This window comes from Roseburia sp. AF12-17LB (assembly GCF_003479605.1).
Lineage (GTDB): Bacteria > Bacillota > Clostridia > Lachnospirales > Lachnospiraceae > Roseburia_C > Roseburia_C amylophila.
Map to the genome: position 1 here is coordinate 115,343 of NZ_QUHR01000006.1, position 57,671 is coordinate 173,013.

General features: G+C 41.1%; 50 protein-coding genes, 1 riboswitch and 1 other annotated feature (2 of these 52 running past the window's edge). Of the genes, 46 read left to right on the forward strand and 4 right to left on the reverse strand.

Annotation, left to right across the window (positions count from 1 at the left end):
* The 9 genes from polA to DWV68_RS09045 all read left to right on the forward strand — a co-directional run.
* A protein-coding gene (gene polA / locus DWV68_RS09005) for a DNA polymerase I (RefSeq protein WP_118665592.1) crosses the window boundary here: on the forward strand, positions 1-1,690 show its 3' portion. It extends 947 nt beyond the left edge of the window; only the last 1,690 of its 2,637 coding nucleotides appear in the window; its start codon lies beyond the left edge, outside the window; its stop codon occupies positions 1,688-1,690.
* Between the two features lie 15 nt (positions 1,691-1,705).
* Positions 1,706-2,320, forward strand: coding sequence for a dephospho-CoA kinase (gene coaE, locus DWV68_RS09010; RefSeq protein WP_022244071.1), 615 nt, complete (start codon positions 1,706-1,708; stop codon positions 2,318-2,320).
* On the forward strand, positions 2,313-4,571 hold the full coding sequence (locus DWV68_RS09015) for a cell division FtsA domain-containing protein (protein WP_118665594.1): 2,259 nt from the start codon (positions 2,313-2,315) through the stop codon (positions 4,569-4,571). The genes coaE and DWV68_RS09015 overlap by 8 nt, the downstream gene beginning before the upstream one ends.
* A 20-nt stretch (positions 4,572-4,591) precedes the next feature.
* On the forward strand, positions 4,592-5,389 hold the full coding sequence (locus tag DWV68_RS09020; RefSeq protein WP_117698746.1) for an MBL fold metallo-hydrolase: 798 nt from the start codon (positions 4,592-4,594) through the stop codon (positions 5,387-5,389).
* A 35-nt stretch (positions 5,390-5,424) separates the two neighbouring features.
* Positions 5,425-5,709, forward strand: a complete 285-nt coding sequence (locus DWV68_RS09025; protein ID WP_022244074.1) for an ACT domain-containing protein — start codon at positions 5,425-5,427, stop codon at positions 5,707-5,709.
* 104 nt (positions 5,710-5,813) lie between these two features.
* A complete protein-coding gene (locus tag DWV68_RS09030) occupies positions 5,814-7,178 on the forward strand; it encodes a PFL family protein (RefSeq protein ID WP_117698745.1) in 1,365 nt (454 codons plus the stop codon).
* Between the two features lie 24 nt (positions 7,179-7,202).
* Positions 7,203-8,396, forward strand: coding sequence for a glycosyltransferase family protein (locus tag DWV68_RS09035; RefSeq protein ID WP_118665596.1), 1,194 nt, complete (start codon positions 7,203-7,205; stop codon positions 8,394-8,396).
* 42 nt (positions 8,397-8,438) lie between these two features.
* Positions 8,439-8,519, forward strand: a riboswitch (ZMP/ZTP riboswitch).
* Positions 8,520-8,654: 135 nt separating this feature from the next.
* Positions 8,655-9,368: an IMP cyclohydrolase gene (locus DWV68_RS09040; RefSeq protein ID WP_022244078.1), complete on the forward strand. Its 714-nt coding sequence runs from the start codon at positions 8,655-8,657 to the stop codon at positions 9,366-9,368.
* Between the two features lie 39 nt (positions 9,369-9,407).
* Complete coding sequence (locus DWV68_RS09045; RefSeq protein WP_022244079.1) at positions 9,408-10,586, forward strand: phosphoribosylaminoimidazolecarboxamide formyltransferase; 1,179 nt, start codon at positions 9,408-9,410, stop codon at positions 10,584-10,586.
* Between the two features lie 545 nt (positions 10,587-11,131).
* Here the strand turns inward: DWV68_RS09045 and DWV68_RS09050 are convergent.
* Positions 11,132-12,391: a nucleotidyltransferase gene (locus DWV68_RS09050; RefSeq protein ID WP_118087553.1), complete on the reverse strand. Its 1,260-nt coding sequence runs from the start codon at positions 12,389-12,391 to the stop codon at positions 11,132-11,134.
* A 226-nt stretch (positions 12,392-12,617) separates the two neighbouring features.
* Between DWV68_RS09050 and DWV68_RS09055 the strand changes: the two genes are divergently transcribed.
* The 10 genes from DWV68_RS09055 (at position 12,618) to ilvA (ending at position 23,410) form a co-directional block, all read left to right on the forward strand.
* Positions 12,618-13,808 carry an acetate kinase gene (locus tag DWV68_RS09055; protein WP_022244081.1) on the forward strand — a complete coding sequence of 397 codons (1,191 nt, stop codon included), beginning with the start codon at positions 12,618-12,620 and terminating at the stop codon, positions 13,806-13,808.
* A gap of 71 nt (positions 13,809-13,879) precedes the next feature.
* Positions 13,880-14,404 (forward strand): YceD family protein, encoded by a 525-nt coding sequence (locus tag DWV68_RS09060; RefSeq protein WP_197420842.1) that lies wholly within the window; start codon positions 13,880-13,882, stop codon positions 14,402-14,404.
* 4 nt (positions 14,405-14,408) lie between these two features.
* Positions 14,409-14,588, forward strand: a complete 180-nt coding sequence (rpmF, locus tag DWV68_RS09065) for a 50S ribosomal protein L32 (protein WP_022244083.1) — start codon at positions 14,409-14,411, stop codon at positions 14,586-14,588.
* 116 nt (positions 14,589-14,704) lie between these two features.
* Positions 14,705-15,358, forward strand: coding sequence for a YesL family protein (locus tag DWV68_RS09070; protein ID WP_197420843.1), 654 nt, complete (start codon positions 14,705-14,707; stop codon positions 15,356-15,358).
* An 81-nt stretch (positions 15,359-15,439) separates the two neighbouring features.
* On the forward strand, positions 15,440-16,459 hold the full coding sequence (gene plsX / locus DWV68_RS09075; protein WP_022244085.1) for a phosphate acyltransferase PlsX: 1,020 nt from the start codon (positions 15,440-15,442) through the stop codon (positions 16,457-16,459).
* A gap of 13 nt (positions 16,460-16,472) precedes the next feature.
* The gene (gene acpP / locus DWV68_RS09080) at positions 16,473-16,703 is read left to right on the forward strand and encodes an acyl carrier protein (RefSeq protein WP_022244086.1); all 231 of its coding nucleotides are present in this window, start codon (positions 16,473-16,475) and stop codon (positions 16,701-16,703) included.
* A 229-nt stretch (positions 16,704-16,932) separates the two neighbouring features.
* Positions 16,933-17,631 (forward strand): ribonuclease III, encoded by a 699-nt coding sequence (gene rnc, locus DWV68_RS09085; RefSeq protein WP_022244087.1) that lies wholly within the window; start codon positions 16,933-16,935, stop codon positions 17,629-17,631.
* A gap of 12 nt (positions 17,632-17,643) precedes the next feature.
* Positions 17,644-21,204 (forward strand): chromosome segregation protein SMC, encoded by a 3,561-nt coding sequence (gene smc / locus DWV68_RS09090; protein WP_022244088.1) that lies wholly within the window; start codon positions 17,644-17,646, stop codon positions 21,202-21,204.
* Positions 21,205-21,209: 5 nt separating this feature from the next.
* A complete protein-coding gene (gene ftsY / locus DWV68_RS09095) occupies positions 21,210-22,205 on the forward strand; it encodes a signal recognition particle-docking protein FtsY (protein ID WP_117841210.1) in 996 nt (331 codons plus the stop codon).
* Entirely contained in the window at positions 22,199-23,410 is a 1,212-nt protein-coding gene (gene ilvA, locus DWV68_RS09100) for a threonine ammonia-lyase (RefSeq protein WP_022244090.1), read from the forward strand. Before ftsY ends, ilvA begins: the two co-directional genes overlap by 7 nt.
* Before the next feature lie 137 nt (positions 23,411-23,547).
* Here the strand turns inward: ilvA and DWV68_RS09105 are convergent, their stop codons facing one another.
* Entirely contained in the window at positions 23,548-24,567 is a 1,020-nt protein-coding gene (locus tag DWV68_RS09105) for a DUF5050 domain-containing protein (RefSeq protein ID WP_118665600.1), read from the reverse strand.
* A 466-nt stretch (positions 24,568-25,033) separates the two neighbouring features.
* On the opposite strand from DWV68_RS09105, the gene pheA reads away from it, so the two are divergent.
* From pheA to DWV68_RS09130, 4 genes are read left to right on the forward strand one after another with little or no spacing between them, the layout of a single operon-like run.
* Positions 25,034-26,164, forward strand: coding sequence for a prephenate dehydratase (gene pheA, locus DWV68_RS09115; protein ID WP_022244094.1), 1,131 nt, complete (start codon positions 25,034-25,036; stop codon positions 26,162-26,164).
* A gap of 21 nt (positions 26,165-26,185) precedes the next feature.
* On the forward strand, positions 26,186-27,481 hold the full coding sequence (locus DWV68_RS09120; RefSeq protein ID WP_117698734.1) for an ATP-binding protein: 1,296 nt from the start codon (positions 26,186-26,188) through the stop codon (positions 27,479-27,481).
* A 30-nt stretch (positions 27,482-27,511) separates the two neighbouring features.
* Positions 27,512-29,044 (forward strand): Ppx/GppA phosphatase family protein, encoded by a 1,533-nt coding sequence (locus tag DWV68_RS09125; protein ID WP_117841208.1) that lies wholly within the window; start codon positions 27,512-27,514, stop codon positions 29,042-29,044.
* A 12-nt stretch (positions 29,045-29,056) separates the two neighbouring features.
* Positions 29,057-31,252, forward strand: a complete 2,196-nt coding sequence (locus tag DWV68_RS09130) for an RNA degradosome polyphosphate kinase (protein WP_117841207.1) — start codon at positions 29,057-29,059, stop codon at positions 31,250-31,252.
* Between the two features lie 318 nt (positions 31,253-31,570).
* Here the strand turns inward: DWV68_RS09130 and DWV68_RS09135 are convergent, their stop codons facing one another.
* Positions 31,571-32,443 carry a PHP domain-containing protein gene (locus tag DWV68_RS09135; protein WP_117841206.1) on the reverse strand — a complete coding sequence of 291 codons (873 nt, stop codon included), beginning with the start codon at positions 32,441-32,443 and terminating at the stop codon, positions 31,571-31,573.
* Positions 32,444-32,620: 177 nt separating this feature from the next.
* On the opposite strand from DWV68_RS09135, the gene DWV68_RS09140 reads away from it, so the two are divergent.
* The 8 genes from DWV68_RS09140 to rplT all read left to right on the forward strand — a co-directional run bounded on the left by DWV68_RS09140 (position 32,621) and on the right by rplT (position 42,034).
* The gene (locus DWV68_RS09140; RefSeq protein ID WP_117698730.1) at positions 32,621-33,805 is read left to right on the forward strand and encodes an AfsR/SARP family transcriptional regulator; all 1,185 of its coding nucleotides are present in this window, start codon (positions 32,621-32,623) and stop codon (positions 33,803-33,805) included.
* A gap of 166 nt (positions 33,806-33,971) precedes the next feature.
* On the forward strand, positions 33,972-36,860 hold the full coding sequence (locus DWV68_RS14885; RefSeq protein WP_278336410.1) for a hypothetical protein: 2,889 nt from the start codon (positions 33,972-33,974) through the stop codon (positions 36,858-36,860).
* Positions 36,861-36,878: 18 nt separating this feature from the next.
* Positions 36,879-37,061, forward strand: a complete 183-nt coding sequence (locus tag DWV68_RS09150) for a hypothetical protein (RefSeq protein ID WP_117698320.1) — start codon at positions 36,879-36,881, stop codon at positions 37,059-37,061.
* 183 nt (positions 37,062-37,244) lie between these two features.
* Entirely contained in the window at positions 37,245-39,044 is a 1,800-nt protein-coding gene (locus DWV68_RS09155) for a hypothetical protein (protein WP_118057805.1), read from the forward strand.
* 15 nt (positions 39,045-39,059) lie between these two features.
* Entirely contained in the window at positions 39,060-40,700 is a 1,641-nt protein-coding gene (locus DWV68_RS09160) for a MutS-related protein (protein ID WP_118057806.1), read from the forward strand.
* Between the two features lie 238 nt (positions 40,701-40,938).
* Complete coding sequence (infC, locus tag DWV68_RS09165; RefSeq protein WP_022244104.1) at positions 40,939-41,433, forward strand: translation initiation factor IF-3; 495 nt, start codon at positions 40,939-40,941, stop codon at positions 41,431-41,433.
* Positions 41,434-41,455: 22 nt separating this feature from the next.
* Positions 41,456-41,653: a 50S ribosomal protein L35 gene (rpmI, locus tag DWV68_RS09170; protein WP_022244105.1), complete on the forward strand. Its 198-nt coding sequence runs from the start codon at positions 41,456-41,458 to the stop codon at positions 41,651-41,653.
* A 24-nt stretch (positions 41,654-41,677) separates the two neighbouring features.
* A complete protein-coding gene (gene rplT, locus DWV68_RS09175; protein WP_022244106.1) occupies positions 41,678-42,034 on the forward strand; it encodes a 50S ribosomal protein L20 in 357 nt (118 codons plus the stop codon).
* Positions 42,035-42,071: 37 nt separating this feature from the next.
* Here rplT and DWV68_RS14990 read toward each other — a convergent pair whose 3' ends face one another.
* On the reverse strand, positions 42,072-42,374 hold the full coding sequence (locus DWV68_RS14990; protein ID WP_330415588.1) for a hypothetical protein: 303 nt from the start codon (positions 42,372-42,374) through the stop codon (positions 42,072-42,074).
* Positions 42,375-42,565: 191 nt separating this feature from the next.
* Between DWV68_RS14990 and DWV68_RS09185 the strand changes: the two genes are divergently transcribed.
* From DWV68_RS09185 to ftsZ, 15 genes are all read left to right on the forward strand, one after another.
* Positions 42,566-43,066, forward strand: coding sequence for an SEC-C metal-binding domain-containing protein (locus DWV68_RS09185; protein ID WP_022244108.1), 501 nt, complete (start codon positions 42,566-42,568; stop codon positions 43,064-43,066).
* Positions 43,067-43,159: 93 nt separating this feature from the next.
* Positions 43,160-43,362: a binding site (T-box leader), on the forward strand.
* A gap of 76 nt (positions 43,363-43,438) precedes the next feature.
* Positions 43,439-45,400 (forward strand): threonine--tRNA ligase, encoded by a 1,962-nt coding sequence (gene thrS / locus DWV68_RS09190; protein ID WP_117698317.1) that lies wholly within the window; start codon positions 43,439-43,441, stop codon positions 45,398-45,400.
* 223 nt (positions 45,401-45,623) lie between these two features.
* Positions 45,624-45,938 (forward strand): DUF1540 domain-containing protein, encoded by a 315-nt coding sequence (locus DWV68_RS09195; protein ID WP_022243376.1) that lies wholly within the window; start codon positions 45,624-45,626, stop codon positions 45,936-45,938.
* A 188-nt stretch (positions 45,939-46,126) separates the two neighbouring features.
* Positions 46,127-46,726 carry a zinc dependent phospholipase C family protein gene (locus tag DWV68_RS09200; protein WP_022243375.1) on the forward strand — a complete coding sequence of 200 codons (600 nt, stop codon included), beginning with the start codon at positions 46,127-46,129 and terminating at the stop codon, positions 46,724-46,726.
* A gap of 103 nt (positions 46,727-46,829) precedes the next feature.
* Entirely contained in the window at positions 46,830-47,006 is a 177-nt protein-coding gene (locus tag DWV68_RS14430; protein ID WP_022243374.1) for a hypothetical protein, read from the forward strand.
* 201 nt (positions 47,007-47,207) lie between these two features.
* Entirely contained in the window at positions 47,208-47,639 is a 432-nt protein-coding gene (mraZ, locus tag DWV68_RS09205) for a division/cell wall cluster transcriptional repressor MraZ (protein ID WP_022243373.1), read from the forward strand.
* A gap of 10 nt (positions 47,640-47,649) precedes the next feature.
* Positions 47,650-48,597, forward strand: a complete 948-nt coding sequence (gene rsmH / locus DWV68_RS09210; RefSeq protein WP_022243372.1) for a 16S rRNA (cytosine(1402)-N(4))-methyltransferase RsmH — start codon at positions 47,650-47,652, stop codon at positions 48,595-48,597.
* A gap of 14 nt (positions 48,598-48,611) precedes the next feature.
* Positions 48,612-49,100, forward strand: coding sequence for a hypothetical protein (locus DWV68_RS09215; RefSeq protein WP_117698315.1), 489 nt, complete (start codon positions 48,612-48,614; stop codon positions 49,098-49,100).
* A 20-nt stretch (positions 49,101-49,120) separates the two neighbouring features.
* The gene (locus tag DWV68_RS09220; protein WP_022243370.1) at positions 49,121-51,157 is read left to right on the forward strand and encodes a peptidoglycan D,D-transpeptidase FtsI family protein; all 2,037 of its coding nucleotides are present in this window, start codon (positions 49,121-49,123) and stop codon (positions 51,155-51,157) included.
* A gap of 68 nt (positions 51,158-51,225) precedes the next feature.
* Positions 51,226-53,031 (forward strand): peptidoglycan D,D-transpeptidase FtsI family protein, encoded by a 1,806-nt coding sequence (locus DWV68_RS09225; protein ID WP_242988810.1) that lies wholly within the window; start codon positions 51,226-51,228, stop codon positions 53,029-53,031.
* A 94-nt stretch (positions 53,032-53,125) separates the two neighbouring features.
* On the forward strand, positions 53,126-54,079 hold the full coding sequence (gene mraY / locus DWV68_RS09230; RefSeq protein WP_117698314.1) for a phospho-N-acetylmuramoyl-pentapeptide-transferase: 954 nt from the start codon (positions 53,126-53,128) through the stop codon (positions 54,077-54,079).
* Between the two features lie 19 nt (positions 54,080-54,098).
* Positions 54,099-55,460: a UDP-N-acetylmuramoyl-L-alanine--D-glutamate ligase gene (murD, locus tag DWV68_RS09235; RefSeq protein ID WP_117698313.1), complete on the forward strand. Its 1,362-nt coding sequence runs from the start codon at positions 54,099-54,101 to the stop codon at positions 55,458-55,460.
* Positions 55,461-55,466: 6 nt separating this feature from the next.
* Positions 55,467-56,588 carry a putative lipid II flippase FtsW gene (gene ftsW, locus DWV68_RS09240; protein ID WP_118057799.1) on the forward strand — a complete coding sequence of 374 codons (1,122 nt, stop codon included), beginning with the start codon at positions 55,467-55,469 and terminating at the stop codon, positions 56,586-56,588.
* 3 nt (positions 56,589-56,591) lie between these two features.
* A complete protein-coding gene (locus tag DWV68_RS09245; protein WP_118057798.1) occupies positions 56,592-57,341 on the forward strand; it encodes a cell division protein FtsQ/DivIB in 750 nt (249 codons plus the stop codon).
* 156 nt (positions 57,342-57,497) lie between these two features.
* Positions 57,498-57,671: the start of a cell division protein FtsZ gene (ftsZ, locus tag DWV68_RS09250; RefSeq protein WP_118057797.1), read on the forward strand. It continues 1,062 nt past the right edge of the window; only the first 174 of its 1,236 coding nucleotides appear in the window; the start codon lies at positions 57,498-57,500; its stop codon lies beyond the right edge, outside the window.

A 57,671-nucleotide genomic window follows, 5' to 3' on the forward strand; every position in this document is an offset into this window, starting at 1 on the left:
AAAGAAGCAGCAGGCAGCAGGCTTCCAGTTGATTTATGAAAAGGATGTTGTGCTTGGACTTGCAGTTGCATGCACAAAAGAAGATGTGGCATATATTCCGGTTGCGGGATTTGTGACAAAGCAGTATCTATTCGAACAGAGCAGACAGCTTCTTGCAGCAGGCGTAGAGCTTTGCACCTTTGATTTAAAACCACAGCTTAGATGGATAGAAGCCGATGAAAAAAGTCATATTTTTGATGTGAAAATAGCAGCTTATTTATTAAACCCACTGAAAAATGACTATGCTTATGAAGATATTGCAAAAGACTATCTTGATTTGATGGTGCCATCGAAAGAGGATTATTTTGGAAAGAAAGATTTTGTCACATCATCGGAAGAAAAGCCGGAAGAATTCTTGAAAATGGCGTGTTATCAGGCATATATTAATTTAATGGCAAAAGAGCCGCTGGCAAAGCAGTTAGAAGAAGAGGGCATGAAAGAACTCTTTGATAAAATAGAAATGCCGCTGGTATATACCTTATCTGATATGGAAAAGGAAGGCATTGCTATTGATGCAGATGCCTTAAAAGAATATGGAGAGAATCTTGCAGTATCCATAGATAAAATTGAAAAAGAAATCTATGAAGAAGCCGGTGAGACCTTTAATATCAATTCACCAAAACAGCTTGGTGTGATTCTTTTTGAAAAATTGCAGATGCCAAATGGCAAGAAGACCAAGACCGGATATTCTACTGCAGCAGATGTACTGGAAAAGCTGGCACCGGATTATCCGATTGTATCAAAAATATTAGAGTACCGTCAGCTGACCAAATTAAAATCCACATATGCCGACGGACTGGCTGCATTTATTGCAGAGGATGGACGGATTCACAGTACATTCCAGCAGACCATAACAGCCACCGGACGTTTAAGCAGTACAGACCCGAATTTACAGAACATTCCAATCCGGATGGAATTGGGACGGCTGATTCGTAAAGTGTTTTTACCGAGAGAAGGTTATGTATTCTTAGATGCGGATTATTCCCAGATAGAGCTTCGTCTGCTGGCACATATGTCAGGAGATAAAAATCTGATTGATGCATATAAGCATGCAGAAGATATTCATGCGATTACTGCATCCAAGGTATTTCATGTGCCGTTCGAAGAAGTAACACCGCTGCAGCGAAGAAATGCAAAGGCAGTAAACTTTGGTATTGTCTATGGAATCAGTTCCTTCGGATTAAGTCAGGATTTAAGTATTACAAGAAAAGAAGCAGAACAGTATATTAAGAGCTATTTTGAAACCTATCCGGGAATCAAGACATTCTTAGATGGACTGGTAGAGGATGGCAAAACAAAAGGCTATGTCACAACAATGTTTGGCAGAAGAAGACCGGTGCCGGAGTTATCTTCCAGTAATTTCATGCAGCGTTCCTTTGGAGAACGTGTGGCAATGAATGCACCGATTCAGGGTTCTGCAGCAGATATTATTAAAATAGCCATGATTCATGTGCATGACCGCCTGAAAGAGGAAGGCTTGAAATCAAAACTGATTTTACAGGTACATGACGAACTTTTGGTTGAGACCTGTAAAGAAGAACAGCAGCAGGTAGAGAAGATTTTGAAAGAAGAAATGCTTCATGCAGCAGACCTTGCGGTAACCTTAGAGGTAGATATGCATGCCGGAAATAACTGGTACGAAGCAAAATAGGATAAGGCAGAAATTATGAAATTTATCGGAATTACCGGAGGCGTAGGAGCCGGAAAAACAGAAATATTAAAATACCTTGCCGGCAGAGAAGATACGAAAGTAATGCTGGCGGATGATATTGCAAGAGAACTTTCCGAGCCGGGACAGTCCTGTAACGAAAAATTGCAGGAGCTGTTTGCGGGAACAGATGTTTTTGATGAAAAGGGGAAGATGAACCGTCCGAAGGCGGCAGCCATTATTTTCAAGGATGAAGCCAGGCGGAATGGAATGAATGAGATTTTGCATCCGGCAGTAAAGGAATATGTGCTTCATGTATTAGAGCAGGAAAAGGAAGAAGGCAGGCTTCGTTATCTGGTATTGGAAGCGGCATTATTAATCGAAGAACATTATGATGAAATTTGCGATGAATTATGGTATATTTATACTTCAGAGGAGAATCGCAGAGCAAGGTTGAAGCAGTCGAGAGGCTACAGTGATGAAAAAATCAGTGAAATGTTTGAAAGCCAGCTTTGCGAGAACGAATACCGCAGACATTGCAAAGTGGTAATTGATAATAATGGTACGACGGAAGAAACCATTGCACAGGTAAGAACGATAATAGAGAATGAGGGAGAAAATACCAATGGATAATGCAGAACAGAATGCAAATCAATTTGTATTTGGCTTGGATATCGGAACAAGAAACGTAGTTGGAACAGTTGGATATCGGGAAGGCAAAGATTTCTATGTGGCAGCCCAGTATATGAAAGAGCATGAAACCAGAGCTATGCTGGATGGTCAGATTCATGACATCGGAAGAGTAGGCAGAACAATTGCAGAAGTAAAGGCAGAATTAGAAGGGCAGTTAGAGGCAAAGCTTACCGATGTCTGCATTGCTGCCGCTGGCCGTGTACTGAAAACCGTGACCACCAGCGTGGAATATGAATTCGCAGAAGAGACCGTAGTAACTGCAGAACATATACATACTCTGGATTTACTGGGAGTAGACCATGCCCAGCAGATTTTAAAAGAGAGGAATGATACCCGTTACAAATTTTACTGTGTGGGATATTCCGTTGTAAAATATTATATCAATGATGAAGTCTTTTCCAATATCGAAGGACATAAGGCAGAGAAAATTTCGGAGGATGTTATCGTAACCTTCCTGCCGGAGGACGTTGTAGATGGTCTGTATTCCGCAGTAGGGCAGGCTGGATTAAATGTTGCCAATCTGACTTTGGAGCCTATTGCTGCAATCAACGTAGCAATTCCGGAGGCCTTTCGTATGTTGAATATTGCACTGGTTGATGTGGGAGCCGGAACATCCGACATCTGTGTCACCAGAGACGGAAGCATTATTGCATATGGCATGATTCCTTATGCCGGAGATGAGCTGACCGAATTAATTGTACAGCATTATCTGGTGGATTTTAATATGGCAGAACATATGAAGCTGACATCCGGTATGGCGGATGAAGTGGAATTTACAGATATCATGAGCATTACCCATACGATTCCATCCGAAGAAATCTGGGATTTAACCCATGATACGGTAGATAAGATTACTACTGAGGTGGCAGAGAAAATCAAAGAGTTAAATGGTGATAAATCAGTCAGCGCAGCCTTCGTAGTTGGCGGCGGCGGCAAAATCCACGGATTTACGGAAATGCTTGCAGACAAGCTTGAAATTCCAAGAGAGCGTGTGGCATTACGTGGAGAAGAAGTTTTAAAAGAGGTTCATTTTGCACAGGAAGAGATTAAGAAAGACCCATTACTGGTAACGCCGATTGGAATCTGTCTTAATTATTATGACCAGAAGAATAATTTCATTATGGTCCGGTTTAACGGAGAACGCTTAAAGCTTTATGACAACAGCCATCTTACTATTGTGGACGCTGCATTGCAGGCGGGCTTCCCGAATGAAGCTCTATTCCCAAGACGGGGCAAGGCAGTAGAGTTTACCGTAAATGGCAAGCCGAGAATCGTCCGTGGAGAACCGGGAGAATCTGCCATTGTTAAAGTGGACGGAAGAGTAGTCAGCATCAATACACCACTGGTTCCGAATTCCGAGATTACCATAGAAGCCTCTACCATTGGAAAAGAAGCCGTATCTACGATTGAACAGTTAGATGAATATACATCCTCCACCATTACCTTCCAGGTCAATGGCATCAATATTACCTGCCCGAAATTTGTTCAGGTCAATGGAAGCCTTGAACCTTCTAATTATGTTATTCAGGAAGGGGACGAAATCGAAACCAGAAACTTCTATACCATTGGACAGCTGGCAGAGTTTATGGATGTGCGGATTGATGAAGAAGCCGGAATTATCTTAAATGGAAAACCGGCAGATATGGGTTCCCTTTGCTATGAGAACTTTGAAATCGAATGGAGTGCTTCTGCCTATGAAAGCGGTGAACGTCATATTTCCTATGGACAGGCAGACCACAGATTTGATGCCGGACCGGAAGAAGCTTCAACAGAAGAAAGCACAGACAGTGCAGCTGAAGTTCATGAGACAGAAGCTTCTGTGGCAGCTGAATCTGTGACAGACGAAAATGCTGCGGATGAAAATGCAGCGGATGGCATTCAAACGGCAGGTGCAGAGCCGGCAGTTGAAACGAATACAGATTCTGCAGCAGAAACAGCAGCTGATGCACCGGTGCAGAAACCGGCAGAGCCGGAAACAAGAGAATTACATATTATTGCAAACAATCAGGAAATTACTTTAAGTGGTAAAGAAGAATATGTATTTGTGGATATTTTTGATTATATTGATTTTGATTTGTCAGCATCCCACGGAAGAGCAATTGTAACTTTAATCAATGGCGTGGATGCCCAGTATACACAGGTATTGCAGGACGGCGATAAAATTGAAGTGTACTGGAAAGAGAATTACTAAATAGAAAGAGACATAAGAAAATGGAATTATGCAGTATTGCAAGTGGAAGCAGTGGAAACTGTATCTACGCAGGAACAGAAAGCAGCCATCTGATGATTGATGCCGGAATCAGTGGAAAGCGCATTGAAGCAGGATTAAACAGTATCGGTTTGAAAACCGCGGAAATGCAGGCACTGCTTGTGACCCACGAACATTCAGACCACATTTCCGGTCTTGGCGTGGTAGCAAGAAAATATGGAATTCCAATCTATGCCACGGCAGAGACCATTGAGGCAGTCAAAGGGATTTCCAGTGTGGGAAAAGTAGATGAGACATTGTTTCATCCTATCGAAGCCGGAGTGGAATTTCAGATTGGAGATATTACGGTGGAGCCGGTATCCATTTCCCATGATGCCGCAAATCCGGTGGCATACATCATGAAACAGTCAGATAAAAAGATGGCGGTCATTACTGATTTAGGGAAATATGACAATTATCTTATAGACAAGCTGCAGGATTTAGATGTATTATTGTTAGAAGCAAATCATGATGTGCGTATGCTTCAGGTGGGCAGTTATCCTTATCCTCTGAAACAGCGGATATTAGGGGACAGAGGACATCTTTCCAATGAGAGCAGTGGACAATTTTTAGGGCAGCTTCTGCATGATAAGTTTAAAAAAGTAGTATTGGGGCATCTGAGCAAGGAAAATAATCTGGCAGAACTGGCATATGAGACAGTGCGCCAGGAAGTAGAACAGGGTGAGAACCCGTACCACGGAAATGATTTTCCAATCCAGGTAGCAAAGCGGGACGAAGTGTCTGAGCTTATCCGGATTTAAGAATATTAAGAAAGCAAAAATAAGAGGAGAACAAAATGGAAAAGACACAGAGCAAGACAATTATTACTGTAGTAGGAAAAGATACTGTAGGAATTATCGCAAAAGTTTGTACTTATTTATCAGAACAGCATATCAATGTACTGGATATTTCACAGACTATCATTGACGGATTCTTCAATATGATGATGATTGTTGATTTAAATACATCCAAAACACCATTTGCTGAGTGTTCTGCAGCACTGGAAAAATTAGGTGAGGAAATCGGTGTTACCATCAAATGTCAGAGAGAAGAAATCTTTGATATGATGCACAGAATTTAATACGACTTACATAAAAGGGAACTGCTGTTGGCAGGTCACTAAGGCGTATCAATGAAAATACAGGAAATGAGCTGCGTAGAAAGGCAGAATATAGGAGACAAAAAATGATTAATATAATGGAAGTAAGCGAAACCAATAAAATGGTGGAGCATGAGAACTTAGATGTCCGTACCATTACCATTGGAATCAGTCTTTTGGATTGTATTGATTCTGATTTAAAGAAGTTAAACGATAACATTTATAAGAAAATTACTACAGTGGCAAAGGATCTGGTATCAGCAGGAAATCAGATTGAGCAGGAATTTGGAATCCCAATCGTAAATAAAAGAATTTCCGTTACACCAATTGCACTGGTTGGCGGGGCAGCCTGCAAGACACCGGAAGATTTTGCAACCATCGCAGATACTATGGATGCAGCAGCCAAAGCAGTAGGAGTAAACCTGATTGGTGGATATTCTGCACTGGTATCCAAGGGAATGACAAAGGCAGATGAGCTTTTAATCCGTTCTATTCCAATGGCACTTTGCCGTACCGAAAGAGTCTGCAGTTCTGTAAATCTTGCATCCACAAAAACCGGAATTAACATGGATGCTGTAAAATTAATGGGAGAGATTCTCTTAGAGGTGGCAGAGCAGTCTAAGGACAGAGATTCTGTAGACTGTATGAAACTGGTTGTATTCTGTAATGCGCCGGATGACAACCCGTTTATGGCAGGCGCATTCCATGGTGTAACAGAGGCAGATGCGGTAATCAATGTTGGTGTCAGCGGACCGGGTGTTGTAAAGACTGCACTGGAAAAAGTCCGTGGAGAGAACTTTGAAGTATTATGTGAGACCATCAAGAAGACTGCATTTAAAGTAACCCGTGTAGGTCAGCTTGTAGCACAGGAAGCGTCGAGAATTTTAAATATTCCATTTGGTATTGTAGATTTATCCCTGGCACCAACTCCTGCAATCGGAGACAGTGTAGCAGATATTCTTTGTGAAATTGGTCTTGAATATGCAGGTGCACCAGGAACTACAGCAGCCCTTGCTCTTTTAAATGACCAGGTTAAGAAGGGCGGCGTAATGGCATCTTCTTATGTCGGTGGTTTAAGTGGTGCATTTATTCCGGTCAGCGAAGACCAGGGAATGATTAATGCAGTACAGGCAAATGCCATTACACTGGAGAAATTAGAAGCAATGACCTGTGTATGTTCCGTAGGTCTCGATATGATTGCAATTCCGGGTGATACCAAGGCAACTACCATTTCCGGTATTATTGCAGATGAAATGGCACTTGGAATGATTAACCAGAAGACTACAGCAGCCCGTCTGATTCCGGTAATCGGAAAGGGAGTAGGCGATACTGTAGAATTTGGTGGATTATTCGGCTATGCACCGATTATGCCGGTAAACCAGTATTCCTGTGATGCATTTATCAACCGTGGGGGAAGAATTCCGGCACCAATTCACAGCTTTAAGAACTAGGATTTTTTGAAATGGAGAAAGAAAATGAGTGATATCCGTAAACTTGTGTTTTTTGAACGAGGCGTAGAAACATTAACTTATTTTTCGCATGAGATGGCAGCGTCATTTCGCAAGATGGGATATCAGATATTCTTCTTTGACATTCAGGCAGAATATGCTGACACGAAACGATTAAGCCGCTTTTTAAAAAGTGGCGAGACCGCAGTCATTACCTTTAACTTTATCGGATTAAGCGGAGAGGAGTTCCTGCTGGAGACAGAGTCTCAGTCTGTCTTTGCCAGCAGAAATATTCCGGTCTATTGTATTCTTGTGGACCATCCGTTGTATTATCATAAGCAGCTTGATGAGACTATTCCGAATCTGACTGTGTTCTGCATCGACCGTCAGCATATTTCTTATATGAAACGGTTTTATAAAGGGATTCCCTGTCATTTTTTACCATTGGCAGGGAATTTTCTGATGGATAAGGAAGAACGTATTTCTACAGACTTTATTCCATATGAGAACCGGGAATATGAAGTGGGTTTTATCGCAAACTATGTGCATCTTCCGGCAATTGAAGAACATTTTACCAGCCAGACGAAGGAATATATTGATTTCTATCATGAGATATTAAATTATCTCCGCCTGCATCCGTCAGAGCCGTTAGATTCTGCCATGGAGCATTTTGTCCGCCGGGAGATTCCGGAAGTAACGGAGCGGGAGCTGATGGCATGCTTTGCAGGAATGCTTTTTTTGGATATGTATAACCGGACTTATTTCCGTGGAGAAACGGTGCGGACATTGGTAGACAATGGAGTACGGGTACATGTTTTTGGCAAAGGGTGGGAGAATCTTAAGGTAAAACATCCGGAGAATCTTATTTTAAACGGAAGACAGCTTGATTCTGCCGAATGCGTAAAAATCATCCGGAATACCAAGATTGCATTGAATACCATGCCGTGGTTTAAGGATGGAGCCCATGACAGAATTTTTACAGCCATGTTAAATAAAGCAGTATCCCTGACAGATGGCAGCATTTATTTAAAGGAGCGTTTCTGCGATGGAAAAGATCTGGCATTTTATGAGTTAGAGCATCTGGATACATTGCCGGAACAGGTATTATCCATGCTGGGACATCCGAAGAAAATGAAAGAAATCATAGAATATTCTTATGAACGGGCACTTAAGGAAGATACCTGGGCGAACCGTGCAGAACGTCTGAGAGAGTTCTTATAGGAAGAATTCCTTGACAAGTGTTTTGGAATATGTTTTACTAAATTCAGGTCATATGACTGACGGAACCGTGGGAATAACCACATGAAGTATGACCTGAGAAAGCCGACCGTCTGGGCAGTTAAGCTCGGGATACGTGTCGGTATTTTTTTATGCATGCAAACAGGAAAAGTCACAGGAAAAATTCGAAAGAGAAAGAGACTTTGACGAAAGCTGCAGCAACTTTAAAAATTACATGGAGCGTAAGAAGGAGGAACAAAAATGAAGATGACTTCATTAGCAGAAGAACTTGGAAGCACTACTTATCCGGGAAGAGGAATTGTAATTGGAAAGTCGAAGAATGGAAAGTATGCGGTAACTGCTTATTTTATCATGGGAAGAAGCGAGAACAGCCGTAACCGTGTATTTGTTGAGGATGGAGAAGGAATCCGTACCCAGGCATTTGACCCTGCAAAATTAAGTGACCCAAGTCTTATTATTTATGCACCGGTTCGTGTACTGGGCAATAAGACCATTGTAACCAATGGAGACCAGACAGATACCATTTATGAACTGATGGATAAACAGCAGACCTTCGAACAGGCATTAAGAACCAGAGAATTTGAGCCGGACGCACCTAACTATACACCGCGTATTTCCGGAATCATGCATGTGGAAGATGGAAAATACAATTATGCAATGTCTATTTTAAAGAGCAACAATGGTAATCCGGATGCCTGCAACCGTTATACATTTGCTTATGAGAATCCGGTAGCTGGGGAAGGACATTTCATTCATACTTATATGAATGATGGAAATCCATTACCAAGCTTTGAAGGCGAACCGGTACTGGTTGATATCGGAGATGACATTGATGCATTTACCGAGCTGGTATGGAATAACCTGAATGCAGACAATAAGGTATCCTTATTTGTAAGATATATTGATATTGAAACCGGAAAATATGAAAGCCGCATTGTAAACAAGAACAAATAAGATTTTGTGAATAAGATTCGTGCGAGAGAGGAAAATAAAATGAAAGAATTAGAATTAAAATATGGTTGTAACCCAAATCAGAAACCATCCAGAATTTACATGGAAAATGGCGAATTGCCAATCAAAGTATTAAATGGTAAACCAGGTTATATTAACTTCTTAGACGCATTCAATGGCTGGCAGTTAGTAAAAGAATTAAAGAAAGCAACCGGACTTCCGGCAGCCACTTCTTTTAAACATGTTTCTCCGGCAGGTGCAGCAGTGGGACTTCCACTTTCTGACGTAGAGCGTAAGATTTACTGGGTAGATGACATGGATGTAGAATTTACACCGATTGCCAATGCATATGCAAGAGCAAGAGGCGCTGACCGTATGTCCTCTTTCGGAGATTTCATTTCTCTTTCTGATGTCTGTGATAAAGCAACCGCACTTTTAATTAAAAGAGAAGTATCTGATGGAGTCATTGCACCGGGCTATGATGATGACGCATTAGAAATTTTAAAAGCAAAGAAAAATGGCAATTACAATGTCATTGAAATTGATCCTGACTATATTCCGGACCCAATCGAGCGTAAACAGGTATTTGGCGTTACCTTTGAGCAGGGAAGAAATGAGTTAAATATTGACGAGCATTTCTTTGACAATATTGTAACAGAAAACAAAGAGCTGCCGGAATCAGCAAAGAGAGATCTGGCAATTTCCATGATTACTTTAAAATATACACAGTCTAACTCCGTATGTTATGTAAAAGACGGACAGGCAATCGGTATTGGTGCCGGACAGCAGTCCCGTATCCACTGTACCAGATTAGCAGGCTCCAAAGCAGATAACTGGTGGTTACGCCAGTCTCCACAGGTACTGAATCTGCCATTTTTAGATAAAATTCGCAGAGCTGACCGTGATAATGCAATCGACCTTTACATTGGCGAGGATTATATGGACGTACTTGCAGATGGCGAATGGGAGAAGATATTTAAGACCAGACCTGCTGTATTTACGGCAGAAGAAAAACGTGCATGGTTAGATAAGAATACCGGAGTATCTCTTGGCTCTGATGCGTTCTTCCCATTTGGAGATAACATCGAGCGCGCCCACAGAAGTGGCGTGCAGTATGTAGCACAGCCGGGCGGATCTATCCGTGATGACCATGTAATCGAAACCTGTAACAAATATGGTATGGTGATGAGCTTTACCGGAATCCGTCTGTTCCACCACTAGGAGCTGGAAAATCAGATAGGATTTGAAAGATAAGATTTTGCTTTGTGAAAGGACATTTAGTTCCTGCTATAAAATTCCGCAGTTACTAAGCAGTTTGTTTTTCTTTTTGAGATAAAAACAGTCTTTCCAATGTTTGACAAGATGTCTGTACGGTTCGTCGAAGTACGGATGCATAATAAAGGCTGTTAGGGGCACTTGGAATTTCGTCTGGCAACAGGCAACGCTGGCACAGGGATGTGCCAGCGAGGCGCATTTGAACATGGATGTGAATTTGCGCTGGTTGCCAGATAATGTGATGTATTATCCGAAATTCCCAGTGCCCCTTGCAGGCTTTATAGAGCATCCGTACCCGACGGACAGTGCAGACATCCAGTCAAAGCAACGGAAAGACAGTTTACATTCAAGAAAAACAAACTGCTAAGAACTGCTGAAATTTTACTGCCAAAGAACTAAGATGTCCTTTTACAATCAAAATCTTAGTTCTTATCAAACACTCTTTTGATTTTCCCACCAACCAAATGGTGGAATCAGACGGCACGGAAAATTCACACCCTTACAATATTGCGTACAAACTCGCTTCTGGCATCCTGACCGGTTATTCCGGACAGGATGTTTTCGTATAATTCGCCGGCAAAAATATCAAAATCAAAAACCTTTGCTGCATCGGAAGAAAGAAAGTTATAGGCATCGGCAGTTTTGGAGATCATAGGAACACTGGCGTAGTTGCTTAAAATAGTAAGAAGCCTGGAAGCATCTTTGCGGAAACCTAAAATCCGGAGATAAGGAATATAATCCAATGATCTGCCCAGGCGGTAATCGTCCTTTGTAATCTGAAGCAGAAGGTGCGTGAAAATCCGGCTGATTCTGGTATAAGTCATATCCTTTGTTTTCAGTAACTGGCAGAACTGCTCAAAGGAATGAAACTGTTTTTGCAAATTTTTTATCCGGTGGGCAATTGCTTCATTGGAATCACCACAGAAAGCCAGTTGTGCTTCACTCTGCTGTAACAGAAGGTAAGAGAGCGGAGCAGAAAAATCATTGGCAGAAACCGGCGGATAAAGATTAAGATATTCTTTTAAAATAGAATAAGCAGCTTCCGGCAGATATGGATTTAATGTAGTGATGTCATTCCAGCCGTTTGAAAGAAGTTCTTTTCTTATGGCAGTGGCAGAGGAAAGACTGCTGTTAAGTGCCGCTTCGTGATAGCCGTCTCCGGTCCGCTGAATCAGATAAGGGGTGATGGCGGCATTCTGAGCCTGAATCGCTTTTAAATATTCAATAGCAAGAATATTATTTGGCTCATTTAAAAGGCTGGCAAGTTCATCTGCCGGGATTTGCGGGTTGGCTTCTTTTAAATAGCTGCATACCGCCTGACTTCTTGCGGCAGGATAGGACATTCCTTTTTTGAGACAGGAAGAGAGAACTTCTTTGTAGTCCTCTGGTTCGGATACGAGCAGGGAAGCAACTTCTTTTAATAAAGAAAGGTTGTCTGTTTCTGCACCAAAGCAGAGGGTGTCTACGCAGCCACATTTACGCATGAGTGCAACACCTGCAGAAGCAAAAAGTTCGGCAGAAGCAGTTGCCCAGAGGGCTGGCAGCTCAATTACCAGGTCAGCACCGCAGCTTAATGCCATTTCTGTTCGTGCATATTTGTCAATAAGAGCCGGTTCTCCCCGCTGAACGAAATTTCCACTCATGGCTGCGATAACGAAGTCAGCCTGGGTCAGGGAACGGATTTTTTCTATCTGGTAAGCATGACCGTTATGAAACGGATTGTATTCTGCAATGATTCCTATGATGCGCATAAGTCCTCCAAAGTTACAAATAATATAGTTCTATCATAGCATTATTCCCATATTTTTGGCAAATTACTTATGGAAAGTATTCATAAGAAGAATTCCGAAAAAATATTTTTCTTTGCATTTTTTCAGACACTGTACTTGAACACCATTTAAAATAGGCGTATACTAAACATACATATGCGGATTTGTAACAATGAACCGTAAAAAAATAGCAGTGAGGAGAAAACAGATGAACGTATTAGTTATTAACTGTGGAAGTTCTTCTTTGAAGTATCAGCTTATTAATTCAGATACAGAAGCTGTACTGGCTAAAGGACTTTGTGAAAGAATCGGAATTGATGGAAGATTAGTATACCAGCTTGCTGGCCATGATAAAGAGATAACAGAAGCACCAATGCCGACCCATAAAGAAGGTATCCAGATGGTACTGGATGCACTGGTAAACCCAAAGACAGGTGCGGTAAAGAGCCTTTCTGAGATTGATGCAGTAGGACATCGTGTTGTACATGGTGGTGAGAAATTCGCCCAGTCTGTTGTGTTAAATGAAGAAGTATTAGCAAAAGTGGAAGAGTGTAATGAGCTTGCACCACTTCATAACCCTGCAAACTTAATTGGTATTCGTGTATGTCAGGAGCTTATGCCTGGTGTACCAATGGTAGGTGTGTTTGATACCGCTTTCCATCAGACCATGCCGCAGAAGGCTTATCTTTATGGTCTGCCATATGAATATTATGAGAAATACAAGGTAAGACGTTACGGTTTCCACGGAACAAGCCACAGCTTCGTATCCAAACGTCTGGCTGAGTTCTTAAATCTTGATTATAACAATTCCAGACTGATTGTTGCCCACCTTGGAAACGGAGCATCCATCAGTGCTGTATTAGATGGTAAATGTGTAGATACCTCTATGGGACTTACTCCATTAGAGGGACTTGTAATGGGAACACGTTCCGGTGACATTGACCCGGCAATCATGGAATTCATTGCAAAGAAAGAAAACCTTGACATCGACGGAATTATGGATGTATTAAATAAGAAATCCGGTGTAGAGGGACTTTCCGGTGTATCCAGTGATTTCCGTGACCTCGAGGCTGCTTATCATGAAGGAAATCCAAGAGCAATTGCAGCATGTGAAGTATTTGCTTACCGTGTAGCAAAATATATCGGTGCTTATGTGGCTGCAATGAACGGAGTAGATGCCATTGCATTTACCGCAGGAATTGGTGAGAATACATCTTTCATCCGTGAGAAGATTCTTGCATACTTCGGATATCTTGGAATTACCATGGATAAGGAAGCAAATATGGTTCGTGGAGAGGATAAGATTATTTCTACTCCGGATTCCAAAGTAACCGTATGCATTATCCCGACCAACGAGGAACTTGCAATCGCAAGAGAAACCGTAGCTTTGGTAGGCTAAAAAAGGAAAAATATTGTTGACAAAAGCTATAGTGCTATGTATAATTGTTTAGGTGTGAAAAGGAGACAAACGTGATATTAGATTTAACCGATGTATGTTCATGTGAAAATAAAGAGCTTACGAAAGAGGCTGTAATTGAATTGACATCCTTTGATTCAAAGTTAGGTGTGTTTCCGTTCATAGAGAAAAAGCCATTCGAGCTGCGTATCGTTAATGAAGAGAATAAGGATTTACTGATTCACGGAGAAACGGACGTAAGGATAGCAATACCATGTGACCGCTGCTTGGAAGAAGTTCCAACAGATTTCCACCTTGTATTCGATAAGAAGTTCCCATTGGAAGATGCGGATGCTTCGGAAGAAGAGATGGATGAGGCAGACTACATGAAAGGATTTCAGCTTGATATTGATAAAATGGTCTATGATGAAATCTTGGTGAACTGGCCAATGAAGGTTCTGTGCAGAGAGGATTGCAAGGGGATTTGTAAGAAATGCGGTACGAATCTGAATGTCAAGACTTGTGACTGCGAGAAATCTGAGCTGGACCCGAGAATGGCAGCAATTCAAGATATTTTCAATAAATTTAAGGAGGTGTAACCAGATGTCAATTTGTCCAAAGAACAAATCTTCCAAAGGAAGAAGAGATAAAAGAAGAGCAAACTGGAAAATGACTGCTCCAAGTTTAGTAAAATGCAGTAAGTGCGGCGCTTTGATGATGCCTCACAGAGTATGTAAGAACTGCGGTTCATACAACAAGAAAGAAATTATTCCTCAGGACTAATTAAGAAGTGACCGGGAGTGTTTGCAAAAACACTCCCTTTTTACTTTATGAAAAAGATAGGCATTTGCAGAACAATTCAGGTTTTGCGAATGCCTATTCATAGAAAAGGAGAAGGCATGAGTATTATTTTTAATTATAATAATAAGTTCTTTAGTGCATTTGATAAAGTGATTAACATATTCTGCCTGAGTTTAATCTGGTTTATGGCATGTATTCCGGTTTTTACCATTGGAGCATCCTGCACTGCACTTTATTATGCAGTGAATAAAGTAATCCGCCATGGCAGAGGATATATCTGGAAAGAGTTCTGGTCATCCTTCCGTTCTAATTTCAAACAGGCAACCGTAATCTGGCTGATTTTCTTACTGATTGGTCTTGTTATGGGAGCAGACTGGTTTATCATGTTCCAGTTTATGAAAGCCGGAGCAGCGTGGGGCAAGGCTTTTGTGATTTTCGTTGTTATGCTGGTATTTGAGATTGCAATCTGGTTATATGTATATCCGAACATTGCCCGTTTTGAAAATACCAATAAAGCAATTGTAAAGAATGCGGCACTGATGTCATTTGCACATCTGCCAAAGACCATTCTTATGCTGGTGATTTTGCTGGTAATTGCATTTTTAGTATATCTGATTCCATTTTTATTAATTTTTGCACCGGCGGCATTTATTGCAATTCAGAATGGAATTATGGAGAAGATTTTCTTGCGTTATATGTCAGAGGAGGACATTGCCAAAGAAGAGGAACGGAACCGGGAATATTTCAATTAGTTTTCTGTTGATTTCTATGGAAAGTTATAGTATATTTCAATATAGGCTTAATGTGATGGCAGATTTACAGGAGGAATGTATATGCAGGAAGTCATTAGAGTGGCAGTTGATGCAATGGGAGGCGACAACGCGCCGGGCGAAATTGTAAAAGGTGCCATCGAGGCAGTAAATACACGCAGAGATATACAGGTTGTACTGGTTGGACAGCAGGAGGTTATTGCTGAAGAATTGAAAAAGTATACCTATGAGAAAGACCAGATTGAAATTAAGAATGCAACAGAAGTAATTGAGACTGCGGAACATCCGGTAAATGCAATTCGTAAGAAAAAGGATTCATCAATTGTTGTGGGAATGAATATGGTAAAACAGAAGGAAGCAGATGCATTTGTATCGGCAGGAAGTTCCGGAGCCGTATTAGTTGGTGGACAGGTGATTGTAGGAAGAATCCGTGGTATCGAGCGTCCGCCTTTGGCACCGCTGATTCCGACCGAGACAGGAGTATCCCTGCTCATTGATTGTGGAGCAAATGTAGATGCCCGTTCTTCACATCTGGTACAGTTTGCCAGGATGGGTTCCATTTATATGGAAAATGTTGTGGGAATCAAGAACCCGAGAGTTGCAATCGTAAATATCGGAGCAGAAGAAGAAAAAGGAAATGCACTGGTAAAGGAAACATATCCTTTATTAAAAGAATGCAAGGATATCAATTTTGTGGGAAGTATTGAAGCAAGAGAGATACCACATGGCGGAGCAGATGTCATTGTCTGTGAAGCGTTTGTAGGAAATGTAATCCTTAAACTTTATGAAGGACTTTCCAGTACGCTGATTGGTGTAGTAAAGCAGGGAATGCTCAGCAGCCTAAAGAGTAAGATTGGTGCAGCATTGGCATTGCCGGCACTGAAGAAGACATTAAAATCTTTCGATGCATCCCAGTATGGCGGGGCACCATTGCTTGGACTGAATGGACTGGTGGTTAAAACACATGGAAGCTCCAAGGCGAAGGAAGTAAAGAATTCCATCATTCAGTGTGTTACATTTAAAGAACAGGATATCAATAATAAAATCAAAAAAAATATAGTAATTTCTGAAACAGAAGAATAGAAAGGAAAAGATTATGGAATTTGAAAAACTGAAAAAAATTATTGCAGAAGTCCTGAATGTGGACGAAGAAGAGATTAGTATGGAAACTACTTTTGTAGATGACCTTGGCGCAGATTCATTGGATGTTTTCCAGATTATCATGGGTCTGGAGGAAGAATTTGATATTGAGATTCCAAATGAAGAAGCAGAGAAAATTGTTACTGTAGGCGATGCGGTAGAGCAGATAAAGAGTGCGCTGAACTAAAAGCAGAATAGATAGTATTCTTCAAAGGAAGCATATTGTGCGAAAGAGTCCGGCATGCCGGATTCTTTTTTGCTTTACAGGAAATTTCTTTCCTGTAAAGTAAAAAACGCTCCGCGCGGATGCACGCTGCGGCATATAAGGTAGATGCCGCAAGCGACCGCCGCAGGCGGCTTGCAAAGCGTGTTTCCCGTAGTTTGCGGGCAGCATCGACAGTTAGAAGGAGAAAACAGTGAGCAGATTACATGAATTTGAAGAAGTGATAGGATATCATTTCAACAATCAGGGATTATTAAGACAGGCATTAACCCATAGTTCCTATGCCAATGAAAGACATATGAAGAAGCACTCAGATAATGAGCGGCTGGAATTCTTAGGCGATGCAGTGCTTGAGGTTACATCCAGTGAATTCTTATACCAGAAGTATCCGGATTATTCGGAAGGTGAACTGACCAAGCTCCGGGCAAGCCTTGTGTGTGAGCCGACACTGGCATTTTGTACCAGAGCAATTGATTTGGGAAAATATCTGTATCTGGGAAAAGGAGAGGATTTAACAGGAGGAAGAAATCGGAAATCCATTCTTTCGGATGCATTGGAAGCAGTAATAGGAGCAATTTTTCTGGATGGTGGTTTTGCTAATGCAAAAGAGTTTGTGTTAAAATACATTCTGACAGACATTGAGCACAAACAGCTCTTTTATGATAGCAAGACTATCCTGCAGGAGATAGTACAGGCAGGATATAATGAAGAACTGAATTATCAGTTGATCCGGGAAGAAGGACCGGATCATGATAAGCGGTTTGTGGTAGAAGCCAGAATCGGAGAAAAGTCCATTGGAGAGGGAATGGGACATACAAAGAAAGCAGCAGAACAGGAAGCTGCATATCAGGCGCTGCTTAAGCTGAAACAGCAGGAGAATAAGCGCTCTTAAACGGAGGAAGTTATGTATCTCAAAAGTATTGAAATTCACGGTTTTAAATCATTTGCAAATAAAATTGTATTTGATTTTCACAACGGAATCACAGGCATTGTGGGGCCAAACGGTAGTGGAAAAAGTAATGTTGCGGACGCAGTGCGCTGGGTATTGGGAGAACAGAGTGCCAAGCAGCTTCGTGGCGCAAGTATGCAGGATGTTATTTTTGCGGGAACAGAGAATCGTAAGCCATTAAGTTATGCATATGTTGCGATTACATTAGACAATGCAGACCATCAGCTTGCGGTAGATTATTCAGAAGTAACGGTAGCCCGAAGAGTATACCGTTCCGGAGAAAGTGAATATCTTATCAATGGCAATCCATGCCGTCTGAAGGATGTAAGCGAGCTTTTTTATGATACCGGTATCGGTAAAGAAGGTTATTCTATTATCGGACAGGGTCAGATTGAGCGAATCTTAAGCGGTAAGCCGGAGGAAAGAAGAGAACTTTTCGATGAAGCGGCAGGAATTGTAAAATATAAGAGAAGAAAAGTAACCGCCCAGAAGAAATTAGAAAGTGAGCGGGAGAACCTGGTACGTGTCAATGACATTTTGACAGAGTTGGAGCGTCAGGTAGGACCGTTGGAGAAACAGTCAGAGACCGCAAGAATCTATCTTAAGAAAAAGGAAGAGTTAAAGACCTTGGATGTTAACATGTTCCTTTTAGAGATGGAGCGGATTGAGACCCAGACCAAAGAAGTAGAAGAAAAGTTTAAAATTGCAGATACCCAGTTAAAAGAAGACAACGAGGCATACGAGAATATCAAAGCGGAGTATGAGAAAAAAGAGCAGGACATGGAAGAAATGGATGCGAAAATCACAGAAATCCGCGAAGAACTCAGCAATACCAATGTCATGAAGGGAAAACTGGAAGGTCAGATTAATGTATTAAATGAGCAGATTAAGGCTGCACAGATGACAGATGACAGCTTAAAAGCACGTTTGGAGCAGTTAGAAAGTGACCGGAAAGAAAGAAAAGAACAGCAGGAGCATTATCTTGCACAGAAGCAGGAAATTGACAGCCAGGTAGCAGAGATTGAAGCACGCAAGCAGGCAGCTTCTGATGAGTTAGAAAAGATTCAGAAGGAAATTGCCCGCTGTACGCAGGGCATCGAAGAAGGCAAGAATGAGATTATTGAGATTCTGAATAATAAAGCTTCCACAAAAGCAAAATTACAGAAATTCGATACCATGGCAGAGCAGGTAAATATCCGCAAAGCCCAGTTGAATCAGCGTCTCTTAAAGCGTAAAAGCGAAGAAGCAGATTTGCAGAGTGTATTGTCAGAATATCAGGACAAATTAGCAGAAGTAAGTCGTGAGATTGAAGCATTAAAGGCAAAAGAAAAAGAGACTGCAGACTTAATTCAAAGCTGGCGTAAGAAAACAGCAGAGAACCGGAGTGCCTTAGAAAAAGCAACTATTGATTATAATAAGGGAGAATCCCGTCTTGAGACCTTAAAAAATATTGCAGAGCGTTATGAAGGCTATGGAAACAGTATCCGTAAGGTAATGGAGCAGAAGGATAAGGAAGGCGGAATCCTCGGCGTTGTGGCAGACCTCATTCAGGTGGACAAGAAGTATGAGACAGCCATTGAAGTTGCACTCAGTGGAAATATCCAGAACATTGTTACGAAAGATGAGCAGACAGCAAAGAAAATGATTGCTTATCTGAAACAGAATCGTCTGGGACGTGCCACATTCCTGCCGTTGACCAGTGTTACCGGTAAGGATAACAGCAAGCAGGATGTATTTTTAAAAGAAGAAGGCGTAATCGGAAAGGCAGATACACTGGTAAAACATGATGCAAAATTTGACGGTGTAATGTCCTATCTTCTTGGAAGAGTCTTTGTTATGGACTCCATTGACCATGCGTTGGCACTGGCGAAGAAGAGCCATTATTCTTTACATATGGTAACCTTGGAGGGTGAGTATTTAAGCCCGGGTGGTTCCATTGCCGGTGGTGCCTTTAAGAATACCGGTAATCTTCTGGGAAGAAAACGCGAAATTGACGATTTGACGAAGAGACTGGAAGAACTGAAGAAAACCATTGCATCCTGCAAGGAGCGGAGCGAAGAAATCCGCACTGCACAGGAACTTGCCATGCAGGATATGGAAAAGGTACGGACTGATTTACAGGAACAGTATTTACAGCAGAATACAGCCAGGATGAATGTAGACCGTACCTTGCAGCAGAAGAATGAAAGCGAGAGCGTATTTGAAGGCTTAAAGAATGAGAGCCAGGATATTGAAGAACAGTTGACGGATATTAAGAAGGGCAAGGAACGTACGGAAGAGGAAATCAAAGAAGCAGAAGTACGGGAAGAAGAAATCAAAGCCCAGGCAGAGCAGTTCCAGGTGATTTTAGAAGAACAGATGAAACTGGAAGAGGCTGCAACTGAAGCTGTTTCCAAGGTGCAGTTAGAGGAAGCCGGATTCACACAGAAACAGGAATTCATACAGGAAAACTTAGAACGTGTGGAAGAAGAGTTAGAGCGTGTATACAAGAATCAGGAGTCTTTGAAGAATCAGTCAGCAGAATCCAAAGAAGATGCAAAACGTCATGAGGCAGACATTGAAGCCATCCGAAAGACCATTCTTGCATCCGATGAGAATTATGCGGCATTGAATCAGAAGCTTTCTGAGAGCATTGCTGCAAAAGAACAGATGTCAGCAGAGTATAAGGGATTCTTTGAACGAAGAGAAGAGATTTCCAAGCGGATTGCAAATCTTGACAAAGAGATTTTCCGACTGAACAGCCAGAGAGAGAAGTTAGAAGAGGCAGGTGAATACCAGACCAATTATATGTGGGAGGAATATGAGCTGACTCCGCATAACGCATTGCTGCTTCGCAATGAAGAATATCAGGATTTGCCGGAACTTAAGAAACAGATTTACGGTATCAAGGATGATATCCGAAAATTGGGTGATGTCAATGTCAATGCCATTGAAGAATATAAAGAAATCAGTGAACGTTATACGTTTTTAAAGACGCAGCATGATGATTTGGTAGAAGCAGAGCAGACGCTGGTGGGTATCATTGAAGATCTGGATACCGGAATGCGCAAGCAGTTTACCGAGAAGTTTGCGGAAATCCAGCATGAATTTGACAAGGCATTTAAGGATCTCTTTGGTGGTGGTAAAGGAACCTTAGAGTTAGTCGAGGATGAGGACATCTTAGAGTGCGGCATCCGTATTATTGCACAGCCACCTGGAAAGAAGCTGCAGAACATGATGCAGTTGTCCGGTGGAGAGAAATCGTTGACAGCCATTGCACTGTTATTTGCAATTCAGAACTTAAAGCCATCTCCATTCTGTCTTTTAGACGAGATTGAGGCAGCGTTAGATGATTCTAACGTAGGACGTTTTGCAAAATATCTGCATAAATTAACGAAGAATACGCAGTTTATTATCATTACGCACCGAAGAGGAACCATGGCAGCAGCCGACCGCCTGTACGGAATTACCATGCAGGAGAAGGGTGTATCCACACTGGTAAGTGTAAATCTGATTGAAGAAGATTTAGATAAATAAGAGAAATGAACAGAGAAAGAAGTGACAAGATGGAAGAAGAAAAGAAAGAGAAAAAAGGCTTTTTTGCCCGCCTTGTATCAGGATTAACCAAGACAAGAGATAACATTGTATCCGGTATTGATTCTGTATTTCATGGATTTTCACATATTGATGATGATTTCTATGAAGAAATCGAAGAGATTCTGATTATGGGAGACCTTGGTGTACATGCCACAGAGGCAATTTTGGACAAGTTAAAGGAACGTGTCAAAGAAGAAAAAATCAAAGAGCCGGCAGACTGTAAAGAGCTTCTGATTCAGAGTATCAAAGAGCAGATGGATGTAGGCGAGACTGCATACCGCTTCGAGGAAGAAAAATCTGTCGTTTTAGTCATTGGTGTAAACGGAGTCGGAAAGACAACCTCTGTTGGCAAGCTGGCAGGTAAATTAAAGAGTCAGGGTAAACGCGTGGTTTTAGCTGCGGCAGATACCTTCCGTGCAGCGGCAGGAGACCAGTTAAAGGAATGGGCGAACCGTGCCGGAGTAGACATGATTGGCGGCCAGGAGGGTGCTGACCCGGGCTCTGTGGTATACGATGCAGTAGCAGCTGCGAAAGCAAGAAAGGCAGATGTCCTTTTGTGCGATACTGCCGGACGGCTTCATAACAAGAAAAATCTGATGGAAGAACTTCGCAAAATCAACCGTATTCTGGAAAAAGAGTATTCTGATGCATACCGCGAGACCTTGGTAGTATTGGATGCTACAACCGGACAGAATGCACTGGCACAGGCAAGACAGTTTGCAGAGGTGGCAGACATTACCGGAATTATTTTAACGAAAATGGACGGAACCGCAAAAGGTGGTATCGCAGTTGCCATTCAGTCAGAACTTGGCATCCCTGTAAAATATATCGGTGTCGGTGAAACCATAGATGATTTACAGAAATTTGATTCCGGGCAGTTTGTAAATGCATTGTTTGATGTAAAGGAAGATTCGGGAGAAGAAGGAGAGACAGAATGTTAACATTAGATAAATTTGAAGAAGCAAGTGAAAAAGTAAAAGAAGTAACTTTGGAGACCAAATTAATTTACAGCAATTATTTGAGTGAGCAGACCGGTAACAAAGTATATCTGAAACCAGAAAATATGCAGTTTACCGGAGCATATAAGGTACGTGGTGCCTATTATAAAATCAGCACTTTATCCGAAGAAGAAAGAGAGAGGGGACTGATTACCGCTTCCGCAGGAAACCATGCCCAGGGTGTTGCCTATGCAGCAAAATGCTATGGCTGTAAAGCAACCATCGTTATGCCAACCACAACACCACTGATTAAAGTAAACCGTACCAAGAGCTATGGTGCTGATGTAGTACTTTATGGAGATGTTTATGATGAAGCATGTGCACATGCTTATGAACTGGCTGAGAAGCATGGATATACCTTTATCCATCCTTTTGATGATTTGACGGTTGCAACCGGTCAGGGAACCATAGCCATGGAAATCTTTAAAGAACTTCCACTGGTTGAGTATATTTTAGTTCCAATCGGAGGAGGCGGACTGGCAACCGGTGTTTCCACTCTTGCCAAATTACTGAATCCAAAGATTAAAGTGATTGGTGTAGAACCGGCTGGAGCAAATTGTATGCAGGCTTCCTTTAAGGAGGGTAAGGTTACAACACTTCCGGCAGTAAATACCATTGCAGATGGTACCGCAGTAAAGACTCCGGGAGAAAAAATCTTCCCATATATTCAGAAGAACTTAGACGATATCATCACCGTAAGTGATGATGAGCTGGTCGTATCTTTCCTTGATATGGTAGAAAACCATAAGATGGTGGTAGAGAACTCCGGTTTACTTACCGTTGCCGCATTAAAGCATCTGAATGTGAAAGACAAACGGGTCGTATCCATCCTGAGCGGTGGAAACATGGATGTCATTACCATGTCTTCCGTTGTTCAGCAGGGACTTATTTTCCGCGACAGAATCTTTACTGTATCTGTACTGCTTCCGGATAAGCCGGGTGAGCTTTGTAAAGTGTCCGGAATCATCGCAAGAGAGCAGGGAAATGTTATCAAGCTGGAGCATAACCAGTTTGTAACAACCAACCGTACCGCGGCAGTTGAACTTCGCATTACATTAGAGTGCTTTGGACCGGAGCATAAACAGCAGATTATCAATGCTTTGGAAAAAGAAGGCTATAAACCAAAACAGGTTCGTACCAGCCTGTAAGGGACGTTTATTGGAAAAGGATATTTTTCAATTTCTTTGCAGACAGAAGAAAAAAGTATAGTTTGTAATAAAATAGAAAAAGCCGCATTGGAGAGGAAGAAAAACTTCAGCTCTGATGCGGCTTTTGGAATGGTAGATTATAATTTCTCCGGCGTAAATACACCGATATCATTTCCGGTTCCGCTAAGTGGCATCTGATAACAGGCAGAGTCATTGCCGTATTCATAGAAGTAAAGGTACTGTGAGGTGGTATGTAATGCGGTATAATTACCGGATATCAGTAATTCCTCATTGCTTCCGTCGGTGAGACAGCGGTAGATACCGGCACCCTCGCCATTTTTCTGATAATAGATATAATCCCCGGTGACGTTGTAGCAGTCAATTCTGGATGGGATGATAAGGTTGGCAGTACCGCTGCTTAAGGAATAAGTGCTTAGTCCATAATCGTTGTCTCCATCCATGTAATAAGCCGTGTCATTGATTACAGTCGGTTCATAACAGGTGCAGCTATAGAGTGTAGCAACAGAGTTGTCGGCAGTATCAAGCTGCAGGAGAGAGTGGGAATCGTTTTCGCCATTAAAGTACATATACTGTCCATTAGAGGAGCAGGTCTTATAAGGAAACTTAGAAACCTGTTCTTTTTTTGTGCCGTCGATCTTTATCCGATACAGGGTAGAAGCCGTTTCTTTGTCATAGTGGATATAGTAAATATAATTTCCGTACAGTCCAGCATAAAGACTTGGGTCGTCATCTAAAATGGTAACCCTGCCTCCATCACGGTTGATACGGCATAAGCTGTTAGTTCCAAAATTCAGAAAAGAGAAATTAGTATCCTCACTCTTGTTGTTTCGGACATAGTAAACATAGTGATCATCTGCATTGATATAAGAGACGGTATCATCGGAAAGCTTCTTCATATCAGAACCATCAGGATTCATGGAATAGAGTCGGTGGTTGTCGGAAGGATTACTGAAGAAAACAGTGCCGTTGCTTTCACAGAAAAGTCCACCGTTATAAAGATTACCGGCAGAATTTCCATTGACATAACCGGAATTCATTTTTGTGCGGTTAAGAAAATGAATCAGACAAAACACTGTAATCAGAATAAGAATAATTGCAATCGTGATAAAGAGCTGTTTTTTTCGTTTGTTTTTCATAAGAATCCTCCTTTGATGTTATATGTAATCAGACGATTGTGAAATTTGGAAATACGACAGGAGGATGTTTTTCTTTCCGATATTTGACAGAATGGCAGCTTTGTCCGGCTGATTGCGGATGCAATTTCTGTAGTCTGTTAGGGGCACTTGGAATTTCATTAATAACTGGCAACGCTGGCACAGGATGTGCCAGCGAGGCGCAAGTTGAACATGGATGTGAATTTGCGCCGGTTGCCACAACTATGTGATATAAAATGGAAATTCTTAGTGCCCCTTGCAGACGAAAGGATGTATCCGCTGCAGCCGGACAAAGTCGCTATCCAGTCAAAGCAACGGAAAGAACTTTCCTATAATATTTCCAAATTCCACAATTCTTACGATAAAAATTATAACTTTCTTTCGGGAAACTTGCAACCGAAATGGGAATGGTATATGATAGAAAAAAATAATAAGGTGAAAGATAACAATGAAAGATTTAAAAGAGATAAGAGCAGAAATTGACAGCGTGGACAAAGAGCTGGTGTCACTGTATGAAAAACGTATGGCACTGACCGAACAGGTGGCAGATTATAAGCTTTCTACCGGGAAAAAAGTCTTTGATAAGGCAAGGGAAGAAGAAAAGTTAGAAAAGGTAACTTCCATGGTAGATGACCCGTTTTTAAAGCGTGGAACAAGAGAACTTTTTGAACATCTGATGAGCATGAGCAGAAAAAGGCAGTATCAGAAGCTGGCAGAAAAAGGCATTATGGAGCCGATACCATTTGAAGAGGTAGCGGCACTTCCGGATAAAAATATAAGAATCGTATATCAGGGAGAAGAGGGCGCATACAGCCAGATGGCAATGCAGCAGTTTTTCCATGATACCACAAACAGTTATCATGTGCAGACCTGGCGGGATGCCATGGAAGCAATCGCAAAAGGAGAAGCAGATTATGCAGTGCTTCCGATTGAGAATTCTTCTGCCGGAATTGTGTCAGAAAATTATGATTTGCTGGTAGAATATGATAATTGTATCGTGGGAGAACAGATTATTCCAATAGACCACTGCCTGCTCGGAACGAAAGGCTCAAAGCTATCTGATATTGAACAGGTATATTCCCATCCGCAGGCACTGATGCAGTGTGGCAGATATTTGGACGAGCATCGGAACTGGGAAAAACACAGCTTTAAGAATACTGCCATGGCAGCAAAAAAAGTAAAAGAAGATGGTCTCCTAAGACAGGCAGCCATTGCCAGCCGTCTTACTGCCGATATTTACAGGCTTGATATATTGGACGAGCATATCCAGGATAACAGCAATAACTGTACAAAGTTTGTCATTGTAACCGGCCGTAAGATATTCTTAAAGAATGCCGGAAAAATCAGTATCTGCTTTGAAATTCCGCATGAAAGTGGATCTCTTTATCATATGTTATCCCATTTTATTTTTAATGATTTGAACATGAATAAGATAGAATCAAGACCATTAGGAGAGCGGAACTGGGAATATCGTTTCTTTATTGACTTTGAAGGAAATTTAAATGAGAGTGCAGTAAAGAATGCATTGCATGGAATCAAAGAAGAAGCTGAAAACTTTAAAATTCTTGGAAATTATTAGAAAGACAGGTAAGACATTAAGATGAAACATTCAGGAGAATTAATTTTATATAAGAACTTTGAAAATGGAGAATTATTTTATAATTTTACATGGATTTTGGAAAACTATGATAGTGAATTTTACAATCGGTCTGATATAGTAGAATTGTATTATAGATGTTTGAACCAACTGATTGAACTGGCAGTGAGCCACGGTTTTGAAGGAAATCTGTGGCACTGTTTTCTTGCGTTTATTATGGTAAATAATGAAAATGCCTACAGTACCGCCTGCGAAATGAAAGGAGCAGTAAACGGAAGTATCAATGCGATTGCAGCCCATGATTTTGCTATTTTAAAAGAAATGTTTGATTATAACTTAAATGAAGTGGCAAAGACTCTGGAAATTGATGATATGGATGTGCTTCAGAATTTCAAGGGACCGGATGATAATGGAAGCGTATTTAACAAACGTATCCGTGACTGCATCTGTGAACTGGCTGTAGAACTGGCAGGAGCAAAGGATACCAATGCATTTCAGGACAGCGTAACCGGATTCTATGCAAGATTTGGTGTGGGAAATCTAGGCTTACATAAGGCATTCCGTATCCAGAATACCAATGGTGTTGTAGAACTGGCACCGATTACCAGAATCGCTCATGTGAAACTCGATGACCTGGTAGGCTATGAAATTGCCAAGAAGAAGCTGGTGGATAATACAGAAGCTTTTGTAAAGGGAAAGAGTGCCAATAACTGTCTGTTGTTTGGTGATGCAGGTACCGGTAAATCAACCAGCATAAAGGCAATTGCCAATCAGTATTATGAGCAGGGACTTCGCCTGATTGAAGTTTATAAGCATCAGTTTAAAGATTTGAACACGGTTATTTCCATGATAAAGAACCGTAATTATAAATTTATTATATATATGGATGATTTATCTTTTGAGGAATTTGAAATTGAATACAAATATTTGAAAGCTGTAATTGAAGGTGGGCTGGAGAAGAAACCGGACAATGTGCTGATTTATGCAACCTCAAACCGCAGACATCTGATTCGTGAGAACTTTTCAGATAAAGAGGAAGTGCGTGAGGATATGCATACTTCTGACACCGTACAGGAAAAACTTTCGCTGGTATATCGTTTTGGTGTATCTATTTACTTTGGAGCACCGACCAAGAAAGAATTCCAGCAGATTGTAGTAGAACTGGCAGAAAAGCAGGGAGTACATCTTCCGGCAGAAGAGCTTTTAGCAGAAGCCAACAAATGGGAGTTAAGTCATGGTGGACTTTCCGGAAGAACCGCACAGCAGTTTATCAATTATATGTTAGGACAGGAAGTGTAACAGAAGATTTACACAGGAGGAGGAGCACGGATGAAGACTTTTGCAGCAATTTATATCGGGTCTTATGAAATCAGCATGAAAGTGTTTGAGCTTTCCATTAAGAGAGGAATCCGGGAAATTGACCATGTCCGCCATAGAATAGAATTGGGAAGGGATGTTTATTCCCAGGGATATGTTGGATATGAAACAGCGGATGAATTGTGTCAGGTGCTGAAAGAATTCGTGGGGATTATGGAGATGTATCGGACGGATGAGTATGAAGCATATTCAGGTCTTGTCATCCGGGATGCACAGAACGAAGCATTTATTTTAGACCAGATACGGATTCGAACCGGACTTAATGTGAAAGTGCTGAGCAATTCGGAACATCGTTTTATCAGTTATAAGACGGTGGCATCCCAGAAGAATTTTGAGGATATGACCAGTCAGAATGCAGCAGTAGTTGATGTAGGTGGTGGCAGTATGCAGATAACACTTTTTGTAAAAGGAAAGGTAGTTACCACGCAGCATCTTCTGATTGGAATTATGCGTGTACAGGAGAAACTCTTTGACCTTGGCATGCAAAGCAGCGGTAATTATGAGCAGCAGATACAGGAAGTCGTAGATAAGGAATTAGAGGTCTTTAAAGCTCTTTATCTGCCAAAGGATGGCATCCGTTATGTTATTTTTATGGGAGATTATATCTCTGCATTTATGCCGAAAATCAGTAAAGAAAATGGCAAATGTATGGTAGATGCGGACAAGTTCTATCGTTATACGGAGAAGCTGAGAGCCAAGAATACAGGACAGATTGCAAGAGAATTAGGAATCACCAACGAGAGTGATGCATTGCTGATTCCGGCACTGGTTATCTATCGTCAGTTAGTTGCTGCATTAAATGCGCAGAATGTTGTTGTTCCGGGTGTGAATGTAAATGATGGTATAGCATATGATTATGCACAGCGGCATAATATGGTGAAAGCAACACATGATTTCGAAGAAGATGTAATATCTGCGGCGGAATGTATGTCCAAAAGATATTTCGGCTATCAGCCACATCTTGAAGCATTAGAGCAGATGGCAGTCCGGATATTTGATGCCATGAAGAAGATTCATGGATTGGGAAACAGAGAGCGGCTGATGCTAAGGACAGCAGCCATTCTCCATGACTGTGGTAAATTTGTCAGTCTGGTTAATGGACCGCAGTGCTCCTATGACATTATTATTTCTTCAGAAATTATTGGATTGACTCATCTGGAGCGTGAAATTGTGGCGTCTACGGTACTTTATAATACACTACCGATAGACAGCTATGACAGACTGGCAGATAAGATGGATCATGACAGTTATCTTACCGTAGCCAAGCTTGCAGCTATCCTTAAGGTGGCAAATGCCATGGATAGAAGCCACAAGCAGAAATTTAAGAATGTAAAGACATCTGTTTCCGGAAGAAATCTGATTATTACCATAGAGACGGAAGATGATGTGACCTTGGAAAAGGGACTGTTTGAGTCCAAGGCGTCCTTCTTTGAAGAAGTATTCAGTATGAAACCGGTGATTAAAGTGAAAAAGGTCTATAGTTAGGAGAGTATGCGAATGGAAAAATTAAAAGAATATACGAATCCGGAATATTATGAAAACCGTGAGTTGAGCTGGATTAAATTTAATGGCAGAGTATTGAATGAAGCAAGAGACAAATCCATTCCGCTGCTGGAGCGGTTAAAATTTGTCAGCATTACTTCTTCAAATCTGGACGAATTTTTCATGGTACGTGTGGCTTCTTTAAAGGATATGGTACATGCGGGCTATAAGAAAACAGATATTGCCGGTATGACAGCGTCTGAACAGTTAGCAGCCATTAATCATGATACCAGGGAATTGGTAGAACTGCAGTATTCTACTTATAACCGTTCCCTGATTCCGCTATTGAATGCAAGAGGAATCTATATTGTAGATGCCTATGAAGATTTGGAAAATTTTCAGGCAGAATATGTAGACCGTTATTTTGAAGAAAATATATATCCGGTACTGACACCGATGGCAGTGGATGCATCCAGACCATTTCCGTTGATTCGCAATAAGACATTAAACATTGTAGCTTTACTGGAAGAAAATCCGAAGAAGGATGACCTCCTTGGCAAAGAAGAAGAGAAGAAGCTTAAGGCAGAGGGGAAGAAGGGCGGAACCATCTATGAATATGCAACCGTTCAGGTGCCATCTGTATTACCAAGGCTGATTCCAATTCCATCCGTAAAGGAAGGCGAGAAATCCTTTATCCTGTTGGAGCAGATTATTGAGAAGAATATTTCCAAATTGTTCTTAGGCCATAAAGTGGTCTGTGCTTATCCGTATCGTATTATGCGTAATGCGGACCTTTCCTTTGATGAGGACGAAGCAGAGGATTTACTGAAAGAAATTGAAAAATCCCTAAAGAAACGGCAGTGGGGCGAAGTTATCCGGCTGGAAGTGGAATATGGCATTGATAAGCGTCTGCTGGCATTTTTAAAGGATGAACTTCGGGTAGAGTCAGAGGATGATATCTTTAAAATCAATGGACCGATTGATTTGACTTACCTGATGAAGATGTATGGACTGGAAGGCTGTGATGATTTACGTTACAAACCATATACGCCACAGCCGGTGCCGCAGATCCAGCAGGGAGAGAGTATCTTTGATGCGATTAAAAAAGGTGATATTTTACTGCATCATCCATACCAGACCTTTGATCCGGTAGTCGAATTTATCCGTCAGGCAGCCAAAGATCCGGATGTACTGGCAATCAAACAGACACTTTACCGTGTCAGCGGCAATTCGCCAATCATTGCATCGCTGGCGCAGGCAGCAGAAAATGGCAAACAGGTATCTGTTCTGGTAGAATTAAAAGCCCGTTTCGATGAGGAAAATAATATTGTCTGGGCAAAAAAATTAGAGAAAGCAGGCTGCCATGTCATCTATGGTCTGGTGGGCTTAAAGACCCACAGCAAGATTGCACTGGTCGTAAGAAGAGAAGAAGAAGGCATCTGCCGTTATGTACATCTTGGAACCGGAAACTATAACGATTCCACTGCAAAGCTGTACACAGACTGTGGTATCTTTACCTGTTCGGAAGCAATCGGAGAAGATGCAACAGCAGTATTTAATATGTTATCCGGTTATTCTGAACCGCTGTCCTGGAACCGGCTGGTGGTAGCACCAATCTGGCTGCGGAAGCGTTTCTTGAAATTAATTGAGCGTGAAACAAAATACGCCAGGGCGGGAAAGACAGCCAAAATTGTTGCCAAGATGAATTCTCTTTGTGACCGTGATATTATTGCAGCTTTGTATGAAGCATCAGCAGCGGGAGTGCAGATTGATCTGGTGGTACGTGGAATCTGCTGCCTGAAGGTAGGCATTCCAAAGATCAGTGAAAATATCAGAGTGCGTTCCATTGTAGGAAATTTCTTGGAGCACAGCAGAATTTTCTATTTCTATAATGATGGACAGGAAGAAATTTACATGGGAAGTGCTGACTGGATGCCGCGTAACTTAGACCGCCGTGTAGAGATTATTTTCCCCGTAGAAAATGAAGAGTTAAAGCATAAAGTAATGCATATTCTGGATGTGGAACTGGCAGATAATACGAAAGCACATCTCCTTCAGAAGGATGGCACCTATGAAAAGGTTGACAAACGTGGAAAGGTACTGGTGAATTCACAGCTGCAGTTCTGCAGGGAAGCAGAAGAAGCAGCACCAAAGCCTGCAGATGTGGTAAAAGACCGTATTTTTATTCCGGCAGAACCGGTAGAGGACTAAAGAAATCAGACACTTTTGCCGATATATAATATGAAACCATTGAAATAAAGCTCCAGGGAGGGGATTGTCGCATACGGATATGACGGTTATTTTAAGGTTCCGGTTGTTTTGCTCGTTCATGAGCAGGAAAGACAGCAGAATAGAGGGTATTCGGATGAATCCAGCCGGAAAAAATGTTCCGAAAATGAATTTGAACGAATCTTTCGAAATGCATTAGACGAGGTGAAAGACAAAAAATAGAAAGTATCTATAAAGAGGGACTGTTGTTTTACAGAAATTGTAAAATGACAGTCCCTCTTGGTGTACATGAGTAGTAAGCTATCTGCAATGCAGCGCATTTTTAATATCCGATAAAATATAATAAGGAATCGGCATATGTCTCGTTCCGTTTCCCATGGAAATATAAGGTTTGTTACTTCCGTGGAAGTCAGAGCCACCAGAAATAAGCAGATGATATTTTTGTGCAAGCTTCTTGATGTTCTGTTCGTCACCAAGCTGGTAGCTGGAATAGACGGCTTCAATACCATCTAAATGGCTTTCTTCTACCAGTGTCTGAACCAGAGCGTCCAATCGGTCTGCATTCATGCGATAGAGTACCGGATGGGCTAAAATGGCAAGACCACCGGCATGATGAATCAGGGAAATACCTTCCTGCGGAGTGATTTTAGGACGGTCTACATAATAAGGACAGTCATCCCCGATATATTTACTGAATACTGCATTCATATCTTTGGCAAGACCATGATTTACAAGGTATCTTGCAATATGTGCCCTTGTAATGACTGCATCCGGAAATTCTCTGATAAGACTGTCATAATCAATGGCAAAGTGTGCCTCCTGCTGCAGTTTATCAACCATCAGGCGGTTGCGGTCTGTGCGGGAAGAACGGAATGCATTTAATTTATCATTAAATACTTTATCGTCCGGGTTAATATATAGCCCGACCATATGGATTTCACGATCATCCAGTTCACAGGAGAGTTCAACACCGGCAATGACTTCCGGTGCATCCGGGGAGTTAAGCCGCAAGGTTTCTTCCTGTGCTTCTCTAATACCATCGATACAGTCGTGGTCAGTAAGGGCAAAGGCATATATCGAATGACGTCTGGCTTCATGAACCAGCTCAGATGGAGTAAAAGTTCCGTCAGAGCAGGTTGAATGTACATGTAAATCAATAAATCCTGTTTCCATGGTATAATCCTTTCTAACAGCTCGAAACAATTATTTTTTAGAATTATTTATGAATATGATTATAAGAGTAATCTTTCGTTTTGACAATCCGGAAGAAATGAGAAAAATCTTTTGCGTATAAAAACAAAGTCCTTTATACTGCAATTAGGAAAAATAATCTGCAGGGGGGCAGGAAGCATGAAAAAAATTTTAGAAGTAAGTATGCTTGGAACATTTCGAATGCAATATGGAAATCATTCCTTTATCATAGACCGGAAATCAACGACAAAGACGAACCGGCTGCTTCAGATTATTCTGCATGCGGGTACAGAAGGGGTAACAAGGGAAGAACTGGTGGGAAGACTATGGGAAAATGAGGAGGTCGCAAACCCATCCAACAGTTTCCGGGCAATTCTTTTCCGGGTGCGGAAACTGCTTAAGGAGCAGGGACTGCCGGAGAGCGATTATATTATAAGCCGAAAGGGAGTTTATTACTGGACACCGGAAATTCCGTATCGTTGTGATTGCATTTCTTTTGAAGAGAAGGCAGAGCATGCATTGAAACAGGCGGAAGATTTTGGAAAAACAGAATTAGAGGAAGCAGTCAGGCTGTACCGTGGAGAATTTTTGCCGGCACTGGGAGCATCGGAATGGGTAATTTTCTGGGCAACGAAATACCGGAAATTATATATGTCCTGTGTAAAGAGACTGTGCGGAATTTACCGGGATGAGCAGGAGTATCAGAAATTATATGAGATAGCAGAAAAAGCAGCGGTTCTTTATCCACTGGATGACTGGCAGGTATACCAGATGGAGGCATTGATTGCCATGAAGCGTTCCAAAGAGGCGGTGGCATTATATCATAAGACAGAAGAAATGCTGCTGGCAGAGCTTGGCAGTGAGCCTTCAAAGTCTATGCTGGAACAATTAAAACGAATCAGCAGCTGTGTTACGGAGGATGATGCCACTCATATTCAGGCAATACAGGAGAAGCTGGAAGAAGAGAGAGAGGAAGGAGCATTTTACTGTTCGTATCCTGTTTTCATTGAAAATTACCGCTTTGCAAAACGGGTTTTGCAGCGTACGGGAAAGAGCGCGTGGCTTCTTATGAGCACCATTACCGATGGGAAGGGGTATGCTTCTGAAGGCGGTGTTCATTTCGAATACATCCGGGCAGAACTGGAGCAGGCATTGAAAAACTCCCTGCGCAGCGGTGACCTGTATACCAGATACAGCACAAACCAGTATCTGATACTTTTAATAGGTATTGAAGAAGAAAATTGCGGACTTGTGATAGAAAGAATCAATGACAACATGGAACGGACGGCTGGAAAGAAATATGTGAAATATCATAAAGTATTGGTGAATGGAACAGACGAGTAGATACGAGGAGAAATACAATACAAACAGGAAGATTTAAGTACAATTCGGAAGAATAAAGAAAAAATAGAAAAATATAACGCTTTTTATAACACAGAGTAGGCTATGATTGGTTATACAATTCATAAATCAACAGGAAATGGATAAAATGAATAAAAGGAGAAAAAACATGAGAGTAGCCAAAATGTTGGGAAAAAGAATTACAGCTTTTGTAATGGCGGCATTGATGGTATTGTCCTTATCCGGAATAACCGGGATGACAGTAAAAGCTGCCGAAAAGGATGATACAATTAAGATGCAGCTGCAGGATACGAAGAAAATCGAGTGTTCTGCATGGATTGCTTACGAAACCAAGTGGAGTGTTACCGGTGGAAAAAATAAGGTAACATTAAAGAATACAAATAAGAAAGAGGTATCTGTAACTGCAGATAAGACAGGAACAGTTACTTTGAAGTGTAAATATAAGAACTGGCTCCTTCAATGGGAGACAGAAGAGTATACCATTAAAATCAGTAAGAGAACTCCGGTATTTGAAGAGAGCATTTCAAATCTGACTTATAACGGAAAAGTCCAGACACTGAATGCAAAGAACTTTGTAAAGGATGGTCCAAAGAGTGGTATTGCTGGAACCTGTGACAAAGAGATTTTAAATGCAGGAACTTATACTTATACGGTTACAACACCGGCAACAGATGTATATGAGGCAGGAAGCAGGACTTATACGGTAACTGTAAATAAGGCAGAGGCAGTAATTAAGGAAAAACCATCTGCAACAATCAATCATATGTCCGGAAAACTGAGAGAGTCCCATCTGAATGGCGGAATGGCAGTAGCGGTCAATGATGAGAACCAGGAACTGGAAGGCCATTTTGAGTGGCGGAGCCCGGATGAGACACTGTGGTTTAATACTACCGGAACTGCAATCTTTGAAGATGTAGACCATCATGTAGTATTTGTGCCGGAAGGAGATGCAGCAGAGAACTATAAAGAGACGGTATTTATTGTACCGGTAAGAACTTATTTAAAAGCATTGTATGCAAATCTTACAGCCAGCGATTTTGAATATAATGGCAGTAATGATGAGAAGAACTTAAGTTGTGATGCCAATGCATACAGCTGGGGAATTGAAAAAAATCCAAGCATTTCCATTACTTATACTTATTATGATGAGGCAGGAAATAAATTAAGCAAAGCACCGGTGGATGCAGGAACTTATACGGTAATTGCAACAGCCAGTGCAAAGAAATTTGAATCCGCAGACAGTAATGAAGCAGCCTTTACTATCCGGCAGAAACCGTTGACCAATGAAATGGTAACAGCAAAGGATACTGAGTATACCGGAAGCACAGTTGCGGTTGTGGTAAAGGATGGAGACAAAACATTAGTAGAAGGAAAAGATTATACTGTAATATACAGTGGAAGTAATCCAAATGCAGGAGAGACATCAGCAGCAATTACCGGAATCGGTAACTATAAAGGAACGGTAAATACAACCTATACCATTCTTCCGAAAGAAGTGGAAAATGACAGCGTGATTGCAGCTGCAAAGGAAAAATATTATACCGGAAAAGCAGTAACACTCAGTGAAGAAGATGTGACCGTAACTTATAATGGAAAAGTATTAACAGCAGGAACTGATTATACTGTTGGTAATTACAAAGATAATGTAGAAGAGGGAACTGCTCTGGCAACCGTAACCTTTACCGGTAACTATAGTGGAACTGTAAATGTAAGTTTTGGAATCAGTAAGATTCGTGCAAAAGTATATGCTAAATACGGAAATGGAAAACTGCTGCTGTTAAGTGGAAACTGTATTTTAGATCCGGCTGTATTAGAAGAAGCAGCAGATTATGCGACCACGGAGGAAAGCGTAATCCGCGGATTCATTTTAGAGGATGAAAATGCAGGTGTAGTGACAACATATACAAAACTTTTCCGCAATACAGAGGGTTATAACGTATATGTAAAGGTAGCAGATACATTTACGCAGAAGGCAGAGTTCTACATCCGGAAAGCAGGAACTGTCCGTCCGGAAGGAACAGTTGGTGATGCAACAGCAAATTATGACTATATAGGAAGAGCAGCAGTTTCTTTAAATCAGCTGAAAGTGACAACTGATATGTCCGGTTTTACTGCACCAGCGTCTTTTGATGCAGAAAAGAATTATGATGGAAAGATGCCGGTAACCCTTGCATCTGTTTTAGATGCATATGCAGCAAACAGTGGCATTGCAGGGGATGATGCAAGATTCTACCGCATCGAATGGTACCGGATGATTAATCCGAATTCCTGGCATATTGATGGAGAAATTGTTGATAACAGTTATACCGTTACTTTTATGGTAGACGGAAATGTATATCAGGAAGTACGTGAAGTAAAGGGAACGGAAGTTTCTGTAACAGATCCTGTAAAGGCAGAGACAGAGACAACAACCTATGAATTTACCGGCTGGACTTTAGAAGATGGCAGTAAAGTAAATGTTGCAGATTTAAATGATAGTACCGTAGTGTATGCTTCTTTTGATGAAAAGGAGAAAGAAACTGAGCCGACTGAACCAGTTGGACCGACCGGGCCAACCGAACCAACCCAGCCGACTGAGCCGACCCAGCCGACCGAACCAACCCAGCCGGCCGAATCAACGGAACCGGCACAGCCGGCAAATCCAGCCCAGCCAGCATCATCAGAAACAGCGGTAACTCCGGCAGATAACAATACACAGCCGGAGACAGCAGCACAGACACCGGTAATCCAGGCACAGACTCCGGTTACACAGACCCAGGTGGCACAGACACCAGTCAGACAGCAGCAGGCAGCACAACAGCCACAGGATGCAGAAGAACCGGTGGTATTAGAAGATGAAGAGGTTCCACTGGCGAATGTAACGGACGATAATGCAAAACAGGAAGTAACTGCATTAGAAGATGAAGCAGCTCCTCTGGCAGCAAATCCGGCGGGAGAAGATAACTGTATCATCCATTGGATTATGATGATTCTTACGATTGTATTTGCAGGATATAATGTAGTAAGGGCAGTACTTCGTCAGAAGAGAAATGCATAAAGGCAGGAGGCAGAAAGTATGAAAAAAGTAGATGGAATCATTGCTGTTATATATGTAATTGCTATGGCAGTGCTGTTTTTCTTAAGAGACTGTGAGAAAGATCTTCCAATGGGAATTCTGGCACTGGCTGTTACCGCAGCTGCAGTAGCATGTATGGTTATCCAGAATAAAAAGCGTGATAGCAAAGCAGCAAGAGCTTAAAAAAATAATATAAATAAGTATTGCAGGCAGGACGATAGAAAATGAAAATACATTTTGTCGTCCTGCTGTTTTTAGTTGCCAGCCATTTGAAGAAAGCTTTCACTTGACATTATTTTAAAATTGAGCTATTGTATTAATTAAATAATACAGTAATAATTGCAAAGAAGAAAAGGGAGATTAGGTATGGCAAAGAAAAAGAAGAAAATGGAGTTTGAAACAATGCAGGTAAAGCTGCCTCATGTAAAGGGGCTGTCCATTATGCTTCCGGTTATTTATATTTTATGGGTGGCAGTGATGTATTATCTTCTGCTTCCGGCATTGAATATTCATTCCAGAGGTTTATGGCTGTTTGTATTAGGCGTTATATTATTCCCGTTAGGAATAATAGGTGCGTTGGTATCGGCAGCCAGGAAGGCAGAAGGTAAGTCTGCAGGAAAGCTGGAAAAGCCGGTAAACGGTATTTTTGCAGCAGTTGGAGTGATCGGAATTCTGTTCCTGATTCTTTTATTTTATGGCAGCAAAATGTTCCATGCACAGGCATATGCAGATATCCTGACCATCGAAGACAGTGATTTTAACAGCGATATCAATACAGCATCTTCTGTATCAAAGATTGCGTTAATGGATACGGACAGTGCAGTATTGCTGGGTAATCGTGAAATCGGAAGCCTTTCAGAAGTGGTGAGCCAGTATAATGTATCGGAAGACTACACACAGATTGATTATCAGGGGGCACCAACGAAAGTATCTGCATTAGAGTATGCCGGCTTCTTTAAATATATGGGAAATAAGGAAAATGGTGTTCCAGGTTATATAACTGTTGATCCGGTAGGACAGAAGGCACAGTATGTTCCGGTAAAGGAAGGAATGATTTATGTTCCGTCTGCTTACTTTGGCAAGGATTTAAGAAGGCATATCCGTATGAATTACCCGGATAAACTTTTCGGAAATCTTCATTTTGAAGTGGACGAAGATGGAAACCCATACTATATTGCCAGTGTATACAAATACACCATCGGTTTATTTGGTGGAGAAACTGTTGAGGGTGCAATCAGCTGTGACCCAATCAGCGGAGACTGTCAGTATTATGATGCATCAGAAGTGCCGAACTGGATGGATGATGTTTTTGACGGGGATCTTCTGGTGGAACAGTATAACTGGTATGGAGAATTATCTAATGGATTTATGAACAGCATCTTCGGCAAAAAAGGCTGTAAGAAATGTACGGAAACGGTAGTAGAGGATGAAGACGGAGATGAGGAATCTTACGAAGCAAACTTCGGCTATGTTGCCAAAGACGGGGATATCTGGATTTATACCGGAGTTACTTCCGTCAATGATGATGCCTCCAATATCGGGTTTATACTGGTAAATGAGCGGACTTCAGAAGCACATTATTACAGTATTGCAGGAGCAGATGAAAGCTCTGCAATGGCTGCTGCAGAAGGAGAAGTGCAGGAGAAAGGATACCGTGCATCTTTCCCGTCTTTGATTAATGTAGATGGTCAGCCGACTTATATTATGGTATTAAAAGATGCCAGCGGCATAGTGAAGCTTTATGGCATGGTAAATGTAGAATCTTATAATATGGTAACAACAGCAGCCAGTCTCGATGAGTGCTTTGCAAAGTATCGTAAGATGACAGGCAGTGACGGTACAGAAAACACTGGGAATCCGGAAGAGGCAGAAAATTCTTCCGGGGACAGCAACAGTACTGCAGGTAATGCACAGACAGCAGCCAAGGGAAAAATAATTCCGGAAGGTGAGACAGAGACAAGAATTTTTGTAATCAGTGAAATGCAGTATGTTGAGATTGCAGGAGAGACTTATGTTTATCTGGCAGGAGACGACGGTATGGTATACTGGCAGAAGTTTTCTGATAATGAACAATTGATTTTCCTGCATGCGGGAGATACCGTTACTGTAAATGGAATTATGGATAAAGATAATATTTACTGGATAGATACCATTAGAATCATGTAGTAGGAAGGCGGAGAAATGGAAGCAGCAATCCTTGTAGTAATTTTGATTGCAGGATTTACTTATTCAGCAATTAAGACAAAAGAAAGTTGGAAGAACCGCTGCAAACGGACACTGAAAGAAAAATATGGAAAAGAACCTGAAAAAAAGGAATTCAAAAGAGAACTGATAAGAAATTATCTGGATACTGTGGGTGGAACACAGCAGGTGGATGAGGTCACATGGAATGACCTTAATATGGATGATGTGTACCAGAGAATCAACAACTGTGATTCCACTATGGGAGAAGAAATTTTATATGCAAAGCTTCATTATGCGAAGCAGACGAAGGAAGAAGAGGAGCTTTTAGAAAAAAGAATAGCTTTTTGTGAAGCAGATGATGAAAAACGCTATCATCTGGAAGAAACTTTGTCAAAGCTTGGAAAGAGAGACGAGGCTTACTATATTCCATCCTTTATCCAGACAGTAGAGGATTTTGCAATTTCAAATCTCTGGGTTTATCAGATGCTCCGGATATTGCTGATGGTAGTTGTTGTGGCGGCAGTCGTATTTCATAATATATATGCTCTGTCAGCTTTGGTGGTAGTATTTCTTGTGAATTTGTCGGTGTATATCTTTACGGTCCGGCTGAAGTTTGATCAGGAGATTCATATGATGGGAACGGCGGCATACCTGATTACGGTAGCACGAGAACTGGAGCAGGAATACCGGAAAGACAAAATATGTGAGGAACTGGCACCGCTGCTTCCGGTATTTGCCAAAATGGATAAGAAGGCATTTCTGCTAAATATCCAGAGCAGAAATGCCATGGGAGATGTGTTTGAAATGCTGCAGGATTTCCTGCTGGGAGTAACCCAGTGGCATATCCTTACTTATATGAAAGTATTGAATCAGTTTATGGATAACCAGGATGCTTATCTTAAGATTTACTGGGTGGTAGGAGAACTGGATGCAGCGGTTAGCACAGGCTCTTTCCGAAAGAGTCTGCCTCTTGTGACAGTACCGGAATATGAGGAAACAAAGCAGCTTGAGATGGAAGAAATTTATCATCCGCTGCTTCATGGAGCAGTGACCAATTCTATGGAACTTCAGCATAACTGCATTATCACAGGCTCCAATGCTTCCGGTAAGTCAACCTTTATCAAGACCATAGCTGTTAATGTGATACTGGCACAGAGCATTCATACCTGCACCGCAAAAAGAATGCATCTGCCTCATGCAAAAATGATTACTTCCATGGCGGTAAGAGACGATATTTTATCCGGTGACAGTTATTTTATTAAAGAGATTAAATATTTAAAACGTATCCTGGATGCTTTGTCGGAGGATGAACTGGTTATCTGTGTTATTGATGAAATCTTAAGAGGAACCAATACCCAGGAGCGTATTGCAGCTTCAAAAGCAATCATGGAATATCTGGCACATCATAACTGCATTGCAATTGTGGCATCCCATGATAAGGAATTGACGGAGCTTGAAAAAATTGGTTATGACAATTATCATTTTTCCGAAGAGTTTGGAGAAGCGGATATTGTATTTGATTATAAATTGCAGAAGGGACCGGCAAATTCCCAGAATGCAATCCGCCTGCTTTCCTTTACCGGGTTCCCGGAAACGATTATTGAGAGGGCGGAAAATATCAGAAGCGAATATCGGTAAAAATAATGCTTGACGAACGAAATGACATATGGTACTATAAGCAAGTTGAAGAAAGTAGAGTATCCACTCTCACCTTAGCACAATCAAGTGACTAAGTGTTTATAATGAGTATGCAATGAGCGAATCATTTTGAAGTGGATAGTCTGTCTATCCACTTTTTTTGCGGAAATAAACGGAAAGTTGTCTGGCAAAGCTGTGGTGAATTTAATTTTGGAGGTGTACGACCATTAGCGAGTTAATGATCAATGAACAAATCAGAGATAAGGAAGTCCGCCTGATTGGCGCGGATGGTGAACAGTTAGGTATCATGTCAGCAAGAGAAGCATATAAGCTGGCACAGGAAGCAGAACTTGATTTAGTAAAGATTGCTCCTGGAGCAAAGCCACCTGTATGTAAGATTATCGATTACGGTAAATACAGATATGAGCTTGCAAGAAAAGAGAAGGAAGCACGTAAGAAACAGAAAACGGTTGAATTAAAAGAAGTTCGTCTTTCTCCAAATATCGATACCAATGATTTGAATACCAAAATGAATGCCGCAAGAAAGTTCATTTCCAAAGGAAATAAAGTAAAAGTTACACTTCGTTTCCGTGGCAGAGAAATGGCACATGTACAGGCAAGCAAACATATTCTGGATGATTTTGCAGAAGCACTTGCAGATATTGCAGTAGTGGAGAAAGCACCAAAGCTGGAAGGCAGAAGCATGGGTATGGTGCTGGCAGAGAAAAGATAATGATTTTAAGGAGGAATAAATTATGCCAAAACAGAAAACAAGCAGAGCAGCAGCAAAACGTTTCAAATTAACAGGAACAGGAAAATTAAAGAGAAACAAGGCTTATAAGAGACATATCTTAACAAAGAAAACAACTAAGACTAAGAGAAATCTTAGAAAACCTGCAATGACAGATGCAACAAATGTTAAGAATATGAAGAAGATTTTACCATATTTATAAGAATTGGTTAAGGAGGAATAGAACATGGCAAGAATTAAAGGCGGCTTAAACGCTAAAAAGAAACATAATAGAACATTAAAATTAGCTAAAGGTTACAGAGGAGCACGCTCCAAACAGTATAGAGTAGCAAAACAGTCTGTCATGAGAGCCTTAACAAGTTCTTATGCAGGAAGAAAACAGAGAAAGAGACAGTTCAGACAGTTATGGATTGCCCGTATTAACGCAGCAGCAAGAATGAATGGATTATCTTACAGCAAATTTATGTATGGTTTAAAATTAGCTGGTGTTGATATGAACCGTAAAATGTTAGCTGAGATGGCTGTAAATGATGCAGAAGGATTTGCAACATTGGCAGAGCTTGCAAAAACAAAACTTGCTTAATTTTAAGAAGCGGACAAGTTATAAAAGAGGATTGTGGTTATTCACGATCCTCTTTTTTTACGTTTGATTCATTTGAAGTTTTTGCGGAAGCATCCTGCCCGGAAGCTTCTTTTTTGATGGAATCCAAATCTTCTCTTAAAGAGTAATGATTCTTAAGTAAGCGGTATACCATGGTATAAGCCCAGATGAGAACCGGGACAACCACAGTGGCATAGATGGAAGCCTTAAGACAGTTTGTGGCAAAATCGCTTCCAATCAATGCAAAAACAAGAGTGGAAACATAGAGGGCAACTAAGAGTACAACACCGATAATTGCAAGAATCTGTTTTGTCTTTTTCATATATGACCTCAACTTTCTTTGATGACCTGTTTTTAGAAAAAAGCAATATACATTATTTTAACATTTGACAGCGGATAGTCAATCAGAAAATGTAAAGTTGCAGAGGATAAATACTTGAAAAAAGCACAAAATATGCTATACTGAAACAAGCGTTATACGACTAAATATGGATTAAAGGATGGATATGAACAATGGCATTATTAGAAGAATGGCAGAAGATTGCTTATGATCAGCAGGCAGATAGAGGAAAATTACAGAAGTTCTGGCAGAGATATTTTATGTTAGAGAAGGGCGTATATGAGAAGCTTTTAACAAACCCGGATGAGAAGGTAGAAGGAACTGTAAAAGAGCTGGCAGAGAAATACGACCTCAGCATTATGGATATGACTGGATTCTTAGATGGAATCAATGACAGCCTGGTAACACCAAACCCAATTGATACTATGGAAGAGGATACCAAGGTAAGCCTTGCATTCGATAAAGAAAAATTATACAAGAACATGGTAGATGCCAAAGCTGACTGGCTCTATGAATTACCACAGTGGGATGAAATTTTTGATGCAGATACCAAGAGAAAGCTTTATTTAGAACAGAAGAAATCCGGCACTGTTGTAGTTGGAAAGAAAGTTGGAAGAAATGATCCGTGTCCTTGTGGAAGTGGAAAGAAATATAAATTCTGCTGCGGAAGATAAGAATAAAATATTTTGGAAAACATTTGGAAAATATTTCGCAGAAAAACTCTTTACATAGCAGAAAAAAGAGTATACAATAGCTTTTGTCAAAAGGACAAAACAAAGAAGAGACGAGTAGCATGACAGGAAGTCAAAGAGAGGAATACATCTGGTGAGAGTATTCTGATGGAGTGTAATGTGAAGACCAGCTCTGAGTGACCCCAATCCGGTCCGGTGATTCCGTTATCATCAGAATGAGCGGTTGTACGATAAGTACAGCAAGCAGGGTGGAACCACGATAGAGTATCGTCCCTGATGCATAAATTTTATGCATCAGGGATTTTTTACTTTGCAGTTATTAATACCAATATAATAAGAAAAGGAGACTTGAACATGAAAATCACATTAAAAGATGGCTCAGTAAAAGAGTACAGTGAAGCAAAATCAGTCTATGATATTGCAGCAGATATCAGCGAAGGCCTTGCAAGAGTTGCATGCGCCGGTGAAGTAGACGGAGAAGTGGTGGATTTACGAACCGTTCTTGACAAGGACTGCAATTTAAATATTATAACAGCAAGTGATGAAGAAGGATTAAAGGTAATCCGCCATACTGCATCCCATGTACTGGCTCAGGCGGTAAAGAAATTATTTCCGGATGCCAAGATTACGATCGGACCGGCAATTGAAGATGGATTCTATTATGATTTTGATCATGCCCCATTTTCAAGAGAAGACCTCGATAATCTGGAAGCAGAGATGAAGAAGATTATCAAGGAAGGTCATGAATTAAAACGATTCACACTTCCAAGAGAGGAAGCAATCAAATTCATGCAGGAACGTAATGAGCCATACAAAGTAGAACTGATTGAAGAATTACCAGAGGGAGAAGAAATTTCTTTCTATGACCAGGGCGGCTTCGTAGATTTATGTGCTGGCCCACATCTGATGACAACCAAGGGCGTAAAGGCATTTAAGCTGACATCATCTTCCATGGCATATTGGAGAGGTAATTCTGACAAAGCAAGATTACAGAGAATTTATGGTACTGCTTTTAATAAGAAGGAAGAGTTAAAAGAATACTTAGAGAAATTAGAAGATGCCAAACGCCGTGACCATAACAAACTTGGCCGTGAAATGGGATTATTTACCACTGTTGACGTTATCGGACAGGGACTTCCTTTATTTACACCGAAGGGAACCAAGATGATTATGAAACTGCAGCGTTGGATAGAAGACTTAGAGGATAAAGAGTGGGGTTATGTACGTACCAGAACTCCGCTGATGGCAAAGAGCGACCTCTATAAGATTTCCGGACACTGGGATCACTACATGGATGGAATGTTCATTTTAAATAAGGACAGCGACGACAAAGAGACAATGGCACTGCGTCCGATGACCTGTCCATTCCAGTATTATGTATACATGAATGAACAGCACTCTTACAGAGATCTGCCATATCGGATGTCAGAGACTTCTACATTGTTCCGGAATGAGGACTCCGGAGAGATGCATGGACTTACCCGTGTCAGACAGTTTACTATTACAGAGGCACATATTATTCTTTGCCCGGAACAGGCGGAAGAAGAACTTACCAGATGTACTGAACTTTGCCATTATGTAATGACTACACTTGGTATCGATGGAGATGTTACTTACCGTCTGTCCAAATGGGATCCGAACAACAAAGAAAAATATCTGGGCGACGAAGCATATTGGAACAGTACCCAGCAGTATCTGCGTGATGTTATGGATAAGAATGGCATCAAGTATACAGAAGCAGATGGGGAAGCTGCATTCTACGGACCAAAGATTGATATTCAGGCAAAGAATGTATATGGAAAAGAAGATACCATGGTTACCATCCAGCTTGACTGTGCAAGTGCAGAGAAGTTTGGCATGTACTATATCGATGAGAAGGGTGAGAAAGTACTTCCTTGGATTATCCATCGTACATCCATGGGATGTTATGAGCGTACCCTTGCATGGCTGATTGAACATTATGCAGGAAAATTCCCAACCTGGCTTTGCCCGGAACAGGTAAGAGTATTGCCGATTTCTGAAAAATATGCAGACTATGCAGAGCAGGTAAGAAAAGAATTAGCAGCTCATGATGTAGATGTAACGGTTGATAACCGTTCTGAGAAAATCGGATTCAAGATTCGTGAAGCAAGACTGGATAAGCTGCCGTACATGCTGGTAGTTGGTCAGCAGGAGGCAGAGGACGGAACCGTATCCGTAAGAAGCCGTTTTGCAGGAGATGAAGGTGTAAAACCTTTAGGAGAATTCATTGATGCAATCTGCGAAGAGATTCGTACAAAGGAAATCCGTAAGGAAGAAGTTGCAGAAGAAAAATAAAAATGCAATAAAATCTAATTTTTAATTTTATAATTTATATGGATTCAAAAAGACTGTTGCTGGCAATTTGCACCGGACAACAGTCTTTTTTGCTTTACAGGAAAGCAGCCGCCGCAGGCACGAGAATGTGTCAAGGTACATTCTTTTTTACATGAAGTTGGTAACATAAAAAGATTTCCTTTGGAGATACTAAACATGTAACGAAAGAAAGGAGATGATTTTTGTGACAGAATTAAAATGTTCTGTAAGAAGCTGCAGTTTCCAGAAAGATGATTGCTGTTGCCGTGGAAATATTACGGTAGAGGGTGCACATGCAAACCGCAATAGCGAGACAAGCTGTGGAAGTTTTGAAGAGAAGAAAAACTGTGGATGTGCCAATTCGACCGGTAAACCGCCTAAGATGAGCGATGTTACCTGTGAGGCAGTAAACTGTAAATTCAATGAAGGAAGAAAATGTCATGCAAAAGACATCCAGGTAGCCGGAACGAATGCCTGTACCTGTATGGAAACAGAGTGTGCCAGCTTCTGTTGTTCCTAAAAAGTGGAATATCAGTAAGTTTTAGCAAAATATTTCTGTGTCTACTCTTAACAGATTGGACACAGAAATTTAGAAGAATCTTAAGAAAAATACTATTGTAAATGAGATGAAAGAAAGTATAATGTGATTGAAGCATAAATAAAGCAGAAGTAATGTGTAAGGTGTAGATGGTAAACAGGAGGAAGCAAATGAGAAAAAAATCACATATTTTGCTGGCACGTTATATTGCAAAGAATACAGAGGATGAAGAACTTAAGAAACATAGACTGTCTTTTTATATTGGCAGCATCCTGCCGGATTGCAAACCATCTTTTGTATATAAGAAACATGAAATCAATGGGACGTTTCCGGATGTGAAAAAGATGGTGAATCAATTGATTTTCGGTAAACAGCAGGGGAAACTGACCCGTAAACGCCGGTATTATATGAATCTCGGGCAGGTAACGCATTATGTAGCTGATTATTTTACTTATCCGCATAACAAGATTTATCCGGGAAACTTAAAGGATCATTGTTCCTATGAAGAACAATTGAAGCGAAGCCTTAAAAATTATATTATGAGCCGGAATATGGAAGCAGGAGAAAAAGTGCAGGCTGATTTTTCTGATGCAGAGGCACTGTATGAATATATTTTAGAGAGGCATAAACAGTATCTTGGAAGAAAAATTAATATAGAAACAGATATTCGGAATATAGTAGCAACCAACCGGATGCTGGTGGAGGCCATTGCCGATTTGTTTTATAAAACACAGCATAAGGAAAAAATGCCGCTTGCTGTCGAATATTGACGAAAAAAGATGTTATATTTTGTTTGATTTTTGGTGATGAGCAGAGTAAAATGAATTTACAAAGAACAACACAGAGATGGGACACAGCATAGGAGAAATGCTTATGGATGAAAGGGAAGCACTTCGCATTGCGATTGAACGTGCAAGAATCCGACTGGATGAAGCACTGGAACGAGCGAAAAGTATGGATGAATGCTATGACCTGAGCCTGGAAGTGGACAGACTGATTGAGAACTATGTATCGCTATGTGAGCAAAAAGAACTTGTACCAATAAGATAAAAGTAAAGAGTAAGTGGAAAGAAGTACATTGAGAAATGTGCTTCTTTTTTTTGTGCATTTTTATGTGTAGTATATTGATTTTTTCCCAAAAGTGGGGTAATATGTATTCATAAGTGGAGGAAAGTGGTTGAAAATGGCACAAAGTGGTGGATAAGTTGATAACTTTGTGGATAAATAGCAACCGGACTGAGGTGTTTGACAATGTTCATGGGAGAGTACAGTCACAACATAGACGCCAAGGGCAGAATGATTGTTCCTTCCAAATTCAGAGAACAGCTCGGTGATGAGTTTGTAGTAACGAAGGGTTTGGATGGGTGTCTTTTTGTGTACCCAAATGAAGAATGGCAGAACATTGAAGAAAAATTCCGCAACGTACCACTTACCTCAAAAGATGCAAGAAAATTCTCACGTTTCTTCTTTGCAGGAGCAACAACCTGTGAAGTGGACAAGCAGGGAAGAATTCTTCTTCCGGCAGTGTTAAGAGAATTTGCCGGATTAGAGAAAGAAGTCGTATCAGTCGGAGTCTTAAAGCGAATTGAGATTTGGGACAAGAACAGATGGCAGGATACCAATACTTATGATGACATGGATGAAGTTGCAGAACACATGGCAGAACTTGGCTTGAGTATCTAAAGGAGTGAACATGGAATTTAAACACACATCGGTTCTCTTGCATGAGACCATAGACAATCTGAATATTCGCCCGGACGGAATTTATGTAGACGGAACGCTCGGTGGAGCGGGACATTCTTCCGAAATTGTAAAAAGGCTGAATGAGAACGGAAGGCTGATAGGAATTGACCAGGACGAAGATGCAATTGCAGCAGCCAGTGAGCGGTTAAAGGATTATTCTGATAAAGTAACCATAATCCGCAGCAATTACTGCAATATGAAAGAAGAATTGAACCGTATCGGAGTGACGAAGGTAAATGGAATTCTTCTTGATCTGGGAGTATCTTCCTTTCAGTTAGATACACCGGAGCGTGGATTTACCTACCGGGAAGAAGATGCACCACTGGACATGAGAATGGATCAGCGTCAGACATTAACGGCAAAAGATATTGTAAATGATTACAGTGAATCAGAGTTGTATCGTATCATAAGAGACTATGGGGAAGACCGGTTCGCAAAGAATATTGCAAAGCATATTGTCGCAGCCCGGGCAAAGAAACCAATTGAGACAACCGGAGAGCTGACCGCAATTATCCGGGCATCCATACCGATGAAAGTACAGAGTACTGGCGGACATCCGGCAAAGAGAACGTTTCAGGCAATTCGTATTGAACTGAATCGTGAGCTGGAAGTCTTATCGGATACCCTGGATGAGATGATAGACCTTTTAGAAGAAGATGGAAGAATCTGTATCATTACCTTCCATTCCCTGGAAGACAGAATTGTAAAGAACATCTTTCGCAAAAATGAAAATCCATGTACCTGTCCGAAAGAATTTCCGGTGTGTGTATGTGGCAAGAAACCAAAAGGAAAAGTAATCACTAGAAAACCGATTCTTCCAACGAAATCTGAAATGGAAGAGAATCCGAGAGCAAAAAGCGCAAAATTAAGAGTATTTGAACGGCATATCAATGACTAGGGAGAGACGTGAAAATGGAGAAGACAAGAAGAAATTATCGAACACGGACTTACATAGATGGAAACACTGTCCGTAAATTAGAAGCTGCACCGGATTACCGCAGAGAACAGGAAGAAAAGCAGCGGGAGGAAATCAGACAGCGCAACAGACGTATGGCGCAGAAGAATCAGGAGAAGTCAGCACATATGGATTTGGGTTATGTGGCATTTTTATCTGTATCGCTGCTGGTTATGTGTGTGGCAGCAGTACTGTATATCCGTCTGCAGTCTGGAATTACAACGCATTTAAAGACAATTTCTGCATTAGAAAGCCAGGTAGCTGAATTAAAGGCAGATAATGATGCGGCAGAAAAAAGAATCGAGACAGCAGTAGATCTTTCAACCATCAAGGATATAGCAATGAACCAGCTTGGCATGAGCTATGCGGGACCGGACCAGATTATACATTATACGGTTGATAAAGAAGATTATATGAATCAGTTTGAGGATATTCCGAATAAGTAGGAAACAAACGTGGTGGTAAAATGGCAGGAAAGAGACGCGGCGGAAAGAAAATAGCAAAATTTAGTAAGAAAATGCAAAAGAAACTTGTAGTGCTGTTTGTAATAATAGCACTACTTTTGTTGGGATTAATTGTAAGATTGATGTATATTGAACACACCAGTGGAAAGAAATACGAAAAGAAAGTATTATCCCAGCAGAAATATGACAGTACGGTCATTCCTTATCAGCGTGGAAATATTACAGACTGCAAGGGAACGATACTTGCAACCAGCGTGGATGTATACAATGTGATATTAGACTGTAAGGTATTAAACAGTGATTCGGCAGATATTGACCCGACCATCGATGCACTGATAACCTGTTTCCCACAGCTGAATGAAACCGATTTACGTAATCTGATTACGGATAAGCCAAAGAGCCAGTACAATGTTCTGGCAAAGAAATTAAGCTATGAAGAGATTCGGGCGTTTGAAGATATGCAGGCGGCAGAAAAGGAAGCTTCCGATAAGAAGAGCGGCGATGCAGAGAAAAAAGGAAAAATTAATGGAGTCTGGTTTGAAAAAGAATACCAGAGAGAATATCCATATGGTTCTCTAGCCAGTGCGGTAGTAGGATTTACTACCAGCGGTAATCTGGGAATGAATGGAGTGGAAAATTCCTATAACAGTGTTTTGAATGGAACCAACGGAAGAGAATATGGTTATCTGAATTCCGACAGTAATTTTGAGAAGACAGTAATCGATGCCCAGAATGGTAATGATGTTACACTGACCATTGATGCAAATATCCAGAAAATCGTAGAAGATAAGATTGCTGCATTTGAAGAAGAATACAGGGATGCAGCAAGAGAAGGTGCTGGAAGTAAACATGTGGGAGTTATTGTAATGAACCCCCAGAATGCTGAAGTGCTTGCCATGGCAAATTATCCAAATTATGACAGTAGTAATCCAAGGGATTTGTCTGCCTATTATACCCAGGAAGAAATTGATGCTATGGATGACGATGCAGAACTGGATGCTTTAAACCAGTTATGGTCTAATTTCTGCATTACTTATACTTATGAACCGGGCTCTACCGTAAAACCTTTTACCGTAGCCTGTGGTCTGGATACCGGAACTTTAGACCCGAACCGTACTTTTATCTGTGATGGATACGAGACGATTTCCGGTCATGACATTCACTGTGTAAATACCAACGGACATGGACTTGAAACAGTAGAAGATGCCTTAAAGAATTCCTGTAATGATGCCCTGATGCAGATGTCTTATGATATCGGACCTGAGAATTTCTCCAAGTATCAGCAGATTTTCGGCTTTGGTACCAAGACAAACATTGATTTACCGGGAGAGGCCAGAACCGATTCCTTAATTTATACCGAAGACCAGCTAAGCACCATTAACCTGGCTACCAATTCCTTTGGACAGAACTTTAATGTTACCATGATACAGGTGGCAAGTGCTTTTTGTTCCATTATTAATGGTGGTAACTATTATCAGCCACATGTGGTAAAGAAAATAACAGATGAAAATGGGAATGTCATACAGGAAGACAATGGAACCTTGTTAAAGAAAACAGTGTCTTCATCTACCAGTGAATTATTAAAACAGTATCTTTATGCAACGGTTTCCGATGGTACCGGAAAATATGCAAAAGTGCCGGGATACTCTATGGGTGGAAAGACCGGAACAGCACAGAAGCTTCCTCGAGGACAGGGAAATTATCTGGTTTCCTTTATCGGTTTTGCACCAGTAGACAATCCGCAGCTTTTGGTATATGTAGTAGTAGACGAACCAAACGCAGAAGAAGAGTTTCACAGTACCTTTGCACAGGAAATCGCAAAGGGAATTTTCGAAGAGACACTGCCTTATCTTAATATTTATCCGGATGAGGACATTGTTGTAACAGAAGAGACAGACCCGGCAGAAGCACCGGCAGATGGAACAACAGATGTTCCGGATTCTGCACCGGAGGATTCTATGGTAGACCAGACACCGGATATTGCAGAGGAAACAGTACCACCGGAGGATGGTTTACAGCCACAGGATGTAGCACAATAGAGAAAACAACATAACCTTGTAAAAGTTGTAATAGATTATAATAACTGCTTTTATGAGGTTATGTTTTTATGTTTCAGCAAAAAATGCAGGAGGAAGAAGAAAACAGATTTTGCATCTATCGGAATAAAACCTTTAACCGACGAAAAATTATGATTATTTTTGTGGCAGTATTACTGCTGATGGTATTTCTGATGGGACGACTGGTGTATCTTATGATATTCTGTTCAGAATACTATGGGGTCCGGGCTGAGAACCTCCATGAAAGAGAAAGGGATATCAAGGCGGCAAGAGGGAATATTTATGACAGAAATGGTGTGGTTTTAGCAGAAAATAAGACGGTATGTACGATTTCTGTGATTCACAGCCAGATAGAAGACCCGGAAAAGGTAATTGCAGTTTTAACAAAAGAGCTTGGCATGTCAGAAGAGACAGTGCGGAAGCGGGTAGAGAAGGTTAGTTCCATTGAACGGATTAAGACGAATGTGGAGAAAGAAACCGGAGATGCGATTCGAGCCTATGAACTGGCGGGCGTGAAGATCGATGAAGATTATAAACGGTATTATCCTTATAATGAACTGGCTTCTAAAGTAATCGGATTTACTGGCGGAGACAATCAGGGAATTGTCGGAATAGAAGTAAAATATGATGAATATCTGGAGGGCATCAATGGAAAGATACTTACATTGACAGATGCCAGAGGCGTAGAGATCAAAAATGCCGGAGAGAGGCGGAGTGAGCCGGTAGAAGGAGATGACCTTTATTTAAGTCTTGATTATAATATCCAGATGTATGCAGCGCAGGCAGCAGTAAAGGTACGGGAGGAAAAACAGGCAGACAGTGTCAGCATCCTTGTGATGAATCCGCAGAATGGCGAAATCCTTGCCATGGTAAATGAACCGGAGTTTAATCTCAATGAACCTTTTACCTTAAATACGGAGATTGACACGGAATTGAGTGAAGAGGAGAAGCAGGATGCTTTAAATAAAATGTGGAGAAACCAGTGCATCAATGACACTTATGAACCGGGATCCACTTTTAAGATAATAACAGCATCCGCAGCCTTGGAGGAGGGAAAAGTAAGTCTTTCTGACCAGTTTAACTGTCCGGGATATAAGATTGTGGAGGACAGGAGAATCCGCTGCCATAAAGTGGGAGGGCATGGGGCAGAGGATTTTACCCATGGCATTATGAATTCCTGCAACCCGGTATTCATAGAAATCGGACTTCGTATCGGTTCCGACCGCTTCTGCGATTATTTTGAACAGTTTGGTTTATTATCCAGGACAAATATAGATTTACCGGGGGAAGCATCCACCATTATGCATAAAAGAGAAAATATCGGTCAGGTGGAGCTTGCAACCATGTCCTTTGGGCAGTCCTTCCAGATTACACCGATTCAGCTTGCAACTACGGTTTCCTCTATTATAAATGGAGGAAACCGTGTGACGCCGCATTTTGGCGTGGAGACGAAAAATGCAGAAGGAGAAGTGACACATACTTTTGTCTATGGACAAAAGGAACATATTGTAAGCGAAGAAACTTCCACCACCATGCGCTATTTGCTGGAAAAAGTAGTATCTGAGGGCAGTGGAAAGAATGCGGCTCTTGAAGGCTTTTCTATTGGCGGCAAAACCGCAACGTCCCAGACGCTTCCACGTAGTGAAAAAAGGTATATTTCTTCTTTTTTAGGTTTTGCTCCGGCTGACGATCCGCAGGTACTTGCCTTAATTATTATCAATAATCCACAAGGCGTTTATTATGGTGGAACCATAGCAGCACCGGTCTGCCGGGATTTGTTTTCCAATATTCTGCCATATCTTGGCATTGAGCAGGCACTGGTTACAGAAGATGCGGAAATTCAGGAAAATCCGTGAAACTTTGGGAAGATATCTTGCAGGAAATCTCTAAATAACGTATACTAGATAAGTTGAAATGATATACAAAAAGAAAATAAAAAGAGGTGCAGTTATGACGTATCATGTTATTCTTCCGGTTATTATCGCTTTTGCAGTGAGTGCATTGTTAGGACCGGTCGTAATTCCTTTTTTAAGAAGATTGAAAGTTGGTCAGACGGAGCGGAAAGAGCTTGAATCCCATCAGAAGAAAATGGGAACCCCTACCATGGGTGGATTGATGATTATCGCAAGTATTATTGTAACCAGTCTGATTTATGTAAAAGATTATCCGAAGATTATTCCGATTCTCTTTATGGTAGTAGGATTTGGCGTAATTGGATTTTTAGATGATTATTTGAAGGTTGTACTGAGACGGTCGGATGGACTGCTTGCATGGCAGAAAATGTTATGCCAGCTTGTAGTGACCACTGTTTTTGTGGTATACATGGTGAAGTTTTCAGATGTTTCCCTTACAATGCTGCTTCCATTTTCCGGTGGAAAATACTGGAATATTGGCTGGCTTGCAATTCCGGTCATGTATTTTGCAGTAATCGGAACTGTAAACGGAGTCAACTTTACCGATGGCTTAGATGGTCTTGCTACCAGCGTAACCATTATCGTAGCAACCTTCTTTACTGTAGTTGCAGTGGGAACCAACAGCGGAATCGAACCGATTACCTGTGCTGTAGTAGGTGCATTGATGGGCTTCCTTCTGTTTAATGTATATCCGGCAAGTGTATTTATGGGAGATACCGGTTCTCTTGCACTGGGTGGATTTGTGGCAGCTACCGCATATATGCTTCAGATGCCAATTTTCCTTCTGATTGTGGGACTGATTTATCTGGTAGAAGTATTATCTGTTATCATTCAGGTAACCTATTTTAAAAAAACAGGTGGAAAGAGAATTTTCCGTATGGCTCCGATTCATCACCACTTTGAATTAGGTGGCTGGTCAGAGACCAGGGTAGTGGCAGTATTTTCAATTGTAACAGCAATCTTATGTCTGGTTGCATTGATTGGATTATAAAGAGACAGGAGTGAATAAAATGGAATTTCAGGAGAAAAATGTACTGGTATTTGGCTCTGGGAAAAGTGGAATTGCTGCAGCAGAGCTGTTAGAAAAACAGAATGCGAATATTTTCGTTTTTGAAGGAAATGAAAAGCAGAGTGTAGCAGAAATCAAAGAAAAATCGGAGAGCTTTGCCAAGGCAGAAATCTATGTGGGCACCCTTCCGGAAGAAGTGATGGATAAACTGGATTTTGTTGTGTTAAGTCCGGGTGTTCCAACCGATTTACCATTGGTAAATGCCATGCGTGATAAGAAAATTACCATTATTGGTGAGATTGAGCTTGCTTATCAGGTGGCAAAAGGAAAAATCCTTGCAATTACAGGAACGAATGGCAAGACGACAACCACTACACTGGTGGGAGAAATTTTATCCAATTACTTTAAGGATGTAAAAGTCGTAGGAAATATTGGAATTCCATATACATCGGTAGCGGCAGATACCACAGAAGAAACGGTAACAGCAGCAGAAATCAGCAGTTTCCAGTTAGAGACAATTGTAGATTTTGCTCCGGATGTATCTGCTATTTTAAATATTACACCGGATCATCTGAACCGTCATCATACCATGGAAAATTATATTAAGGCAAAAGAGGACATTACAAAGAATCAGAAAGCAAACGATGTCTGCGTCTTAAATTATGAGGATGAAGTACTTCGCAAATTTGGGGAATCCTTATCCATGAAAGTGCTCTGGTTTGACAGTAAAAAGCCGGTACAGAATGGATGTTATTTAAATGGTGAGAAGATTATTTATGTCTCTGAGGGCAAAGAGGAAGAAGTCATTGATGTCAATGAGCTAAATATTCTTGGAACCCATAATTATGAAAATGTTATGGCGGCAGTTGCCATGACCATAAGTATCGGAGTACCGATGGATGTCATTGTAAAAACACTGCGTGAGTTCCAGGCAGTAGAGCATAGAATTGAATATGTTACGGAGAAACGTGGCGTAAAATTCTATAACGATTCCAAGGGAACAAACCCGGATGCAGCGATTAAGGGAATTCAGGCAATGAACCGTCCGACACTTCTCATTGGCGGTGGCTATGATAAGCAGTCTGAATATGATGAATGGATAGAAAGCTTCGATGGTAAAGTAAAGAAATTAGTATTAATCGGAGTAACAAAAGAGAAGATTGCAGACTGTGCAAAGAGACATGGATTTACAGAGTATGTATTCGCAGACAGTCTCGAAGAGGCAGTAAATATCTGCTATGACAATGCAGTTTCCGGTGATGCCGTATTATTATCACCGGCATGTGCAAGCTGGGATATGTTTAAAAGCTACGAAGAACGAGGAAGAATATTTAAGGATTTGGTGCGCAATTTAAAGGAGTAGTGATTTATGGGCCGCAGACCGGGAAGAAAATCAGGCACAAAAGAAAAGACAATTAAATATTTTGACTATACACTTTTGTTTGTTATTATTTTCTTAGTGTGTTTTGGTCTGGTTATGCTGTACAGCACCAGTTCTTATAATGCACAGATTGAGTATGGCGATGGAACTCATTATCTAAAGCGGCAGGCATTTGCATGCTGCCTTGGATTTGCTGCCATGTTTGTGATTTCCAAGATTGATTATCATGTGTGGAAGAAACTGTATGGTGTGGCATACATAGGCGCATTTTTACTGTGCGTTTCCGTTATCTTTTTAGGATCGAATGGAAATGGTTCTACCAGATGGTTCCGCCTTGGTCCGCTTTCTTTCCAGCCATCTGAGTTTGCAAAGCTTGCTGTCATTATTTTTCTTGCAACGGTAATCAGCCGCATGCAAAAGAAGATTGGCGATCTGAAGGAACTGATGAAGGTAATGGTTTTACTGCTTCCGCTGGTTGGACCGGTTGCTTATACGAACTTAAGTACCGCGATTATCATTGTGGGTATCGCAGTGGCAATGGCGTTCGTGGCAAGCCCGAAATATGCGCAGTTTGTGGGAATGGCAATCGCAGTATTCGCTTTCGGAGCAGTCTTTATTGTACTGGCAAGCTATCGTGCAGAACGTATCAAAATCTGGCTCCATCCGGAGAATTATGATAAAGGTTATCAGACCATGCAGGGCTTATATGCCATTGGTTCTGGAGGACTTTTTGGAAAAGGACTTGGTGCCAGTATGCAGAAGCTTGGGTTCGTACCGGAAGCGCAGAATGATATGGTATTTTCCATCATCTGTGAGGAGCTTGGATTATTCGGAGCAATCTGCCTGATTTTGCTGTTTATCTTAATGCTGTGGCGTTTTATGGTAATTGCCAATAATGCGAAAGATTTATATGGTGCATTGCTGGTGGTTGGTATTATGGCTCACATTGCCATTCAGGTAATCCTTAATATCGCCGTTGTAACCAACAGTATTCCAAATACCGGTATCACACTTCCTTTTATCAGTTATGGTGGTACTTCGGCATCATTCCTCTTAGCAGAAATGGGACTTGCGTTAAGTGTTTCCAGAGGAATTCAGTTGGAGGGATAGGATATGATACGAGAAGAACGCAGAAAGAAGAGAAGAAGAAAACATATCCTGATTGGATTTCTGACTACACTGTTGATTCTGGCACTGGCAGCACTCATTGTAATCAAGGTATTTACCGTAAAAAATGTCGAAGTAGAAGGCAATAAATTATACAGTGATGAGCAGATTAAGGAATGGGTCTTAAATGATGACTATTCCTGGAATACATTATATGTATATTTTAAATATCGTTTCTTTGATACACAGAAAGTTCCGTTTATTGATACGATGGAGGTGAGTGTCAAATCACCGCATACCCTTCATGTAGAAGTATATGAAAAAGGACTGCTGGGCTACTTATATATGGATTCCCTGGGACAGAATGTCTATTTTGACAAAGATGGCTTTGTAGTGGAAATGTCTACAGATGTCATCGAAGGAGTACCGCAGATTACCGGACTGGCTTGTGGGGATGCAGTGCTTTATGAAAAACTTGACGTAAGCGGAAAAGATACCCTAAAGGATTTGCTGGCAGTAACCCAGACCTTAAAGAAGTATAATCTGGTTCCGGATACCATCAATTATGATGACCAGGGAAACGTGACCCTGCAGTACGGAACGATTACGGTGAATCTTGGACAGGCAACCAGCCTTACGGAAAAAGTAGTTCGTATGGAGAAAATTATGCCAAATCTGGAAGGACTTACAGGCATTCTTCATCTGGAAGACTGGACAGAAGATACCACAGATATTACTTTTGAAAAGACGGCGTAATTTTTTCAAAAAAACAGAAAATATAGGTTGATTATTTTTACGAAAAATTATATGATAGAGTATATGAGTAAATAAAGGCATACTTTTTATGAGAAATCTGTAAAGCAGATTTCTCATAGATTACATATAGAATGAGGGAGAGAAGGAGGAACTACCTTGCTTGAAATTAAAACAACAGAAGCAGAATCCAGTGCTAAAATTATTGTAATTGGTGTTGGTGGTGCAGGTAATAATGCAGTAAATAGAATGATTGATGAAAATATTGGTGGTGTTGAGTTTGTTGGAGTAAATACCGATAAACAGGCATTACTTTTATGTAAAGCACCTACG

Coding starts and splice junctions, on each gene's coding strand:
- DWV68_RS09150 (WP_117698320.1), top strand. CDS start 36,879: ATGAAAAAAGTAGATGGAATCATTGCTGTTATATATGTAATTGCTATG.
- mraY (WP_117698314.1), top strand. CDS start 53,126: ATGACGTATCATGTTATTCTTCCGGTTATTATCGCTTTTGCAGTGAGT.
- DWV68_RS09185 (WP_022244108.1), top strand. CDS start 42,566: ATGGCATTATTAGAAGAATGGCAGAAGATTGCTTATGATCAGCAGGCA.
- ilvA (WP_022244090.1), top strand. CDS start 22,199: ATGTTAACATTAGATAAATTTGAAGAAGCAAGTGAAAAAGTAAAAGAA.
- DWV68_RS09155 (WP_118057805.1), top strand. CDS start 37,245: ATGGCAAAGAAAAAGAAGAAAATGGAGTTTGAAACAATGCAGGTAAAG.
- DWV68_RS09130 (WP_117841207.1), top strand. CDS start 29,057: ATGGAAAAATTAAAAGAATATACGAATCCGGAATATTATGAAAACCGT.
- DWV68_RS09045 (WP_022244079.1), top strand. CDS start 9,408: ATGAAAGAATTAGAATTAAAATATGGTTGTAACCCAAATCAGAAACCA.
- DWV68_RS14885 (WP_278336410.1), top strand. CDS start 33,972: ATGAGAGTAGCCAAAATGTTGGGAAAAAGAATTACAGCTTTTGTAATG.
- DWV68_RS09055 (WP_022244081.1), top strand. CDS start 12,618: ATGAACGTATTAGTTATTAACTGTGGAAGTTCTTCTTTGAAGTATCAG.
- DWV68_RS09215 (WP_117698315.1), top strand. CDS start 48,612: ATGGAGAAGACAAGAAGAAATTATCGAACACGGACTTACATAGATGGA.
- DWV68_RS09035 (WP_118665596.1), top strand. CDS start 7,203: ATGAGTGATATCCGTAAACTTGTGTTTTTTGAACGAGGCGTAGAAACA.
- murD (WP_117698313.1), top strand. CDS start 54,099: ATGGAATTTCAGGAGAAAAATGTACTGGTATTTGGCTCTGGGAAAAGT.
- DWV68_RS09120 (WP_117698734.1), top strand. CDS start 26,186: ATGAAACATTCAGGAGAATTAATTTTATATAAGAACTTTGAAAATGGA.
- coaE (WP_022244071.1), top strand. CDS start 1,706: ATGAAATTTATCGGAATTACCGGAGGCGTAGGAGCCGGAAAAACAGAA.
- DWV68_RS14990 (WP_330415588.1), bottom strand. CDS start 42,374: ATGAAAAAGACAAAACAGATTCTTGCAATTATCGGTGTTGTACTCTTA.
- infC (WP_022244104.1), top strand. CDS start 40,939: ATGATCAATGAACAAATCAGAGATAAGGAAGTCCGCCTGATTGGCGCG.
- DWV68_RS09135 (WP_117841206.1), bottom strand. CDS start 32,443: ATGGAAACAGGATTTATTGATTTACATGTACATTCAACCTGCTCTGAC.
- acpP (WP_022244086.1), top strand. CDS start 16,473: ATGGAATTTGAAAAACTGAAAAAAATTATTGCAGAAGTCCTGAATGTG.
- DWV68_RS09140 (WP_117698730.1), top strand. CDS start 32,621: ATGAAAAAAATTTTAGAAGTAAGTATGCTTGGAACATTTCGAATGCAA.
- DWV68_RS09160 (WP_118057806.1), top strand. CDS start 39,060: ATGGAAGCAGCAATCCTTGTAGTAATTTTGATTGCAGGATTTACTTAT.
- smc (WP_022244088.1), top strand. CDS start 17,644: ATGTATCTCAAAAGTATTGAAATTCACGGTTTTAAATCATTTGCAAAT.
- DWV68_RS09050 (WP_118087553.1), bottom strand. CDS start 12,391: ATGCGCATCATAGGAATCATTGCAGAATACAATCCGTTTCATAACGGT.
- DWV68_RS09070 (WP_197420843.1), top strand. CDS start 14,705: ATGAGTATTATTTTTAATTATAATAATAAGTTCTTTAGTGCATTTGAT.
- rsmH (WP_022243372.1), top strand. CDS start 47,650: ATGGAATTTAAACACACATCGGTTCTCTTGCATGAGACCATAGACAAT.
- DWV68_RS09030 (WP_117698745.1), top strand. CDS start 5,814: ATGATTAATATAATGGAAGTAAGCGAAACCAATAAAATGGTGGAGCAT.
- DWV68_RS09105 (WP_118665600.1), bottom strand. CDS start 24,567: ATGAAAAACAAACGAAAAAAACAGCTCTTTATCACGATTGCAATTATT.
- DWV68_RS09125 (WP_117841208.1), top strand. CDS start 27,512: ATGAAGACTTTTGCAGCAATTTATATCGGGTCTTATGAAATCAGCATG.
- DWV68_RS09200 (WP_022243375.1), top strand. CDS start 46,127: ATGAGAAAAAAATCACATATTTTGCTGGCACGTTATATTGCAAAGAAT.
- DWV68_RS09040 (WP_022244078.1), top strand. CDS start 8,655: ATGAAGATGACTTCATTAGCAGAAGAACTTGGAAGCACTACTTATCCG.
- DWV68_RS09015 (WP_118665594.1), top strand. CDS start 2,313: ATGGATAATGCAGAACAGAATGCAAATCAATTTGTATTTGGCTTGGAT.
- DWV68_RS14430 (WP_022243374.1), top strand. CDS start 46,830: ATGGATGAAAGGGAAGCACTTCGCATTGCGATTGAACGTGCAAGAATC.
- DWV68_RS09020 (WP_117698746.1), top strand. CDS start 4,592: ATGGAATTATGCAGTATTGCAAGTGGAAGCAGTGGAAACTGTATCTAC.
- rplT (WP_022244106.1), top strand. CDS start 41,678: ATGGCAAGAATTAAAGGCGGCTTAAACGCTAAAAAGAAACATAATAGA.
- rpmI (WP_022244105.1), top strand. CDS start 41,456: ATGCCAAAACAGAAAACAAGCAGAGCAGCAGCAAAACGTTTCAAATTA.
- ftsY (WP_117841210.1), top strand. CDS start 21,210: ATGAACAGAGAAAGAAGTGACAAGATGGAAGAAGAAAAGAAAGAGAAA.
- pheA (WP_022244094.1), top strand. CDS start 25,034: ATGAAAGATTTAAAAGAGATAAGAGCAGAAATTGACAGCGTGGACAAA.
- plsX (WP_022244085.1), top strand. CDS start 15,440: ATGCAGGAAGTCATTAGAGTGGCAGTTGATGCAATGGGAGGCGACAAC.
- rpmF (WP_022244083.1), top strand. CDS start 14,409: ATGTCAATTTGTCCAAAGAACAAATCTTCCAAAGGAAGAAGAGATAAA.
- mraZ (WP_022243373.1), top strand. CDS start 47,208: ATGTTCATGGGAGAGTACAGTCACAACATAGACGCCAAGGGCAGAATG.
- DWV68_RS09220 (WP_022243370.1), top strand. CDS start 49,121: ATGGCAGGAAAGAGACGCGGCGGAAAGAAAATAGCAAAATTTAGTAAG.
- DWV68_RS09245 (WP_118057798.1), top strand. CDS start 56,592: ATGATACGAGAAGAACGCAGAAAGAAGAGAAGAAGAAAACATATCCTG.
- ftsW (WP_118057799.1), top strand. CDS start 55,467: ATGGGCCGCAGACCGGGAAGAAAATCAGGCACAAAAGAAAAGACAATT.
- DWV68_RS09025 (WP_022244074.1), top strand. CDS start 5,425: ATGGAAAAGACACAGAGCAAGACAATTATTACTGTAGTAGGAAAAGAT.
- DWV68_RS09225 (WP_242988810.1), top strand. CDS start 51,226: ATGTTTCAGCAAAAAATGCAGGAGGAAGAAGAAAACAGATTTTGCATC.
- thrS (WP_117698317.1), top strand. CDS start 43,439: ATGAAAATCACATTAAAAGATGGCTCAGTAAAAGAGTACAGTGAAGCA.